This is a genomic window from Allobosea massiliensis, from assembly GCF_042655245.1.
In the GTDB taxonomy this organism is placed as follows: Bacteria; Pseudomonadota; Alphaproteobacteria; order Rhizobiales; family Beijerinckiaceae; genus Allobosea; species Allobosea massiliensis.
Genome location: NZ_JBHSLU010000082.1, coordinates 168,673 through 221,436, shown reverse-complemented (window position 1 = coordinate 221,436; position 52,764 = coordinate 168,673). Strand labels below are relative to the sequence as shown.

Sequence of the window (52,764 nt, the reverse complement as noted above, 5' to 3'; positions counted from 1 at the left end):
CGGATGATCCATGCCTGCGGCATGACCGATCTGCCCGATGATGTGGAGATGTCGCCCGATTTCGCGGGCGCTGCCGAGGCCGCGCTGAAGGCCGGCGCGCCGATCCTCTGCGACGCCAAGATGGTAGCGAACGGCGTGACGCCATCCCGCCTGCCGGCGCGCAACCCGGTGATCTGCACGCTCGACGATCCGCGCACCGCGCCGCTGGCCGCCGAGATGGGGACGACACGCTCGGCCGCGGCGATGGAGCTGTGGCGGCCGCATCTCGCGGGCGCGCTCGTCGTCATCGGCAATGCACCGACCTCGCTGTTCCGGCTTTTGGAGATGCTCGACGCCGGGGCGCCGAAGCCGGCTGCCGTGATCGGCATCCCCGTCGGCTTCGTCGGCGCGGCGGAATCGAAGCAGGCGCTGGCGCAGGACGGGCGCGTGCCCTTCCTCGTCGTGCATGGGCGGCGCGGCGGCTCGGCGATGGCGGCAGCCGCCGTCAACGCGCTGGCGCAAGAGAAGGAGTGAGCCGGTGAGCTTCGAGCCGGCCAGGAAGCCTTTGGGACAGACACTGCTGTTCGGCGTCGGCCTGGGCCCCGGCGACCCGGACTACATGACCGTGCGGGCCCGCGACATCATCCTGAGTGCCGACCGGCTGGTGCATTTCTGCAAGCGCGGCCGGCGCGGCCATGCCCGCATCACGGCCGATGCGGTCGTCGGGCAAGATGCCGCCCGCGAGATCGAACTCGCTTTTCCCGTGACGATCGAGGTCCCGGTCGAGGACGAGGGCTATAGCGGCCCGATCACGCAGTTCTACGACGACTCCGCCGCCCTGCTCGCCGCCGAGATGGAGGCCGGGCGCAGCGTCGCGGTGCTCTGCGACGGCGACCCGTTCTTCTATGGCTCCTTCATGCATCTGTGGCGGCGGCTGTCGCATCGCTTCCCCACCGAGGTGGTGCCCGGCGTCACCGGCATGGCCGGCGCCTGGACGCGCGCCAACGCGCCGATCACCTGGGGCGACGACATCCTGACCGTGCTGCCCGGCACGCTGCCCGAGGCCGAGCTGGTCCGGCGCCTCGCCGACACCGACGCCGCCGTGATCATGAAGCTCGGCCGCAACCTGCCGAAGGTGCGTCGCGCGCTCGGGGCCACCGGGCTGATCGGGCGGGCGATCTATGTCGAGCAGGCGACGATGGCCGGCCAGGCCATCATCCGCCTCAGCGAGCGCGGCGACGCGGAGGCGCCCTATTTCTCGATGGTGCTGGTGCCCGGCGAGGGGCGGCGGCTGTGAGCGGCTCCCTCACCATTGTCGGCCTCGGGCCCGGCCCGGCGCAGTGGCTGACGCCGGCGGCGCAGGCCGCAATCGACTCTGCCTCCGACCTGATCGGCTACGGGCCCTATCTCGACCGCATCCCCACGCGCGACGGCCAGACCAAGCATGCCTCCGACAACCGCGTCGAGGTCGACCGGGCGACGCATGCGCTACGGCTGGCGGCGGCGGGGAAGTCCGTCGCGGTCGTCTCCGGCGGCGACCCCGGCGTCTTCGCCATGGCGGCGGCCGTGTTCGAGGCGCTGGAGGCGGGCGACCCCGCCTGGATTGCCCTGCCGATCGCGATCGAGCCCGGCATCACCGCGATGCTGGCGGCGGCGGCGAAGGCCGGCGCGCCGCTGGGCGGCGATTTCTGCGCGATCTCGCTCTCGGACAATCTCAAGCCCTGGGAGGTGGTGACCGCGCGGCTCGCAGCGGTGCTCGCCGCAGACCTCGTGACATGCCTCTACAACCCGATCTCGAAGGCGCGGCCGTGGCAGCTGCGCGCGGCGCTGGAACTCGCCGCCCGCCATCGTGATCCGCAGACGCCGGTGATCTTCGCCCGCGCCGTCGGGCGCCCCGACGAGGCCCTGCGCATCCTGGCGCTGGAAGACGCGATCGAAACGGCGGCGACTGCGGACATGGCGACGCTGGTGATCATCGGCGCGTCGAGCACGCGGCTGATCACGCGGCCCGGCGAGGCCGCGCCTTGGGTCTACACGCCGCGCTCGGTGACAAAGAGCCCCTGCGCCACCAGCCAAGGCAGGACCTGATCGACATGGGCGACGGTCTCGACATCCGGCTTGGGCGGGCGGGCGACCATGATCACCGGCAGGCCGAGCCGGCGCGCCGCAACGAGCTTGCCCGCCGTGGCGTCGCCGCCGGAGTTCTTGCTGACGAGCAGCTCGATGCGCTTCTCGCGCAGCAGCACCTCCTCGTCCTCGGCGCGGAAGGGGCCGCGCTGCTGGATGACCTCGACATGCGGCACCGGCAGGCGATCGCCGATCGGCTCAATGGCGCGCACGAGGTAGTGATGCTGCGGCGCCTGCGCGAAGACCGGCAGATCGAGCCGGCCGATGGTCAGGAAGACGCGACGGGGCGCCTCCCCCAGCGCGGCCGCCGCGGCCTCCATGTCGGGAACGTCGCGCCAGTCGTCGCCGGCTTGCCGCTGCCAGGGCGCGCGGCGGATGGCGAGCAGCGGCACGCCTTCGGCCTTGCAGGCATGCTCGGCATTGAAGGGCATGATCGCCGCGAAGGGATGCGTCGCGTCGATGACGGCAATGATGCCCTCCTCGCGCAGATATTGCCTGAGACCTTCGACCCCGCCGAAGCCGCCGACGCGCACCGGCAGATTCGCCGGGCGGGGGTCGACGGTGTGGCCCGCCAGCGAGATGATGGCGCGGATATCGGGCGCCTGCTCGGCCAGATGCTGGTCGAGCGTCGCCGCTTCGCCGGTTCCACCGAGGATGAGCACGGTCATGTCCCCAGTTACGCTTGAAAACCCGAATCTGTCGAGCGGCGCAGGCGAGGCGCAGGCGCCCTGGCTGTCCCTGATCGGGCTGGGCGAGGACGGCCCATCGGGGCTCTGCGAGCAGGCGAAGGCCGCGCTGGCCGAAGCGGAGATCGTCTTCGGCGGCGAGCGACATATCGCGCTGGTCGGCTCGGTGCCCGGCGAACTGCGGCCCTGGCCGCAGCCCTTCCGCAACGCGCTGCCGCAGATCCTGGCCGAGCGTGGCCGCAAGGTCTGCGTGCTGGCGACCAGCGACCCGTTCCATTACGGCATCGGCAACAGCCTGAGCCGGGCCATCCCCGCCGCGGAGATGCGGATCATCCCGCAATCCTCCTCCTTCTCGATGGCCTGCACCCGGATGCGCTGGCCGCAGGAGGAGTGCGCGCTGGTCTCGCTGCATGGCCGCACGCTCTACCGGATCGTGCCGCATCTGCAGCCGCAGGCGCGCATCCTCGCTCTGTCCTGGGACGAGACGACGCCGCGGGCGGTCGCCGAACTGATGACCGCGCGCGGCATGGGGGCGAGCCGCATCACGGTTCTGGAATCGCTCGGCGGGCCGCAGGAGCGCATCCGTGAGACGCGCGCCGATGCCTTTGCCTTCGACGACATCGTGCCGCTCAACATGATCGCGGTGGCCGTCGATGCCGGCCGGGATGCGCGCGTGCTGCCGCTGGCGCCCGGCCTGGACGAGGAGTGGTTCGCCCATGACGGGCAGATCACCAAATCCGAGGTCCGCGCCATCACCATCTCCGCGCTCGCCCCGCGGGCGGGCGAACTGCTCTGGGATGTCGGCGCGGGATCGGGCTCGGTCGGCATCGAATGGTGCCAGCGCCATCCGCGCAACGCGGCCATCGCCTTCGAGTCCAAGGCGGAGCGCATCGAGCGGATCACCCGCAACAGCCTCGAACTCGGCGGGCTGTCGGTGAAGGTCACCGGCGCCGCGCCGGAGGGCTTTGCCGGGCAACCTTCGCCCGATGCCGTCTTCATCGGCGGCGGGCTCACGGTCGAGGGGCTGTTCGAGGGCGCCTGGGCGGCGCTGAAGCCCGGCGGGCGCCTCGTCGCCAATGTCGTCACGCTGGAGGGCGAGGCGAAGCTCGCGGCGCTGCATGCGCTGCATGGCGGCTCGCTGAGGCGCATCGCGATCGACCGGCTCGTTCCCGTCGGCGGCAAGCATGGCTGGCGGCCGGCGATGCCGGTGACGCAGTGGCGGGTCGAGAAGCCATGACCGGCCGTCTCGTCGTCGGGCTGGGCCTGCGCGCCGACACCAGCGAGGCCGATATCCTCGCCTGCCTCGACGAGGCGCTGGCGATCGCCGGCCTGTCGGGCGAGGCGACGCCGCGTCTGGCGACGCTGGCGAGCCGGATCGGCGAACCCGGGCTCGCGGCCGCCGCCGTCAGCCGGGCCGCCGAGGTGGTCGGCGTGCCCGACGAGGCGCTCAAAGGTTTCGAGGCCAGCTGCGCGACGCGCTCGACGCGGATCGCCTCGCTCTACGGCGTCGGCTCGGTGGCGGAAGCCGCCGCGCTGGCGGCCGCCGGGCCGGGCGGAACGCTGGTGCAGCCGCGCATCGCCACCGCCCGCGTCACCTGCGCGCTGGCGCGGTCATCATCATGAAGCGCGCGGCATGACCATCCATTTCATCGGCGCCGGGCCCGGCGCGCCCGACCTCATCACGTTGCGGGGCCGCGACCTGATCGCCTCCTGCCCGGTTTGCCTCTATGCGGGCTCTCTGATCCCCAAGGCGATGCTCGACTGGTGCCCGCCGGGCGCGCGCATCGTCGACACCGCCCCGCTCGATCTCGACGCGATCCTCGCCGAGATGCAGGCCGCCCATGAGGCCGGGCAGGATGTGGCGCGGCTGCATTCCGGCGATCTCTCGATCTGGAGCGCGACGGGCGAGCAGATGCGAAGGCTCGACGCGCTCGCCATCCCCTACAGCGTGACGCCGGGCGTGCCGGCCTTTGCGGCCGCCGCCGCGACGCTGAAGCGCGAGTTGACCTTGCCGGGGCTGGCGCAATCGCTCGTGCTGACGCGGACCTCGGGCCGGGCCTCGGCCATGCCGGAGCGCGAGCGTCTCGCCACCTTCGCCGCCTCGGGCGCGACGCTGGCGATCCATCTCTCGATCCATGTCGCCGAGCAGGTCGTGGCAGAGCTGTCGCCCTTCTACGGGGAGACCTGCCCGGTCGCGATCGTCTTCCGTGCCTCCTGGCCGGACGAGCGTGTGCTGCGTGGGACGCTTTCCACGATCGCCGCGCAGGTGCGCGAGTCCGGGCTGGAGCGGACCGCGCTGATCCTGGTCGGCCCAGCGCTGGCGGCCGAGGATTTCGGCGAGAGCGCGCTGTATTCCACCGGCTACGACCGCCGCTTCCGGCCGGGGGGCGGGGTATGACAGCGCCCGGCCTGATCATCGCCGCGCCGCGCTCCGGCTCGGGCAAGACCACGATCACCCTCGGCCTGCAGCGGGCGCTGACGCGGCGCGGACTGGTGGTGCGCGGCTTGAAATGCGGGCCTGATTATATCGACCCGGCCTTCCATGCCGCTGCGACCGGGGCGCCGAGCGCCAATCTCGATTCCTTCGCCATGCCCGACGCGCTGCTGCGCGCGATCGCGGGCGATGCGGCTGATGGAGCCAACCTCGTCATCGCCGAGGGGTCGATGGGGCTCTTCGACGCCGTGCCGGGGCCGGAGGGACATACCGGCGCGAGCGCCGACATCGCCGCGCTGCTGGGCTGGCCGATCGTGCTGGTGATCGACGTCTCCGGCCAGGCGCAGTCGGCGGCGGCCATCGCGCTCGGCTCCATGCATTACGATCCGCGCATCACCATCGCCGGCGTCATCCTCAACAAGGTCGCCAGCGAGCGGCACCGCCGGCTGGTGACGCAGGGGATGGACACAATCGGCCTGCCCGTGCTCGGCGCGCTGCCGCGCGAGGCAAGCCTGATCCTGCCCGAGCGCCATCTCGGGTTGGTGCAGGCGGGCGAGACCGCCGATCTCGAAGCCAGGCTCGAGGCGCTGGCCGATGCGGTGGCGGCGGCGGTCGATCTCGACGCGGTGAGGGGAGTGGCCCAGGCAACTCGTTTGCCGGCTTCTTCGATGACGATTCTGCGCCTGCCGGCGCCCGGCCGCCGGATCGCGATCGCGCGCGATGCCGCCTTCAGCTTCGTCTATCCCCATGTCGAGGCGGGCTGGCGGGCGGCCGGCGCCGTGCTGGTGCCGTTCTCGCCCCTGGCGGACGAGCCGCCGCCCGAGGATTGCGATGCCTGCTGGCTGCCGGGCGGCTATCCGGAGTTGCATGCGGGGCGGCTGGCCGGCGCCGGCCGCTTTCTCGGCGGCCTGCGCGCCTTTGCCGAGACACGGCCGGTGCATGGCGAGTGCGGCGGCTACATGGTGCTGGGGCGGAGCCTGATCGATGCGGACGGCGTCCCCCACGCGATGGCCGGCCTGCTCTCGGTCGAGACCTCCTTCGCGAAGCGGACGATGACTCTCGGCTATCGCCGCGCCATTTTGGAGGCCGATGCGCCGCTCGGCGCAGCCGGCGACGCGCTGACCGGCCATGAGTTCCACTACGCGACGATCGTCACCCAAGGCGAGGACCCGCCGCTGGCGCTGGTCACCGATCCGCATGGCTCGGCGCCCGCGCCTGCGGGCAGCCGGCGCGGGCACGTCACGGGGTCGTTCTTTCATGCGATCGCGGTGGCGGACTCGGCATGATGGTCTGTCGATCAACCCACAGCCCTCATCCTGAGGAGCCGCGCAGCGGCGTCTCGAAGGATGTTCCAGGAGGCTCCCGCACAAGCTGGATCATCCTTCGAGACGCGCTGCTGCGCAGCGCTCCTCAGGATGAGGACTGAGGAGGATGTCCAACTCCCCTCCCTACTTCGACGAAGCCTTCGCGGCGCAATTCGCCGCGTTGCTGGCCTGGCGGCGCGATGTCCGGCGCTTCCGGCGCGACGCCTTGCCGGGCGGGCTGGTCGAGCGGCTGCTGGCGCAGGCGGAGCTGTCGCCCTCGGTCGGCCATTCGCAGCCCTGGCGCTGGATTCGCGTCGCCGATCCGGGGCAGAGGGAGGCCGTGCTGGCGAGCTTCCGCCGTTGCAATGCCGAGGCGCTCGCGGATTACGAGGGCGAGCGGGCGCGGCTCTATGCGGAGCTGAAGTTGGAAGGGCTGCGCGAGGCGCCCGAGCAGATCGCGGTGTTCTGCGACCATGGCACGGCACAGGGCCACGGCCTCGGCCGCAAAACGATGCCGGAGATGCTGGATTATTCGGTGGTCGCCGCGATCACGCAGTTCTGGCTGGCGGCACGGGTTCAGGGCGTCGGCGTCGGCTGGGTCTCGATCCTGGAGCCGGAGGTGGTGCGGGAGGCGCTGGGCGCGCCGCCGGCGTGGAAGCTGATCGCCTGGCTCTGCGTCGGCTGGCCGGAGGCCGAGAGCGAGTTGCCAGAGCTGGTCAAGGCGGGGTGGGAGAGCGGCAAAGTTCGATAGTCCAGCCGTCATGCTCGCCCTTGTGGCGAGCATCCACGTCTTGAGCGTAGCGCTCGACCTCAGAAGACGTGGATGGTCAGGACAAGCCCGACCATGACGGATGAGCTCAAACCGCCACCTTGAACGTCGCGCCCGTCTTCGCCTTGATCTCGTTGAGGGTGACGCCCTCGGCCAGCTCGATCAGGGTCATGCCGCCGCCATTCTCGTCGATCGAGAAGACGCCGAGATCGGTGATCACCATGTCGACGACGCCCGCTCCCGTCAGCGGCAGGTCGCAGGCCTCGAGCAGCTTCGGCGACTCGGTGCCGTCCTTGTTCTTGGCGACGTGCTCCATCACCACGACGACCTTCTTGACGCCGGCGACGAGGTCCATGGCGCCGCCCATGCCCTTCACCATCTTGCCGGGGATCATCCAGTTGGCGAGGTCGCCATTCTTCGCGACTTGCATGGCGCCGAGGATGGAGAGGTCGATATGGCCGCCGCGGATCATCCCGAAGGAATCGGCCGAGGAGAAGAAGCTCGTCGTCGGCAGCTGGGTGATCGTCTGCTTGCCGGCATTGATCAGGTCCGGGTCCTCGTCGCCCTCATAGGGGAAGGGGCCCATGCCGAGCATGCCGTTCTCGGACTGGAGCTGAACCGACATGCCCTCGGGGATGTAGTTCGAGACCAGCGTGGGAATGCCGATGCCGAGATTGACGTAGAAACCGTCCTTCAGCTCCTTGGCGGCGCGCTGGGCGATCTGTTCGCGGGTCCATGCCATGTCGGTCGACTCCGTATCTTTCTCTTGCGCGAATTCTGATCGTCCGGCCGTTCCGGCCGGACGGAACGCGCGCTCAGGCCGCGCGCTTGCGGACGGTGCGCTGCTCGATGCGCTTGACGCTCTGCGGCGTGTGGACGATCCGCTTCACGAAGATGCCCGGCGTGTGCATGTGGTCGGGATCAATCTCGCCGGCCTCGACCAGATGCTCGACCTGCGCCACGGTGAAGCGCGAGGCGGTCGCCATCATCGGATTGAAGTTGCGCGCCGTCTTCCGGTAGACGAGGTTGCCTTCGGTATCGCCCTTCCAGGCATGGACCAGCGAGACGTCGGCGAAAATGCCGCGCTCCATGATGTAGCGCTCGCCGTTGAATTCGCGCTCCTCCTTGCCCTCGGCCACCAGCGTGCCGACGCCCGTCTTGGTGAAGAAGGCAGGGATGCCGGCGCCGCCGGCGCGGATGCGCTCCGCCAGCGTGCCCTGGGGCGTGAATTCGAGCTCGAGCTGGCCGGAGAGATAGAGCTCCGCGAAGAGCTTGTTCTCGCCGACATAGGACGAGATCATCTTCCGGATCTGGCGGGTCTCGAGCAGGATGCCGAGGCCGGCGCCGTCGACGCCGGCATTGTTGGAGACGAAGGTCAGGTCCTTCGCGCCACTCGCGCGGACCGCCTCGATCAGGATGTCGGGGATGCCGCAGAGGCCGAAGCCGCCCGCCATGATCGTCATGCCGTCCTTGATGACGCCGGCGAGAGCCGCCGTGGCGTCCGGATAGACCTTCTTCATCATCTCGCCTCTGCCGCTGAAAGGATGCCGCCGGACGGCGCGGTCCAGAACTAGCCGAGCCGGCGGGCGGGTGGCAACTCTCCGTTCGGCCAAAACGGCATCTTGCCGCGCCAGCGGTTCTCCAAAAGCAAAACGCGGCGCCGGGCGCCGCGTCTCGAAGGCCGAGATGACCGCCCGCCGGGTTGCGGCGGGCGTCACGATCAGCGGCGGAAGCCGCCGCCCAGCGCGCCGCCGACGACGCCGCCGACGATGCCGCCGAAGATGGCGGCGCCCGTGGCGCTGCTGCCGCCGCCGGCGCGCTCGCGCTCCAGATCGCGGCGGATCACCGGGTCGCGCTCATAGGCGACGCCGCCGCGGGTGCGGGGCTGCGGCTCGGCGGGTTCGCGCGCGGTCCGGGTCTTGGCCGGCGCGGGCTTGGCCTCCTCGGCGAGAGCGCGCTGATAGGCCGGCTCGGTCTGGGCGCGCAGCGCCCTGAGCTGCATCGGGGCGAGGAAGCCGGTGGCGGAGAGCGCCCGCGTCGTCTGCCATTCCCTGATCGCGGCGCGCTGGCTCGGCCCGAAATTCGGGCTGGTCTTGCCGGGCTTGAAGCCGGCGAGGCTCAGGCGACGCTGCAGCTCGCGACGGTCCTTGGCGGTCAGCTTGAGCGCGGCCTCCGTCTCGGCCGTGGCGACCTCGCCCTTCATCGCCTCGTCGGCGACAGCCTGGCCCGTCTCCCGCGAGGCCGGCAGGGCAGCCGCGGCAGCGGAAGACAGGGCGGCCGCCCCGGCTGCGGCCGGAAGCGCCGCGACGGCGACCGAGGATGGCTCCAGCCGCGACAGGCGATTCTTGGCGAAAGCGGCGAACTGCCCGTTGGGGAAGGCGTCGAGATAGGCCTTGTAATCGCCGGCAGTGTTGCCGCGCTCCGCCGTCTCCCACATGCGGACGTCCATCTGGGCACGGTCGAGCCCGACCGGCGCCGGGGTCGCCGGCACCGGGACGGCGCCGTCGATCGCCTTGATCGTCACCGAGGGGTCGACCGCGGCGAGCTTGAGCGTCGGGTTCAGCTTGAACTCGCCGATGATCGAGGAATTGGTCCAGGGCTTCTGCTTCTTGCCGGTCGACTCCCAGACATCGGCGCGGACACGGTCCATTACCGTGGTGATCGACACCTCGGGCGTCTCGATATGCTTGAGCAGCGCGGCGGTGAAGGGGCTGTTGCCGTCCTTCTCGCCGTCGAGCGCGGTGGAGCGCGGATCGGTCGCGAAGGCGATCAGGATGCCCGAGGCCGACTGCGTCTCGATCGCGGTCAGGCCGCGGGCGACCGAGCGGGACTTGGCGGCGAGCTGCGTGGCGAAGGGGTTGTCGCGGCAGGCGTCGAGGATCAGCACGTTGACGCGCTCGTCGCGCTGCATCTGGCGCAGGATCAGCTGCACGTTGACGGCGCGAAAATCGAGATCGGCCTCGGATTTCAGCGAGGCATCGACGGGAATGAGATAGTTCTCATCGCCCACCGCGATGCCGTGGCCGGCATAGTAGACGACGCCGGCCTTGGCGCCGTCGAGCTTCTGGGCAAATTCACGGACGATGCCGGTCATCTCGTCCATGCGCAGGTCATAGCCCTCGACGACCTCGAAGCCGAGGCGCTTGAGCGCGGCCGAGATGGCGGTGGCGTCCCGTTGGGGATTGGCCAGGCGCGGCACCGCCGTATAGGCGCTGTTGCCGATGACGAGGGCGACGCGGCGCTCGGGTACCGCCTGCGCGGGCACGGCAAACAGGACCGCGACCAAGCCGAGCAGCGCCGCCATGAGGCGGGCGCGAATGTCCAAACCCGGAGCGAAGTTCAAGATACCCTCCCTGATCGGCCCGCCACGTCTTGAAAAGGCCCGACGCGCGTCGGCGGAAACGCGCAGCCGGCCGATGCCGCCATGGGACGGCCACAGGATCGCCAGGAAACAGCCAGAAACACTACTGGAAAACTGCCCCGACGCCAACGGCCTTCCGCGCCATCTTCGCTGCTTGGTCGCGCCGCGCGCGCTTCCGGTTCAAAGCGCCGGGCGGCATAGCCCGGTCGGCCCGGCCCGGTCGTCATCCATTTGGATGAGCCCGTCACGCAGGCCCGGCGGGCCGGGCGCCTAAGACGAAGGGATGAGCCTTGATTCACAAGGCCGTATTCCCGCCCGCGCAGCGTTGACTCATGCGACGAGCGCGGTGCAGCATGCCATACAAGGGGAGACGGTCGAGAACAAGAAAGACCAAGATGACGACGACAAGCGTTGCGCATGGCTGAGGACATCATTCTCGCTACGACGGGTTTGACCAAGGAATTCGGGGGCTTCACGGCGGTGAACGGCGTGGACCTGCAGGTCAGGCGCGGGACGATTCATGCGCTCATCGGGCCCAACGGCGCCGGCAAGACAACCTGCTTCAACCTGCTCACAAAATTTCTTGCGCCGACGAAGGGCTCGATCGTCTATAACGGTCGCGACATCACGCGGCAGAAGCCGGCGGACATCGCCCGCCTCGGCATGGTCCGATCCTTCCAGATCTCGGCGGTGTTCCCGCAACTCAGCGTCAAGACGAATGTCCGGATCGCGCTGCAGCGCAAGCGCGGCGATTCGTTCGATTTCTGGCGCTCGGAAGAGGTGCTGCAGCCGCTCGACGACGAGGCGTTGCGCCTGGTCGATGCGGTCGGCCTCGCCGCCTTCGCCGAGCTGCCCGCCGGCGAGCTCAGCTATGGCCGCAAGCGCGCGCTGGAGATCGCCACGACGCTCGCACTCGATCCCGAGATGATGCTGCTCGACGAACCCATGGCCGGCATGGGCCGCGAGGATGTCGAGCGGATCGAGGCGCTGATCCGCAAGGTCTCGGCGAACCGCACCATCCTGATGGTCGAGCACAATCTCTCGGTCGTCGCCTCGCTGTCGGACCGCATCACCGTGCTGGCGCGCGGTCAGGTGCTGGCGGAGGGCGACTATGCCGCGGTGTCGAAGGACCCGCGCGTGATCGAGGCCTATATCGGTTCGGGAGTCGGCCATGCTCACTGAGGCCGTGCGGTCCTCCGCCGCCGGAGCGGCGGCGCCGATGCTGAAGGTGCGCGGGCTCGAGGCCTGGTACGGCGAATCGCATGTGCTGCACGGCATCGATTTCGACGTCGCGCCGGGCGAGGTCGTGACGCTGCTGGGCCGCAACGGCGCCGGCAAGACGACCACGCTGAAGTCGATCATGGGCGTCATCGGCAAGCGCAAGGGCTCGGTCGTGCTGGAGGGTACGGAGACGATCCAGCTGCCCTCGCGGGCGATCGCGCGGCTCGGCATCGGCTATGTGCCCGAGGAGCGCGGCATCTACGCCTCGCTCAGCGTCGAGGAAAACCTGATGCTGCCGCCCCGCGTGCGGCCCGGCGGGCTCTCGCTCGACGAGATCTTCACGCTCTTCCCCAACATCAAGGAGCGGCTGAAGAGCCAGGGCACCAAGCTCTCGGGCGGCGAGCAGCAGATGCTGGCGATCGGGCGCATCCTGCGCACCGGCGCGCATTTCCTGCTGCTGGACGAGCCGACGGAAGGGCTCGCCCCGGTCATCATCGACCAGATCGGCGCGACCATCCGCAAGCTCAAGCAGGAGGGCTACACGATCATCCTGGTCGAGCAGAACTTCCGCTTTGCCGCGACGGTCGCCGACCGTCACTATGTCGTCGAGCAGGGCAAGGTGATCGACATGATCGAGAACGATCAGCTCGACGCCAATATCGACAAGCTGCACGGCTATCTCGGGGTCTGAAGGCCGCCTTCCGGCGGATTCGAAGGCCCCCAATCCGATCCATATCGGACATCACGTCGCAAACGACGCCAATCTCAGGGAGAGACACATGAAGCTCAAGACGTTCCTGACCACGACCGCCTTCGCCGCGCTGATGGCGGCGCCGGCGCTCGCGCAGCAGATCAGCATCAAGGCGGGCGTGCTGAACGACCGCTCCGGCCTCTATGCCGACCTCTCGGGCGAGGGCTCGGTGATCGCCGCGCGCATGGCGGTCGAGGACTTCAAGGCGGCCGAAAAGGGCATCAAGGTCGAGATCGTCTCGGCCGACCACCAGAACAAGCCGGACGTCGGCTCGACCATCGCCCGCACCTGGTACGACCAGGACGGCGTCGACCTCATCCTCGACGTGCCGACCTCTTCGGTGGCGCTCGCGGTCAACCAGATCACCCGCGAGAAAAACAAGATCCACATCAATTCCGGCGCGGCCTCCTCCGACCTGACCGGCAAGGCCTGCTCGCCCAATACGGTGCACTGGACCTACGACACCTATGCGCTGGCCCAGGGCACCGGCGGCGCCATGGTGAAGGCCGGCGGCGACAGCTGGTATTTCCTCACCGCCGACTACGCCTTCGGCCATGCGCTGGAGCGCGACACCGCCGCGATCGTCACCAGGAATGGCGGCAAGGTCGTCGGCGCGGTCCGCACGCCCTTCCCGGGCACCGACTTCTCGTCCTTCCTGCTGCAGGCGCAGGCCTCCAAGGCCAAGGTCATCGGCCTCGCCAATGCCGGCGGCGACACGATCAACTCGATCAAGCAGGCGGGCGAATTCGGCATCACCGCCGGCGGCCAGAAGCTGGCGGGGCTGCTCGTCTTCCTCACCGACGTGCATTCACTCGGGCTCGCCACCGCGCAGGGGCTGGTGCTGACGGAGTCCTTCTACTGGAACACCAACGACCAGACGAGGACCTGGTCCGACCGCTTCGCCAAGGCCAATGGCGGCAAGAAGCCGACCATGGTGCAGGCCGGCGTCTATTCCGGCATGCTGCACTATCTCAAGGCGGTCGAGGCGGCGAAGTCGAAGGACTCGGCGGCGGTGATGGCCAAGATGAAGGAAATGCCGACCGACGATCCGCTCTTCGGCAAGGGTTCGGTGCGCGCGGACGGCCGCAAGATGCACGACATGTATCTCTTCGAGGTCAAGAAGCCGGGCGAGTCGAAGGGGCCGTGGGACTACTACAAGCAGATCTCGGTGCTGCCGGCCGAGCAGGCCTTCCGCCCGCTCGCCGAGAGCGAGTGCCCGCTCGTCAAGAAGTGAGGCTTTGAGACAGCGTCATTCTCGGGCTTGACCCGAGAATCTCAGGGTCAGAGCGCTCTGGTTTCCGAGATGGTCGGGGCAGGCCCGACCATGACGCCGATTAGGATCATCCCGGACCGCCCGGTCCGGGATGATGGCTACCACCTTGCCAGTGCCCGCAAAGATGATCTGAGCCCCGCATGTTCGAACTTCTCGGTGTTCCGCCCCAGGCGCTGTTCGGCCAGGTCCTTCTCGGCCTGATCAACGGCTCGTTCTACGCCATCCTCAGCCTCGGGCTGGCGGTGATCTTCGGGCTGCTCAACATCATCAACTTCACCCATGGCGCCCAGTACATGATGGGCGCCTTCGTCGCCTGGATGTGCCTGAACTATCTCGGTATCAACTACTGGGTGGCGCTTTTGCTGGCGCCGCTGGTCGTCGGGGCGACGGGCATCGCGATCGAGCGGCTGCTGCTCAAGCGCATCGCCCATGTCGACCATCTCTACGGGCTGCTTCTGACCTTCGGCCTCGCCCTGATCATCCAGGGGCTGTTCCGCAACGAATTCGGCTCGTCGGGCCTGCCCTACCAGATCCCCGCCGAGCTGCGGGGCGGGCAGAATCTCGGCTTCATGTTCATGCCCTATTACCGCGGCTGGGTCGTCGTCGCCTCGCTGGTGGTGTGCCTCGCGACCTGGTTCCTGATCGAGAAGACCAAGCTCGGCGCTTACTTACGCGCCGCGACCGAGAACCCGACGCTGACCCAGGCCTTCGGCATCAACGTGCCGCTGCTGGTAACGCTGACCTATGGCTTCGGCGTGGCGCTGGCGGGCTTCGCCGGCGTGCTGGCGGCGCCGATCTATTCGGTGAACCCGAACATGGGCGCCGACCTCATCATCGTCGTCTTCGCCGTCGTCGTCATCGGCGGCATGGGCTCGATCCTCGGCGCCATCGTCACCGGCTTCTCGCTCGGCCTGATCGAGGGGCTGACCAAGGTCTTCTACCCGGAGGCCTCGGCGACGGTGATCTTCATCATCATGGTGCTGGTGCTGCTGGTGCGGCCGGCCGGCCTGTTCGGACGGGCCGCGTGATGGCCGCCCGCCGCGAGACGAGGATTTGACCATGGCCGACATCGCCGCCACCGACGCGCCCGCCGCCCCCCTGCCGGGCGAAGCCGACAAGGGCACGCTGCGCCTGCACCGCGCCATCATGATCGGCATCGCGATCCTGCTCGTGATCGCGCCCTTCGTGGCCTATCCGGTCTTCGTCATGAAGGTGCTCTGCTTCGCGCTGTTCGCGCTCGCCTTCAACCTGCTGCTCGGCTATGGCGGCCTGCTCTCCTTCGGCCACGCCGCCTATTTCGGCATGGCGAGCTATGTCTGCGCCTATACCGCCAAGAACTGGGGCCTGACGCCGGAGCTGGCGATCCTGCTCGGCACGGCCGTCTCCGGCGGGCTCGGCCTCGTCTTCGGTGCGCTCGCGATCCGGCGACAGGGCATCTATTTCGCCATGATCACGCTGGCGCTGGCGCAGATGGTGTTCTTCTTCTCGCTGCAGACGCCGCGCTTCACCGGCGGCGAGGACGGGATCCAGGCGGTGCCGCGCGGGCATCTGTTCGGGATGATCAGCCTCGCCGACGACCGGACGCTGTACTGGCTCGTCGCGGCGATCTTCATGGCGGGGCTGCTCGCGATCTACCGCATCATCCACTCGCCCTTCGGCCAGGTCTGCAAGGCGATCCGAGACAACGAGCCGCGCGCGATCTCGCTCGGCTATCGCGCCAACCAGTACAAGCTCGCCGTCTTCGTGCTCTCGGCCAGCCTGGCGGGGCTCGCCGGCGCGACCAAGGCGATCGTCTTTCAGCTCGCCTCGCTCACCGACGTGCACTGGTCGATGTCGGGCGAGGTGGTGCTGATGACGCTGGTCGGCGGGCTCGGCACCGTCTTCGGGCCGATCGCGGGCGCGCTCGTCATCGTCTCGATGCAGAACTATCTCGCCTCGCTCGGTGCCTGGGTGACGGTGGTGCAGGGCGTGATCTTCGTGATCTGCGTGATGACCTTCCGCGAAGGCATCGTCGGCGTGATCTCGAAATGGATCCGGAAGCCGCTTTAGGTTTTTTGCTCCCGCAACAGACGCCGTCATCCTGGGCGAGCGAAGCTCGGCCGGGATCCATCATGAGGCGCCGCCGAACCCTATGATGGATCCCGGGCTTCGCGGCTTCGCCGCTCGCCCAGGATGACCATGAGGTTCCGGGGAAGAAGCCCCCCCTACTTCACCAGCTTGAGCACCTCGCGGAAGCGGGGATGCCCAGCGCTCCGCAGCCATTCGAAGATCACCATCTCGGTCGTGACGATCTCGGCGCCGTGGCGGGCGAGGCGGGCGAGCGCGGCATCCTTCGACTCCGGGCGCCGCGAGCCGGTCGCGTCCTGGACCAGCGTGACGCGGCGGCGATGGGCGAGCAGGGAGAGCGCCGTCTGTCCGACGCAGACATGCGCCTCGCAGCCGCAGAGCACGATCTGCCCGTCGCCCTCTAGCGCCTCCAGAAAGGCGCCCTCGGCACAGGCGTCGAAGCTCATCTTGGCGATGACGGGGCCTGCGCCCGCCAACTCAGGCACCGTGCCGCCGAGCCCCGCCGGGTTCTGCTCGGTCATCAGCACGGGCACGCCGAGCAGGCCGGCCGCGGCGACCAGCTTCTGCGCATGGGCGACGAGGGCCGCCCCCTCATGGATCGCCGGCATCAGCCGCGCCTGGAAATCGATGATGACGAGCGTGGAGTCGCTGGCGCTGAGCAGGGGCATCGGCCTCGTCCGGTTGGAGCGATCATAGCGGGCCTCCGCCGCACCGAAAGCCCCGGCCGGCTCACGCCGCGGGGTTTTTGGGTCTTGAAGCGGATCCGAGGGGATGCGCTGGACGATGGTGGCGTCGCAGTCGACGGCTGCGTGCCGATGTCGATGTCGAATGTCGTGTCGAGGCAGCGTCAACAGCCACCACCTCGCCCCGCGCACGGTTGTCTGATGGTCCCGGCGTCGTGTTTTAAGTCCGGCAAAGGACGGGGCCTGCCTGTTCGGCCCGAACGACGACGGTCCCTCCATGGCGTCGAGCCCGCGACGGCCCTCCCCCATGAACACCGCCTCTCCCCGGCCACACGACGCCTCGCGAAGCCCCCTCGGTCGGGGAGAGCGAGGGGAGAATAGGCATGGGTCTGGGAAGCGGGGATAAGATGCGGACGCTATCCCCGAGCCACTCGAAAAAGCGCCGTCATCCTGGGCTTCGCGCAGCGAAGACCGGGATCCATCATCGAGCGCCGGCCCCCTCCGATGGATCCCTGGCCGACCTTTCGGTCGTCCCAGGATGACGGTTGGCGTGGGCAGGCAGAGACTCGCCTAACCCGCCGTATTGCCGGGAAGCGGGATCTCTTCCTCGATCTCGTGATGGCCCACGGCGCGTTCGAGGCCGTCGGGGCCGCGGACGCGGTACTGCTCTTCCTTGTTGTCACGCGGCGGCATCAGCCGCGTGATCTCGAAGGGGCCGGGCCGGACCTGGTTGTGGAAGCCGGCGGTGAGCTGGACCAGATCGCCGGTCTTGTAGGGAGGGCGTGCCATGATCTCAGGCCTTTCCGCCGATGTCGGCGACGGTGAGCCGGTGATAGCTGCCCTTGTGGCGGCCATAGGCTGCTGCGGCCGCGCTCAGGATGGCGTCGCGATGGCTGTCGAAGGTCGCCAGCATCTGGGCCTCGCCCGGCTCGGCGCCGAGCCGGCGCAGCGCGTCGATCTCGATCTGGAAGGCGATCTCGAGCGAGGCGTCGGAGCCCCAGAAGCTGACGCAGGAGCGGCCGGCATCGAAGCTGCGGACCGGATTGGGAAAGTTCAGCGACATGATGACCTCTGTTCTGCGCTGCGGCTCAGGACGCCAGGAAGGCGGCCTGGGAGACCGGAACCGAAGCGTGGACCGGGATCGAGACCGGCCGGCGCGACGGGATGGACGGGGCCAGAGCGGGCGCGAGATCATCGGCGCTGAGGTGGTCGTCCAGAACATCGAGGATCGTCTCATCGACGGATGCGTCGAATTTGCGGGCGAAGAGGCAGGCGCTCGCCAGAAGCTCCGGCGCGTCGGAGGCGAGATAGGTGCGCGGGCGCAGCTTGATGTCGCCGTCCGGGACCCAGTCGATCATGCGCAGATCGTCGCTGACGATCTCGCCATGCTCGGCGGTGTTCATCATCACCGTCTGGAAGAAGCCCTCATCGGCGATGAAGGTGTTGCGGTAGAACGCCTTGTAGCGCTCGGCCTCGCGATCGTGGCAGACGAACTCGCAGAAGCGGCGGCTGACGATCATCCACTGATTGCCGATATAGGGCGAGACGCCGGCCATGAAGCTGCGCGGGAACGGCGTCCGGACGATGCGCTTCTCGAATTCGACGACATAGCGGCTCACGCGCTTCATCGTCTCGGGCCGCGCCGTGCGCTGGTCGAGAACCTTGATGAACTCCTTGCCGCGGTTGCGCTTCAGGAACGTGGCGATCTCGTCCTGGCTCTTGAGCGGGTAGTCCTGGCCGCTGAGATTGACGAAGAACTCCCAGTCCGCGCCCATTTCCAGCAGCTGCGCCATGCCGCGCAGTTCGGCATCGACGAGGCTGTAACCGCCCCAGCGGGCGTGATGGCTCGCAAGGATGGCGCTGTTGGGAAAACCGCGCAGAAACCGCCGAATATCGGCTTCGAGTTCGGGCCCCGAATTCTTGTCGACATGGATCAAATAATGATTGGCGGGATCGTAGATCGACTTGAACATGCGCTTGAACTGCGCGGGATACCGGTGAACCAGAACCAGATAAGCGATCAACGTGAGTGTCCTTGCAGTGGGAACGAACAGGATCAGATCAATAGCCGCATGACGGCCCGCGCCTCGGCCACGCTCCGGCAACCGATGCGCGACAGCGCTCCTCGCCTCCCGGCGAAGCGCGGCCGAATATCGTCTTGTCTCGAGGCTGGCCCTGGCGATTGGCAGCGACCGCAAAGGCGGCTTCTCGCGTAGACCGTGAATCCGACATGGGGAAGCCGACCTGAGATTGTAAGGTCGCAGCGAAAATAAGACCGGTGCGGTCCCGCTTCGGTGTCATGCCGCTGATGCCCTTCGGCGCTCCGCCAGGAGAGGCGCCATGCCGCCGTGCATGGCCGCCAGACCGGCTCCGCTCGCCCCGCCTCTGGTGCATGGCCGGGCCGCCACCTAGACTGGCGCCCTCCTCAGATGCACGGGCAGGCACGACACTTCATGGATCAGCGGGTCGACCCCCCGGCGCATCAGGCGGCGGCCGCGCAGGCGCCGATGCGGCATGAGGACATCCGCCGCATCCTCTTCGGCATCATGCTCGCCATGTTCCTGGCAGCGCTCGACCAGACCATCGTCGCCACCGCGATGCCGACGATCGGGCGCGAGCTCGGCGACGTCACGCATCTGCCCTGGGTGGTGACGGCCTATCTCCTGGCCTCGACCGCGGTGACGCCGCTCTATGGCAAGCTCGCCGACATCCATGGCCGCCGCATCGTGCTGCTCAGCGGCATCGCCGTGTTCATGGCGGGCTCGCTCGCCTGCGCGCTGGCGCCCTCGCTCTGGCTCCTGGTGCTGGCGCGCTTCGTCCAGGGGCTCGGTGGCGGCGGGTTGATCGCGCTGGCGCAGACCATCGTCGCCGACATGGTCTCGCCCAAGGAGCGCGGGCGCTACCAGGTCTATATCGCCTCCGTCTTCATGGCGTCCTCGCTGCTCGGCCCCGTGCTGGGCGGCGTCATCGCGGAGCGGCTGCACTGGTCGGTGATCTTCTGGATCAACCTGCCGCTCGGCGCGGCTGCCTATCTGATGACGAGTTCGGCGCTGAAGCGCCTGCCGCGGCATGAGCGGCCGCACAGGCTCGATCTGCTCGGCGCGGTGCTGATCACCAGCGCGACGATGACGCTGCTGCTCGCGCTCTCCTGGGGCGGCACGCATTACCCCTGGGCGTCGGCGCCGATCGGCGGGCTCGTGGCGCTGTCGCTGCTGCTCTGGCTCGCCTTCGCCTGGCGGCTGCGCACCGCGCAGGAGCCGCTGATCCCGCTCGACATCCTCGCCAATCCGGTGGTGCGGATGGGCACGGTCGCGGCCGGCTTCGGCATGGGCACCTTCATCGGCCTGACGATCTACCTGCCGATCTATTTCGAGAGCGTGATGGGTCTGAGTGCCGCCTCCTCGGGGCTCGGCCTGCTGCCGCTGACGGTGGGCACGGTCATGGGCGCGACGCTGTCGGGGCGGGCGATGACGCGGCTGACGAATTACAAGCGCGTACCGGTGATCGGTCTCAGCGTCGCGCTGGCCGGGGTGGCGCTGCTGGCCTGGCAGGCCGGGCGCATGCCGCTCGTGCCCTTCTGCGCGCTGCTGGCGCTGATCAGCGTCGGGCTCGGCACGATGCTGCCGGTCGCGACCGTTTCGATCCAGAACGCGGTGCTGCCGCACCAGCTCGGCACCGCGACGGGGGCGGCGAATTTCTTCCGCCAGATCGGCGGGGCGCTGATCGTGGCGATCTTCGGGGCCATCGTGCTCGGCGGCATCGGCAGCGCCGGGCCGGGCCTGTCTCATGAATCGATCCGGCTCGACGGCGTCGATCGCGAGACGATGGTGCGGCTGTTCCAGTATGTCTTCGGGGCAACCTGCCTCGGCTTCGCCTGCGCGCTGGGCTTCCTGCTGCGGATGGAGGAACTGCCGCTGCGCAGCGGCGCGGCCCAGGCGGCCAAGGCGCCCGCGGTCGATTGATCGAGATCGCGCCGGGCCCGCCGCTTTCGGCTGGCCTCGCCACAGACCCGTCAAGAAGCGCGGTCTAGTCTGCGATCCCACCCGCGGCAGGAGAGCCCCATGTCCGATCTCGTCGTCATCGTCTACCCGACCGAAGCCCGCGCCGAGGAGATGCGGCAGAAGCTGTTCGGCCTGCAGAAGGAGTATCTGATCGAGATCGGCGACGCGGCCATCGCGGTCATGCAGGAGGGCGGCAAGGTGAAGCTGAACCAGCTGCTCAACACCACGGCGATGGGCGCGGCGTCGGGCTCCTTCTGGGGCCTGCTGATCGGCGCGATCTTCCTGATGCCGCTGGCGGGCGCGGCGCTGGGCGCCGCCTCCGGCGCGCTCGGCGGCGCGCTGACCGATTACGGCATCAACGACGCCTTCATGAAGGATTTGGCCTCGAGCCTGCAGCCGGGAAATGCCGCCCTCTTCGTGCTCGTCCAGCGCGTCACCGGCGACAAGGTGCTGGAGGCGATCAAGGGCACCGGCGGCACCGTGCTGAAGACCTCGCTCGACCACAGCCGCGAGCAGGCGCTGCGCGACGCGCTGGCGGGGGTGAGTGCGGCGGCGCCGGCGGCGGGCGCTTCGACGCCGGTGGGGTGATGGGACCCCGTCATTGCGAGCGTAGCGAAGCAATCCAGACTGAAGCGCGCGGCTGCTCTGGATTGCTTCGTCGGCTTTGCCTCCTCGCAATGACGAGGAGGCTGTTGATCAATCCCGCAGCAGTTCGTTGATGCCGGTCTTCGAGCGGGTCTGGGCGTCGACCGTCTTGACGATGACGGCGCAGGAGAGCGAGGGGCCCGGCGTGCCGTCCGGGAAGGGCTTGCCCGGCAGCGAACCCGGCACCAAGACCGAATAGGGCGGCACCTTGCCGATATGGACCTGGCCGGTGGCGCGGTCGACGATCTTGGTCGAGGCCGAGATGAAGACGCCCATCGAGAGCACCGAGCCCTCGCCGACGATGACGCCCTCGACGACCTCGGAGCGGGCGCCGATGAAGCAGTTGTCCTCGATGATCGTCGGGTTGGCCTGCAGCGGCTCGAGCACGCCGCCGATGCCGACGCCGCCCGAAAGATGCACGTTCTTGCCGATCTGGGCGCATGAGCCAACCGTAGCCCAGGTGTCGACCATGGTGCCTGAGTCGACATAGGCGCCGATGTTCACGAAGGACGGCATCAGCACGACGTTGGGCGCCAGGAACGAGCCCTTGCGCGCGGCGGCCGGCGGCACGACGCGGAAGCCCGCGGCGCGGAAGCGGTTTTCGCCCCAGCCGGCGAATTTGGAGGGCACCTTGTCCCAGAACACGGCGTCGCCCGGGCCGTTGGCGATGATCATGTTGTCGGTCAGGCGGAAGGAGAGCAGCACCGCCTTCTTCAGCCACTGATGCACGACCCAATCGGCGCCAACCTTCTCGGCGACGCGGGCCTGGCCGGCGTCCAGCATCTCGATCGCCTGCTCGACCGCCTCGCGCACCGCGCCTTTCGTGTTGAGGCCGATCTCGGCCCGGGCTTCCCAGGCGGCGTCGATGGTGGCGGCGAGATCGGTCAGATTGGTCATGGCTCGGCTCTCTCGTCGTGGTCGGCCCTGTGCCGACCATCCACGTCTCGCGACGTGGACAAGGTGAAGACGTGGATGCTCGGGACAAGCCCGAGCATGACGGGGCGAGCGATGGCGGATGAGCGGCGTGGCGTCAAGGCGGGTCGAGCCGGACGCCGCCCGCCTTCCCGCAGGGCCGGCCCGTTTCGCCGCAGGAACGCAGCCGGGACCGCTGTGTTAAAGAGGGGTCGATGCCGCGAACCGGCCGGAGGTCCCCCTGATGCGCCTGACCCTGTCCCTGATGCTCCTTGTCCTCGCCGCGCCGGCCCTGGCGCAATCGCGCCCCTCGACGCCGGAGCGCAGCTGCGCCGTCAACCGCCAGAGCGTCGCGGCGAGCGGCGCGATCGTGCTCGGCACCGGCGGCTTCACCTATGACCGCTTCGTCAACGATCCCCGCTTCTGCCAGCATGGCGAGTTCCTCGAGCCGGCCTTCGTGCCGAGCCGCGACAATCCGCAATGCTTCATCGGCTATCGCTGCAAGGTCGACCTGCCCTGGGATTGAGGACCGGCGCTTTACCTCGCCCGGCCGCGGCGGCAGTGTCGGTCCCGACCCTTCCCCTACGCCGGACCTCCCATGCGCCTCTGGATCAGGAACCCGCTCGGCATCGTCGCCGAGGCCGCCTCGGGCGGCGTCGTGGTCGAGCGGGCGGTCATCGTCGAGCTGGTCGCGGCGGGGGGCGAGCCTTCCGCGCCGGTCGACGAGGTCTTCGACGCCTCCGCGCATGTCGTCCTGCCCGGCCTGATCAACACGCATCATCACTTCTACCAGACGCTGACGCGGGCCCATCCGTCCGCGATCGACCGCGAGCTGTTTCCCTGGCTCACCGCGCTCTATCCGCTCTGGGCGCGACTGACCCCGGACGATCTGCGCCTCGCCGTGCGGGCGGCTCTGGCGGAGCTGCTGCTCTCGGGCTGTACCACGGCGGCCGACCATCACTACCTCTATCCGCCGGGGCTGGAGGACGCCGTGGACATCGCAGTGGAGGAGGCGCGCGCGCTCGGCATCCGCGCCACGATCTCGCGCGGCTCGATGAACCTGTCGCAGAAGGATGGCGGGCTGCCGCCCGACACGGTGGTGCAGGACGAGGACACGATCCTCGCCGACAGCGAGCGCGTGCTCGGGCTGTTCCATGATCCCGCGCCCGGCAGCATGATCCAGATCGCGCTGGCGCCCTGCTCGCCCTTTTCGGTGACGCCGTCGCTGATGGCGAAATCGGCGGAGCTGGCGGCGCGCTTCGATGCCCCGCTCCACACCCATCTCGCCGAGACGAAAGACGAGGACGCCTATTGCCTGCAGGTCTATGGCAAGCGCCCGCTCGACCTGCTGGAGGAAACCGGCTGGCTGCGGCCGAAGACCTGGCTGGCGCATGGCGTGCATTTCTCCAGCGAGGAATGTGACCGGCTGGGCAAGGCCGGGGTCGGCGTCTGCCAATGCCCGACCTCGAACGGCGTGCTCGCCTCCGGCTTCTGCCGCACGCGCGAGCTGGAGGCGGCGGGCGCGCCGCTCGGGCTCGGCGTCGACGGCTCGGCCTCCAATGACGGCTCGAATCTGATGGAGGAGCTGCGGCACGCCCTGCTGGTCAACCGGCTGCGCTATGAGAGCGCCGCCGCGGTGACCGCCCGCGACGTCATCCGCTGGGCGACGCAGGGCTCGGCGCGCTGCCTCGGCCGCTCCGATATCGGCACGATCGCGCCGGGGATGCAGGCCGATCTCGCGCTCTACCGGCTCGACGAGCTGCGCTTCTCCGGCGCGCATGACCCGGTCGCGGCACTGGTTTTGTGCGGCGCGCACCGGGCCGACCGCGTCATGGTCGCCGGGCACTGGCGGGTGGTCGACGGGGCGATCCCCGGCCTCGACCTCGCCGCTCTCAGGCGCGCCCATGGTGCGGCCTCGCGCCGCTACGCCTGAAGCCTTTCGCAATCTCGACTCATTTGCGGCCTTTTCTGGCTGGGGCCATTGGAGCCTGGATCATGCCGACCGAAGGATGCCGGACATGAAGATCGCGCCGCTCGCCGCCCTCGCTCTGGCGCTGACCGCCAGCGGCTGCATGACGCTGGAGGAGCGCCGCGCGCTCGATATGGAGCAGTGTCGCGGCTACGGCTTCCGACAGGGCACGGACGCCTTCGCGCAGTGCATGCAGACGATCGATGTCGAGCGGGCGGCGGCGCGGCGCACCTATGTCTACCAGGATTTCAGCGGCTTCTATGGCGGCTATGGGTTCGGCTACGGCTATCGCCGCTGGTGAGGCTTAGCCGCCCTCGCCCGATGGCGGGACGTAATCGCGCAGCGCTGGCAGCCTTGCCTGCAGGCGGCGCAGGAAATCGAGGAGCTGGGCGCGCTCCTGCGGGCTGAAGCCCTCCAACATCAGCTGCTCGCGGGCGGTGGCCAGCGCGATCAGCCGGTCATGCAGGGCATAGCCGCTGGGGGTGAGTTCGAGGAGCTGGCGGCGGGCGTCGCGGGCATCGGGTCGCTCGGCGACATGGCCGGCCGCGACCAGCGTCGCGGCGCTGCGGCTGACCGCGCCCTTGTCGAGGCCGATGACCTCGCAGATGCGCTGCGCCGCGATGCCGGGCTCGATGGCGAGCTGCGACATCACCCGCCATTCGGTGACGCCGACGCCGAAGCGCTCGAGATAGAGCCGCGAGGAGCTGCGCGACCAGGTGTTGGAGATCGCGGTCAGGAAATAGGGGACGTAGCCGCCGAGATCGAGGACATCCCGCTCGGCGCCCTCCCCGGCGGCTCTGTCGCGTCTGGTCGAAGGCATGGTTCGTTCCGCAATCCCTGGCGCGCATCTCACATGGTGGTGCGGCGCGGGGCAAGCGGTGGTCGGTCCTGAAGGATGGCGACGGTCTCCCTCCCCCCGCTTGCGGTGGGGAGGGCCGGGGTGGGGGGCCGTGACGCTCGGCAAGACGATCAAGGACAGGGCTCCGGCTTTGCGGCCCCCCATCCCTAACCCTTCCCCACCGCAAGCGGGGGGAAGGGGATGCGGCTTGCCCAACCGGCCGTCGCTTCAATCGCAGCGCCGGAGCAGATAGATGTCCATGATCCAGCCATGGCGCTCGCGCGCCGCGGCACGGACCCGCACGATCTCGTCCGAAACCGTGGCGAGCGGGCCGGCGATCAGGATCTCGTCGGGCGTGCCGAGATAAGCGCCCCAGAAGATCTCCAAGCCCTCGGGCGCGATCTTCGCGAAGGCCTGCTCGCCGTCCAGCATGACGACGACGCCGTCCGGCGCCTGCGGCAGGCCTTCCGCCAGCTTGCGGCCGGTGGTGATCAGCACGGGTTCGCCAATGCGGTTGAGCGGGATGCGATGGCGGGCGGCGAGCGCCTGGACGCTGCTGATGCCGGGGATGACCTCCCAGTCCAGCGCCAGGCCGCCCGCGCGGACGCGCTCGACGATGCGCAGGGTGCTGTCATAGAGCGCGGGATCGCCCCAGACGAGCAGCGCCCCGGTCTGCCCCTCCGCCAGTTCCAGCCGGAACAGCGCCGCGTAGGACGCGGCGATGCGGGCGTGCCAGTCGTCGACGACGCCGCGATAATCGTCCCCCGCCTCGGCGCGGCGTGGGGTTTCCATCGTCACACTGCGCCGGGGCTTTTCGATGAAGCGCGCGCAGATCGCCTCGCGCAGATGGCGCAGCGCCGCCTTCTCCTGCCCCTTGTCGGGCAGGAAGATCACATCGGCGCGGTTCAGCGCCGCGATCGCCTGGACCGTCATCTGGTCCGGATCGCCGGCGCCGATGCCGATGATCAGCAACTTGCGCATCCGCCTCATCCTCCGTGCTCGGCCCGGCGCATAGCACGCCGCGTCGCGCGGGGCAGCGTCGGTTCCGTCACAGCGCGCGGACGATCTCCAGACGGGCGCCATGGGCCAGCGCCCGGTCGAGGCAGCGATCGGCCGGTCCGAAGAAGGAGAGCGCGAAGGCGCCCTGCCCGCGCCGGCCGAGCTGGCGCGTCAGCCCCTCGCAGGCCTCGCCGCGCGGCTGCGCCAGCGAGAGCATCTGGCGGCCGAGCCGGAATTGCGCCAGCGCGAAGCCGAGGCCGGGCGCGGCCCCGGTCGCGAGCGGCTCGAGCCCGGTGACCGCGCGATAGCGGGCGACAGACGCGGCGAGATCGCGGACGGCGACCGTGACGCCGGCGATACCGGTCACGCCATTGGCGTGGCGGCGGGCCGCGCCTTCGGGCACGCGCAGCGCGCGCGGCGTGACATCCTCGCAGAGGAAGGGGATGTCGGGTTCGGGCGGGCGGGAGGAGCGCCAGGCGATGCGGGTTCCGTCCGGCTGCAGGCGCTCGCCGTCGATCGGCCCCTCGATCGCGATGCCGGCATCGCGGATTCGGGCGGTGTCCTTGTCGAGGTCGTCCGCCGGCAGCAGGGCGTAATCAACCAGGCCACTGCCCGCCTCGTCCAGCACCCGCCACCAGCGGAAGCCGGGCACGGGACGGGCGAAGGCGATGATTTCGAGATAGGCGCCGTCGGCCAGGACGATCAGCGCGTTGCGCGAGCCGCGCGGATGCTCGCCGCCGGGAAGGACAGTAAAACCCAGCGCCGTGTAGTCGGCGACCGCCTTGTCGAGATCGGTGACGGCGATGACGATGTGGTCGATGCTCTGGCGCATGAGGCTCCCCTGACAAGGCCCGATCCGTCATGGGTCGGCCGGAAAGCCCGCCACGACAAGCCCGGCCGGCGCATCGCGCCACTGTTCCGGGATGGCTTGACGCCCGCATCCCCAAGAAAATCGGCGTGGCGAGCGCTAGGGCGTCGCTGTGGCGAAATCTCGGATTGATACGATTCGTTAAGAGTAGCTAAGTTGAGCGATTGATTCGTGTCGGCGTTCCCCAAGCTCCACAGGCGCACTCTTCGAGGCCACCACTTGACCGCGCTCCCTCTCGCCGACTCGCAGGACTGGCTGGGCACGCCGGCGCGCGTGGCGGCGGCCGGCGGAGTGGCCGACGATGAGGCCGCCTCGGCCCGGCGGCTGGTCGCAGCCCAGCAGAGTTTCCTCGAATTGCGGCTCGAAGCGGCTCTGGGCCGGCTTGCGGCCATGGAGACGCTGATCGAGGCGGAGCGGCTGCATCTGCGGCAGGCGCGGGCGGCGCTCGCCGCCACCGAGCGCGCCCTCGAACAGCAGCGGGACGCGACCGCGCAATCCGACCGCCAGAGGCAGGCGGCGGCCGCCGAGATCGGGCGGCTGAAGGAGGCCCTGCACGAGGCGTCGATCGAGAAGGCCAGACAGGCGAGCCGGATCGCGGCGCTCGATGCCGCCCTTGCCGATCGCCTGGCGGAAATCGCCCGGCTCGACGGGGCCGGCGCCACCGCCGAAAGCGAACTTCGCGCCGCCCGGGCGCAGCATGCCTGGGCCACCGACGCGCTGCAGCGTGAATGCCTTCGGCTCGAAGACACGCTGCAGGGCGAGCGCCGCGACAAGCTGCTGCTCCAGCGCGCGCTGGATCTCGCCCGCGCCAACCGCCGGGCACTGCAGGACCAGCTGCTCGCGGCCTCTTCGCTTCCCTGCACGATCCCATTGCCGCCCGTCCGCGCCGATTTCTCTGCCCCATTCACCCTCGGAGAGGACGGGCCCATGCCGCCTGCCCTTCCGGCTCTCACGGAGCAAAGCCATGCAGCCTGCCGTTAGCGATCTCGCCACCGTCACCACCCTGCGCCAGAGCCTGCCGACCTCGGAACAGTTCCTCAACGCCTCCGACAAGATCGCCGCCTTCCCCGCGGCGGCCGTCGCGCCGGCGGAGCCCGCGCGGCCGGCAACCCCGCCCCAGCCGCAGCGGGACTGGCCCTCCGCGCTCGCCCTGATCGAGGAGACGAGCGAGGCGATCCGGATCAGCAATCTGCGCTACGCCCAGCTCGAGGAGCGGCTGCAGCAGACCATCGCGCAGGCGGCGGTGAACATGCGCGAGCTCGAGGCGCAGATCGCCACCGCCAACGAGATGCTGTGGCGGTCCGAGGAGCGGGCCCGCCAGGCCGAGGCGCGCGCGCTGGAAGCCGAAGGCTGGCTCGCCCGGCTGCACGACGCCGTCACCACCTCCTTCTCGCCGGCCAATCGCGCCCAACCGCGCGAGTGACCGTGAACCCGAACGCGCCCAGCCTCAGCCGCGCCATGCTGCGGTCTCCCGCTGGCCGGGAGACGCCGGAGCGCGGGCCTGCGCCGCCGCCGCGCCCGCTGGCACGCCGCCTGACCGGCCGGCCGCACCCGCAGGACACGCTGGCGCTGGTCGAAGGAGCGGGCGCCGCCTTCGAATCGATGCAGCTGCAATTGCTCGACATTCTGCACAAGGCGCGCGGCTCGCTCGAGGACGCCGAGCGCGAGAAGGTCAAGCTGCAGCAGCAGATCGCGGCGCTCGCGCAGGAGAAGGACGAACTCAGCCAGCGCGCCCAGAAGGCGGAAGCGACACTGAGCCGCGCCAACGAGGTTCTGCAGACGCAACAGGGGGTGCTGGAGAAGGCGCTGCTGCGCGAACGCGAGGCGGTGCAGCGGGCCTATATGCTCGAGCTCAGGCTGCGACAGGCCGGGGGTGTGCCGCGGGCCGGCTGACGGCCGCGTTCGCGCCAAAGAAGTTGTTTGCAACTCGCAGGGACAGCCACTGCGATGTTGCCTTGCGGCCCGGCCCGTCCTCTGCTGGCGTAGCGCCTTGAACTGCAGCCCGGAAAGCGCCATCGCCGGGCCTTTTGAAGGCGGCGTGCCCTGCGTCGAGAAGGGCAAGGTGGGTGGGGTGGCTTCGATGATCGGTGCAAGTCTGAGGCGTCTCATCGGGGGGCGGAGCGAGGCGCAGGAGCCGCCGCCGGCTCCCGCCTTCCCCGTGCCCGAGACCGCCGCCAACGAGCCGGGCGATCCGATCGCGCCCCTCGCACCGCCGCCGCCGAAGCCCGGCAGCTCGCATGAGGTCGGCCAACTGATGACCGCCATCAGCGAGCAGTCCAACGAACTCCAGGCCGAATTCGCCAAGATCTCGAACTGGTCGGTCCAGCTCGACCTGCTGATGACGCGCACCGCGACGATGCAGCAGATCCTGCCCAAGTTCATCCAGACCTCGCAGGATCAGGCCGCGCAGATCGAGGAGCTGAGCAGCGTCTGCACCCGCCAGGAGCGCGAGATCGCCGGGCTGCAGAGCGAGATCGGCCATTATCGGCCGCTGGCGATGCGCTACGAGGAGGAGCTGCATCGCAGCCGCGCCGCGCTCGACCACAACCAGGCGGCACTCGCCGCGCTGGAAGCCGAGCACGCCAAGCTGCAGAGCGAGGTGAACGCGCTGATGCAGCGGCTCTCGCGGGCTGATTCGCGCATCCAGCGCCTCTCCGAGGAGCGCCAGGTCGTCGACCAGAAGCTGCTCGAGAAATCCGCCGCGGCGCAGAACCTGGCGCGCGAGGTGGCGATGCTGCGCTCCGACCTCGTCGCCGCCACCGGCGAGAACAGCCGCCTGCAGCGGGACATCGCGGCGCTGGCGGAGAAGATGAGCGGCGAGCGCGAGGCCGCCAATGAGGCCGCCGGCCAGGCGCAGACGCGCATCGCCACGGCGCTGCAGACGATCAAGGAGCTGGAGGCCCAGGCCGCGGCGGCCGCCGAGCGCGAACGCCGGCTGGTCGAGGATCTCGGCCAGCGCGACAAGACCGTCTACGATCTCGAGATCAAGCTCTCGGCCCTGCAGTCCAAAGCCGATTTCCTGACCGGGGTGAACCAGCAGCTGCGCGCCGATCTGCGCCACCACATCGACCATGTCGGCACGCTGGAGCACTCCAACCGCCAGCTGATCGAGGCGATGTCGCGCCACCGGCTCGCCACCGGCGCCGAGGAGGCCGAGGACGGCGAGCCGCCGGCCCGCCGCGCCGCGGGCGAGTAGCCCGTTCCGCCCCGGCCGGTCAGGCCGCCGCGAAGGCCCGCGCGATGACGGCCTGCGCCTCCTCCTGGATGCGGGCGAGATGGCCGGCGTCGCGGAAGCTCTCAGCGTAGATCTTGTAGACCTCCTCCGTGCCCGAGGGGCGGGCGCAGAACCAGCCCTCGCCCGTGACGACCTTGACGCCGCCGATCGCCGCGCCATTGCCCGGCGCCGCGTTGAGGACGGCGGTGATGGGTTCGCCGGCGAGCGTGTCGGTGCCGAGCTGGGCCTGCGACAGGTTCTTCAGCACCGCCTTCTGCTCGCGTGTCGCGGGCGCGTCGGTGCGGGCATAGAGCGGCTCGCCCAGATCCTTCGTGATCGCGGCATAGCGCTCGCCGGGGTCGGAGCCCGTCTTCGCGGTGATCTCCGCGGCGAGCAGGCCGAGGATCAGCCCGTCCTTATCCGTGCTCCAGCTCGTGCCGTCGAGGCGCAGGAAGGAGGCGCCGGCGCTCTCCTCGCCGCCGAAGCCGAAGCTGCCGTCGGAGAGGCCCTCGACGAACCATTTGAAGCCGACCGGCACCTCGACCAGACGCCGGCCGAGCCGCGCCGCGACGCGGTCGATGACGGCGCTGCTGACGATGGTCTTGCCGATGGCGGCGTCCGCCCGCCAGCCGGCGCGGTTGCGGAAGAGATAGTCGATCGCCACCGCGAGATAATGGTTCGGGTTCATCAGCCCGCCGCTGCGGCTGACGATGCCGTGGCGGTCGGCGTCGGTGTCGTTGGCGAAGGCGACGTCGAAGCGGTCCTTCATCGCAATCAGCCCGGTCATCGCATAGGGCGAAGAGCAGTCCATACGGATCTTGCCGTCCCAATCCGCCGGCATGAAGGCGAAGGTCGGGTCGAGCGTCTGGTCCACGATGGTCGCGTTCAGGCGGTAGCGCTCGATGATCGGGGCGTAATAGTCGAGGCCCGCCCCGCCGAGCGGATCGATGCCGATGGCGACGCCGGCGCTGCGGATCGCCTCCATGTCGAGGACACTGCCGAGCTCGGCGACATAGGCCTCGCGGAAGCCATGGCGGCGGACATGGTCGGAGGCGAGCGCCCGCGCATAGGGGATGCGCGAGACGCCATCGAGCCCGGCCTCGATCAGCGCATTGGCCTTGCGCTCGATCCAGCCGGTGGCGTCGGTGTCGGCCGGGCCGCCATGGGGCGGGTTGTACTTGAAGCCGCCATCGGCCGGCGGGTTGTGCGAGGGCGAGATCACCACGCCGTCGGCCAGACCGGTCTTGCGCCCGCGGTTATGGCCGATGATGGCGTGCGAGATCACCGGCGTCGGCGTGAAGCGCAGATCCTCATCGACCAGCGTGGTCACGCCATTGGCGGCGAAGACCTCCAGCGCGGTCTCGAAGGCCGGGCGCGACAGGGCATGGGTGTCGATGCCGAGGAAGAGCGGGCCGTCGATGCCCTGCTCCCGCCGATAGAGGCAGATCGCCTGGGAGATGGCGAGGATATGGGCCTCGTTGAAGGAGCGCAGCAGCGAGGAGCCGCGATGGCCCGAGGTGCCGAAGGCGACGCGCTGGGCCGGATCGGCCGGATTGGGCCGCTCGAAATAGGCCTGGCCGAGCCGGGCGAGATCGACCAGAAGGCTGGGGTCGAGCGGCTTGCCCGCGAGCGGGCTGATCGTGGACGACATCGGGATTCCTCAGCGAAGGGTCTGCGCCGGTTCTAGGACGAGCGGTCTTAGGACGCGAGAGTGAAGCATCCGTTCCCGGCCGGGCAAAGTTGGGGCAGCCGCGAGCGCCCGTCGCCCGCGCGGCGCGGGCCGCTTGATCGGGATCAATGCGGCGGCGGCGGCGTTTGACGATCACAGCCCTGCAGGTCCCCGGGGGCTCCGGTCCCGGGGCAACGGGCCAGACCCAGCCGAGGATTCGTCAATGCAACTCCCCCATGGTGCCGTGATCGCCGTCGTCGACGGCCAGCAGTTCGCGCTCTTCCGCAACAGCGGCAACGAGGCCGAGCCGGCGCTGGCCGCCCTGCCCTCGCCCCATCTCGACGAGCACAACAGGGCCGGCGGCGGCGGGCGCGATTCCAGCTCCGCCAACCCGACCGGGCACCAGATCGACGAGGACGCCCATGCGGCGGCGGCGACCGCCTGGCTCAACCATCAGGTCACCGGGCACAAGATCAGCCATCTCGTCGTGATCGCCTCGCCGCGAACGCTCGGCGAGATGCGGCGCCATTACCACAAGCAGCTCGAGGCCGCGCTGGTCGCCGAACTGCCCAAGAACCTGATCGGCAAGAGCGGGCCGGAGCTTCTCGGCGCGCTGCGCGGGCATTAGCCCTCGCGGGCGGTCCCACTCCCTCGGAAACAGGCCGTCATTCCGGGGCGGGCCGTCAGGCCCGAGCCCGGAACCCATGAACACCACGGCAGATTATGGGGGAACCCCGTTGCCCTTGGGCCGCTCCGGTGTTCATGGATTCCGGGCTCTTCGCTGCGCGAAGCCCCGGAATGACCGGCTGGTTGCAACACAACGCGACCCTCTTCAGTCGCGGGTCAGCCCCGCCCCCTGCATCGCCGCCTCGACCTCGTCGCGGCCGATGCGACCCTGTGCATCGAGCCGCGCCGCGATCGCCGCATGGGCGGCGCGCACCGCCGGCCGATAGAGGATCGCGGTCGCGGCCCTTTCGCAGCGGGCCCGCAGCGGCTCCGCCTGCTCCGGCTGCAGCAAGGCGAGAAAGGGCTGCATCTGGGCGAGGTCGTCGGCATGGGATTCGATCGCGCCCGGATACCATTTCAATCCCGCCGGCTCGTTCCAGTAGAGCATCTCGCCGCAATGGCCGGCGGCGAGGATGGTGATCTCGATCTCGGCGCGCTTTCGGTCCTGCGCGCTCCTGGCATCGAAGCCCCGGCGATAGGGCTCGAAACAGGTCTCGCCGGAGACGCCCTGCGGCGGGCGCAGCCAGGCATGGGTGATGGCGCGGCCATGATGCCAGCCGACGACGATGTGCCCCGCCTCGTGGGCGGCGCAGGCGGCGCGGCGGATCGCGGGGGGAATGGCGGCGAGCTTCGGCATCCTGGCCGGTGGCGGCGCCTCAGAGCCGCGCGTGGCCGGCCGGGGTGATCGTGACCGTGCCGTTCGGCCCGTCCTCGAACCAGCCCAGCGCCTTGCCGTGCTCATAGCTCGCCATCACCGCCTTGGTGTCCCATCCATTCATCGCCGCGATCGAGAGCAGATTGCCGGCGGCGAGCCATTCGCCGGGCTCGGTCTCGAAATGGGCGAAGACGTCGAGCGCCAGCCGGGCCGTTTCCGCATCGCTCGCCGCCATCGCATCGCTCTCCCGCGCGTCTCCGTGACAGGATGTCCGCGCCGCGGCGCGCAGGCAAGCCTGCAAGGGGACGTGGCGCGACGTCGTGGCGGGCGCCGGCCGGGCAGCGCCCGTGCTAGGCTGCCGCGGAGCGAAGCGCTGCCGGCCGGCGGGCGCGCCCCTCCGATGCGGACCAGGTCATGGGAACGTTCAAGATGCTGGCGCTCGGGGGGCTTGGGCTCGTCGCCGCGCTGGCGGCGGTCGCGATCGGGATCTGGATCTATGTGATGAGCACGATCGAGCAGCCGACATACGTGTCGGTCCGGCAGGACGGGGCCATCGAGATCCGCGACTATCCGGCGCTGCGCGTGGCGGAGGTGACGCGGCAGGGCGACCGGCAGACGGCGGTGCGCGCCGGCTTCGCGCCGCTCGCGGCCTATATCTTCGCGAAGAACCGGCCCGGCGACAGCATCAGCATGACCGCCCCGGTGACGCAGACGCCGGCGCAACCCGCGGCGCAGAGCTGGCTGGTGCGCTTCGTGATGCCGTCGAAATACACGCTCGAGACCTTGCCGAAGGCGGCGGGCGAGGATGTGCGCCTGCTGGAGCTGCCGGCGGCGCGGCGCGCCGCGATCCGCTTCTCCGGCGTCGCCACCGACGCGCTGATCGCGGAGAAGGAGGCGGAGCTGCGGGCCTGGCTGGCGAAAGCGGGGATCGCGATCCGGGGCGAGGCGACCTATGCCTATTACAACGACCCCTGGACGCCCGGCCCGCTGCGGCGCAACGAGGTGCTGTTCGAGGTCGAGGGGCCGTAGGGCCAGAACAGCCAGAACGGTCCTCCTCGCAGGCAGACGCACAGACAGCATGGCCTCACGGCCGTTGGACGGGCCGCGGTCACCCGGGCGACGCGCCAGGGGGCTCCCGCTCGCGGTTGGGGTCCGCGCCCGACACGACCAGCCGGCGCAGTTCATCGGCGACGACGTCGTAGACCAGACGGATGCGGCGACTGGTCTGCAGCTCTCGATGTGTCACCAGCCAGAGCGGCACCGGGACGCGCGACAGCTCCGGCAAGAGCTTTCTCAGCCCCGGCATGCGCGCCGCCGCGATGTCGAGGACGACGCCGACGCCGATCCCCCGATGGGTCATCTCCCAGAGCGCCGACGCGCTGTTCGACACCACGGAGCACTGCTCCGGCCCGAGCCGGATCCCCTGGAGCTCCATGTGGCCGACGAACTGCTCGACCGGGTCGAAGGCCAGGACTGTCGCGCCGACCAGATCGGCGGCCGCCCGCGGCAAGCCGTGACGCGCGATCCACGCGTCTGAGGCATAAAGATGCGCGGCCAGTTCCCCGATCAGACGGCCGATCAGTTCCGGCTCCGTGGGGCGGACATGGCGGATGGCGATGTCGGCCTCGCGTCGCCTGAGATCGCTGAGCGCATCGGTCGCGATGACCACGACGGTAACCTGGGGCACCTCCTCGCGCAGGCGCTCGACGATGCCGGGCATGACATGCGTCGCGACCGCATCCGTGACCGACAGGCGGACGAGGCCCGCCAGCTCGGATGCCTGGCCCGCGGCGCCAAGTGCGAGCGCCTCCGCCGCGGCAGCCATCTGGCGGGCGTGCTCCAGCATGCCGGCCCCTCCAGCCGTCAGGATCAGCCTTTTCCCGACCCGCTCGAACAGGGTGACGGCGAGCTGTTCCTCAAGGGCGGCCACCTGCCGCGACAAGGTCGGCTGGCTCAGACCGAGTTGGCGCGACGCCGCGGACAAGGACCCCGCTTCGGCCGTGGCTCGAAAGGCCCGCACCCAGTTCCAATCGATGCCATCCATGCATGTATGAATATCGCATCTCTGAAATCGGTGAAATCCAAATATTGCAGCCTGTGCGATGAGAGGGGCTGATGGAGCCTGGCATGCCAACCCGACGAGAGCCTGAAGACGATCCCGATGCCGCGTTCTGGAACCGGGCGGCGCGGGCCTATTCACGAAGCGCGATCAAGGATCCCGCCGGCTATGAGCGCACCCTGTCCTCGACGCTGGATCTGCTGAGCGCCGGGGATCGGGTTCTGGAGCTAGGCTGCGGAACCGGCGAGACAGCGCTGCGGCTGGCGCCTTCGATCGGCCACATCACCGGGACGGACGTCTCGCACGAGATGATCGCCATCGCCGAGGCGCGCAAGGCCGCGGCCGCCTGCCCGAACGCGACGTTCACTGTCGCGAACGGGTGCGACCCGCCCAGGCCGGACGCGTCTTTCGACGCGGTGCTGGCCTTCAATCTCCTGCACCTGATCGCGGACCGGCCACGCCTGCTGGAGTCCGTCGCGCGGGCCCTGAAGCCGGGCGGGCTGTTCATCACCAAGACACCCTGCCTGTCCGAGATGAATGCGGTCATCCGCCTCGCCATCCCCCTGATGCAGTATATCGGCAAGGCACCGTCGCTGTCGTTCTTCACGGCCGATGAACTGACCCGCGAAGTCACCGCCGGCGGCTTCTCGATCATCGATCGCACGCGCCATGGATCGGGCCGGACGGATTTCCGCGTGTTCCTGGCCGCACGAAAGCCGGGCCCGTGAGCGCCACCCGCCCCGCGGCCCCGGCGGCCTCGCCATGGCTCCGACAGGCCGTCGGCCCGCTCGAGCGACATGTCCTGTCGCATCCCGTTCATCACACCGAGGAGGACCAACCCCGATGAAGACCATGCTGTCGGTGACGACCCTGATGCTGTGCTTGGGCGCCACGCCCATCCTGGCCCAGAGCTGCGAAGGGAATTTCCGCGTCGAGGGCACGCCGATGCTCACCGCGCTGAATTTCCGAACCTCGCAGATCTTCGCCGGCGTCAACCGGGACCGGGCCCTCGACAATCTGCGCAGCGCGATGCTCGCCGAGGGCTTCATCCGCGTCGGCGTCGACCGCTCCGCTGGGGCACTGACGGCCTTTCAGGAGACCTCCGGGTCTGGCCGCCCCCAGACCCTTCGCGTGTCGGCACGCAAGACGGGCAACGGCACGCGGGTGGACGCGGTCTTCATGATCCAGGCCGGCCAACTGGCCGATGCCGCAACCATTCGCGGCTATCTCTGCAGGGTCGTCTCGGCGGCGCGCGGCTGAGGCTTTCCATCCCGAGCGCCGCGCGACCGTCCAGGCCACGAGCGCGGCGCGCCTCGGGCAGCCCCCGCCCCGTCGCAATTCCCTCGTTGCCCCGCGCCGCGCGATCGGCTATCCACCATGCACGGATTGCGCCCGTAGCTCAGCTGGATAGAGCGTTGCCCTCCGAAGGCAAAGGTCACACGTTCGAATCGTGTCGGGCGCGCCATTTCAGAACAGAACTGCGAACGCCGTTCGCCGCCGATTCTACGCTTGAAGCTGCGACGAGGCTTTGCAGAAGGTCCGATTGCGATCCCATGATGCGAACTTCGTCATCTGCGACCTCGATTCGCTGGGCGAACGCGCGCAGGTGATCCCGCCGATAGCCACCCCCTTCCATCCGCAGGCTTTCGCGCGCAGCGACAGACAGTGTGCCGATCATGGTGGGAGTAATCCCGTTGCTGCCCGAGCCATCAAGGGTCGCTTGGGTGCGTTCGGCATCTGCGGTGGCTTGGTTTCTGATCGCTTTCAGGTTTGCGATCCGCTCTTTTAATCCAGCATCATCCAGGGCAGCCACACCCGCTTCGATCGCGTCATAGAGCCGGTTGAGTCGCTGGTCGGTTTCCGTGATTCGTCGGTTCAGTTCTGCGAGATGTTCGCGGCGTCGCTCGATTCGCTCCTGACGGCGGTCGAGTAGGTTGGATAGAATGGTCGCCAGCCGTTCCGGCTGAAGCAGCCGCTTTTCAAGATGGTCCGCGACGAGATCATCGAGCTTGTCCATCGGGATCGAGCGACCTTCGCACCCTGTCTTGCCCTGCCGCGCCTTCGTCGAGCAGGTGTAATAGCGATACATGCCGCCGGCGCTGCCTTTGCCAGTGCGCAGCGTCATCGCACCGCCGCACTTCGCACAGAAGCAGATGCCAGTGAGAAGCGTCGGGCCGCTGCTGACGCGCGCGGGCACTACCATGGGATTGCGGGATTTTAAGCGCGCCTGCACCGCATCAAACGTATCGCGCTCGATCAGCGGCGGCACCGCCATGATTGCGATCTCGTTCTCGGGCTTCTTCTCGCGATTTTTGTGCGAGCGCGTGTTGAACCTGTGCTCGCCGATATAGGTCGTGCGGGTCAGAATTGCATGGATTTGTGCGAGGCCCCAGCGCCCGCCGTCGCGGGTGAAGATACGGCTCTCGTTGAGGTAGGTTGCGATAGCCTTGACGCCCATCGGCCCCTTCGCGCCGTCTCCTTCGAGGAAAAGACGATAGATTAGCCGCACCGTATCGGCGTGCAGCGGATCGATCTCCAGCTTCTTCTTGGTCTTGGAACCGCGCTGCTCGGCCGCAACGATGCGATAGCCGATCGGCGGTAGCGCACCATTCCAAAAGCCCTGTCGCGCATTCTCGTTCATGGCACGCAAGACATGCTTGGCATTTTCCTTCGACTGGTATTCGTCGAAGAGGGCCATGATCTGCCGCATCATGACGTGCATGGGGTCGTCGCCCATCTCCTGCGTGATGGAGACAAGCTTGACGCCATTCTTCGCGAGCTTGCGGACGTAGAACTCCAGCTCGAAATGATCGCGGAAGAAACGCGAGAAACTATGGACCACGACGACATCGAAGGGCGCGGGTTTGGTGGTGCCCGCCTCGATCATGCGCTGGAACTCCGGGCGACGATCATTGGTTGCGGTCGCGCCGGCTTCGACGAAGGTCTCGACGAGTTGGTAGCCGCGCGTTGCGCAATAGGCTTCGCCCTGTTTGCGCTGGTCGGGAATGGAGATGTCGTGCTCGGCCTGCCGAGCGGTCGAGACGCGAAGGTAGAGAGCGGCGCGCTGGGCGATGGAGGGCGATTGCATATTCATGGTTGGCCTCCCTTCGCTTCGCGTCGTTCGAGTAATGGCAATTCCAGCGCCACGCAGTCGCACAGCACCTTCGGCACCATCTTCAAACCTTCGCCGCGTTCCATGCGGACAAGGCCATAGGTCGCCATGGTCTTGAGCGTGCGGGACAGACTGGATTTGGCGCGCCCGGTGATGCGCGCCAGCTCGTCCAGCGAGCGCGGCGACTGTTGGTCTATGACACGCAGCAGCTCCCGATTGCCGCTGGACAGCACCTGCGCGAAGGATTCCGTCGAGGTGAACCACACCTTCGGATCGTCGGACGCGGGCTTTTCCTCGCCGCGCGCGATCCGCATCGTCCTGGCCTTCATCTCGTCATAGTCGGCAATCCCGACTTTCAGGGTGGTCATAGTACGCCTCGCTCCTTCAAAACCGCGTCCACCGCCTGCCAGAAGTCGGCCAGCAGCATGGCCGCATTCTCGTAGGCGTAGGGCTTCACGGTCTGAAGGCGATGACGATGATCCATCGGCTCGCCGCGTTTACCTCGGCCGACCGGATGGGCATTGTCGAACCCGACCAGCCGTTCGCCCGAAGGCCCGTGAAGCGTGAGCGAGTAATCAAGGCCGTGCGGCTTTTCCGGTGAAACCGGAATACGGGTGACGACAAACTTCACCCAATGACCGCCCTCGTGATCGACGACGAGAACTTGACCGTGAAGGTCCAGCAGCGTGTCGAGGCTCGGGTCACGATCCTCGCTCATGCCCCATAGTTAACATCAGATGTTAACTCCTGCAAGGCTTTTGTCCGCGGCGGTGGATCGGTCGGGCAGAATAGGCGGTCGAGCAATTCCCCGAAATAGCGCTCGAAGACATCGACTTCGGCTTCTGTCACAGGGATGCGATCCGACCAGTCGTCAACGACAAGCAGTTTCTGGTCATCGCTATCATCGCGGCCAGAGGCGCGAGGTGCTCGGCCGCGTCGTGGATCGTCATGGACGTAATCGTAGAGATTGTCGGGAAGGATCATCGGCGCCGGAATGCGAGGCCGTCTTTTACGAGGACTTTTCGGAGAGGCGCCCATGACATCCCCTCTCGTCATCGCCCGCTGGCGCGCCGCGCCTTCGCAAAGCCCCGATCCGTTGCAATGAACCGCTCCAGCATGGGCACGATCAGGCGGACGGGATCGGCGGCAGGTTGCCCGGCCTCACGGCCGAGGATTTCGGCATAGGCGATCAGGTCACGATGGAGGCTGACGGGCAGCTCCACCGCGACCTTCACGGGCTTGTCGTCGGCGATCGGGCCGAGCTTCAGCCTCGCCATGTCAGCCTCCATAGGGTTCGAGGACGAGATCGCGCGTAACGATCACACGGACGGGGAAGCCTGGCCGGATGGTCAGCGTCGGCGCGATGTTGAGCTGGCGGCTGACGATCTGCTGGCCAGTCTGGCTGACGCTGTTCGACGCGCCCTGACGGAGCGCCTGGACGAGGCTGTTTTCGTTCTGACTGGTTCCGGCTTCCGCGCCGACACTCAGAATCGTGGACAGCGCGGCCGCCTTGAACAGCTCGCCCCAATGGTAATCGACGCCATCCTCCAGGCCGGCATAGCCTTCGGCGTCGGCGCCGGGCTGGCGTTCGAGCACGATCGAGCGGCCGTTGGGGAAGATCAGCCGATTCCAGACCAAGAGCACGCGGCGCTGGCCGAAGCCGACGCCGGCGTCATACTGACCGACGACGCGGGTGCCCTGCGGGATGAGCAGGATCTTGCCGGTGGGGCTGTCATAGATGTTCTCCGTCACCTGCGCGGTGATCTGGCCGGGCAGATCGGAGCGGATGCCGGTGATGAGCGCGGCGGCAATCACCGCCCCGGCCTGAAGCACGTTGGCCGACGCGGGCGCGGCGACGCGATCGGGCGAGACGGTGCGCTTGTCGGGCGTCTGATTGAGGAAGGCGAGCTGGCGGTCCTGCGCCGAGGGCGTCGATGGCTGCGGCGCGAGGCCGAGGCTGGCGAGATCGGTCTGCGGAACCGGCGTGGCGGTCGCTGTCGTCGGGTTGCTCGCCGGCCGGGTCTCGGTGGACGAGAACAGCCGCGCGGTGCGTGCGGATTCTGTCTCCTGAAGCCGGCGCTGTTCTTGCTGACTGATGCCGGGATTCGGCATCGCCATCGGCGGGACGGGCACGGCCTGGCCGGCATTCTGCGCATTCAGGATCGGGCGGCCGAGATCACCAGGCAGGGGCGGCCCGAGCTTGGGCACGCCCGAATAATCCTTCGGCAGATTGGCGAGTCCGTCCGGCGTCGTGCGGTTGTCGGTGGAGTAGAGTTCCTGACCCTGATTGCCGCCATGACGGGTCTGAAGCGCATAGATCAGCGCGCCGCCAAGGCCGACGCTCGTCACCAGCGCGATCCCGGCGAGCGCCTTGCGCGACAGCCGGGTGACGCGCGGCGGCTCTGGCCGCAGCCGCATGGTCGCGGCCGGCTCGCCGGTCAGCGGCCGGGCGTCATCCGCTGCCTCCGGCGGACGCGGGGCCTCCGGCTGCTTCCTTTCTTCCTTTCCGGGGTCGATCTCGCTCACGATGCCGGCCTCCCGTCAGTCCGGGAGATGCGGACGCGCTTCTGGTCCTTCGCCGCGCCGAAGCGCAGCTCGGCGGCGGCGAAGAGGCGATCGACGATCATATAGTTGCCGCGCACGCGGTAGTTCACCAGTTCGGAAGTGTCGCCCTCGGGGCCGACGACGAACAACGGCGGCATTTCGCCCTGGCCGATGCCACGCGGGAACTCGATGAAGACCTGCTTGCCGTCGTCGAAGGCGCGCAAAGGTTTCCACGGCGCACGGTCGCCAGAGACCTCGTAGCGGAAATTGACCTTCGCCAGGTCGATGCCGGAGGAAACGGGCTGCGCGGCTTGCGCCTCGACGTTCTGGCGACGCAACGCGATGAGCTGGTCCTGCGGATATTGCCAGGAGACCGAGGCCATATAGGTCTTCTCGGTCGAGCGCAGTTCCATGTGATAGGTGCGCCGGTCGGTGTTGATGACGAGATTGGTCATCAGCTCCGGCCGCGTTGGCTTGACGAGGATATGGACCTGCTTGCCCGTGCTCGTGCCGCTCTCGGTGTCGCCGATGATCCAGCGCACGGTGTCGCCGGCGGCGACGGGACCGGAGCCGACGAGGGTTTCGCCAGGCTGAAGTGCGATGTCGGTGATTTGGCCCGGCGAGGAATAGACCTGATAGAGCGCGCCATCGACGAAGGGATAGACCTGCATCGAGTTGATGAAGCCGTTGCGCACCGGCTGCACGCGGGCGGCGGCGTTGGCTTGATTGACGCGCACGGTCGGGTCGGCGGCTTCCGGCTCGGGCCTCGCATCCTTGCCGACCGGCTTCAACTGGCCGGGAAGAGGCAGCGGCTTCGGCAGCTCCACCACCCTGACCGGCGCGGGCGGGTCGGACGCCTGCACGGCGGGCAGCTCGTTATCATAGGAGATTTCCGGAGGCTTCTCGAAGGTCGCGCAGCCGGCGAGCGTCGTAGTGCAGATCAGCAAAGCCGGTAAACCGGATTTACGGAAAATCTGAGAACCGCCGAAGCGGAACCCTGCAACGACGGGATTGAGGAAAGCCGACAATCCCACTCTCCGAGGGGCGGCTTTGCGGAGGGCGGGTGTCATTGTCCAAGCTCCTTCGACCAGTTGATGGCGTTGATGTAGATTCCGAGCGGGTTCTTCCGGAGCCGATCGGCGTCGCGCGGCGGCTGCACGGCGACGGTGAGGATCGCGGACCAGCGTTCGGTGGAACTGAGCGAGCCGTCCTGATAGCGGCGCTCGATCCAGGCGACGCGGAAGCTCGACGGCGAGGCGCGGATGACGCTGGAGATTTCGATGGCGATCTGGACCTTGCCGACATTGGCGAAGGGATCGTTGGCGCGGGCGTAATCGTTGAGCGCCAGCGCGCCGCCCTGCGTGGTGAAGTCGTAGGCGCGGAGCCAGTTCTGCCGCACGATGATCGGATCGGCCGGGATGCCGCGCACCTCCTCGATGAAACGCGCGAGGTAGAAGGCGATCTGCGGATCGTTCGGCTGATAGTCGGTGGTCGCCGGTGCGACGGCCTGCGCCTGGCCGAGCTTATCGACCTGCACCACCCACGGCACGATCGAGCCATTGGCCGATTGCCAAACCAGCGCGGCGGACAGCCCTGCTGAAAGGGCGAGCGAACCGAAGGCCATCAGCCGCCAGTTTTTCGCCTGCACGCGGGCGGAGCCGATGCGTTCGTCCCAGACTTGCGCGGCGCGCTGATAGGGCGTCTCGGGCTGCGGGGATTTGCCGTAATGGGTCGATGGTCGTTTGAACATGGTCAGTCGCTTTCGGAGAGGTTGACGGAGGAGCCGCCGCCGTGGCTGTCGCCGCTGCGCACGGCATGGGCGGCGGCCTGAACGCCGTGGGTCATCGTTTGAGAGCGCTTCATGCGCTGCGCCCAGGCGGGAGGTCCGTCAGTGGCGGATGAAGGGGGTGCGGCGGACGCGGCGGCGTCGGCCTCGGCGGCATCGCCGCCGACCGTGCCGGCGGTCGATGAGCCGCCCGTGGTCTCGAACGCGGCGCGGCTGCCGGCCTGATAGCTGGATTTGAGACTGTCGGCGGCCCGCGATGCGGCGCGCTTCAAGGGAGAGATGGCGGCCTGCGCGCCGGCGTTGGCGACGCCGCCAAGGCCGGAGGCGACGCCCGACGCACCGGACTGGCCGGCCGCTCCAAGGCTGTAGGCGGTGGAGGCTCCGCCGGCGAGTGCGGCGCCTCCACGCGCGGCGGCTGCTGCGCCACCCGCGAGCGCCGCGCCGCCGGATGCGACAGCGCCGACAGTGGCCGCGCCTGCCGCGACCATGCCGCCGGCGGCGAGACCCGTGCCGATCGCCGCGCCCGCGCCGAGCTGCGGGCCGCCGGAGACGAGGCCATTGGCTATGCCGGGACCGAAGATGCCGAGGCCGAGCAGCGATAGCGCCGCGAGCACGATCGCCATCGCCTGATCGATGCTCGGCGTCGCGCCGCCGAAGCCCGCGGTGAACTGCGAGAACAGGGTCGAGCCGATGCCGATGATGACGGCGAGCACCAGCACCTTGATGCCGGAGGAGATGACATTGCCAAGCACCCGTTCGGCCATGAAGGCGGATTTGCCGAACAGGCCGAAGGGGATCAGCACGAAGCCGGCGAGCGTCGTCAGCTTGAACTCGATCAGGGTGACGAAGAGCTGGATCGCGAGGACGAAGAAAGCGAGCAGCACCAGCGCCCAGGCGAACAACATGCAGGCGATCTGGATGAAGTTCTCGAAGAAGGACCAGTAGCCCATCAGGTTCGAGATGGAATCGAGCAACGGGCGGCCGGCGTCGAGGCCGGTCTGCGCGACCTGGCCGGGTTGCATGAGTTGCGAGGTGGTGAAGCCAGTGCCCGACGCCTTCAGGCCGAGGCCGGCGAAGCTCTCGAAGATGATCCGGGCGAGATTGTTCCAGTTGGAAATGAGGTAGGCGAAGACGCCGACGAACAGCGTCTTCTTGACGAGGCGGGCGATGATGTCGTCATCGGCGCCCCAGGACCAGAACAGTGCGGCCAGCGTGACGTCGATGACGATGAGGGTCGAGGCGATGAAGCCGACCTCGCCGCGCAACAGGCCGAAGCCGCCGTCGATGTAGCGGGTGAAGACCGCGAGAAACTGGTCGATGACGCCGGTGCTGCCCATGTCAGCGCGCTCCGCTCATGGCGGGCGCGGGAACGCTCGCGGGGGTATCGCCCGGCGCCGTCGGCGCGATGGCGGCGCCGGGCTGGCCCAGGAACCGGCGGCGGTTCTCGGCCCACGCCTTCAGGCAGGACGGATCGCGCGGCCCGGCTTCGCCGAGGCCGCTGCATCGTGCGAGTTCCGCATCGAGCGGATCGCGCGCGATTATTGCAGGCCCCGGCATTGTGAAATCGGCCTGAAGGGCGTCGGGACGATTCATGTCGATCACCGCCGCGACGATGGCGAAGGCGACGAATACGATGGCGCCGATGCGCGCGAGGGTCTTGCCGTCCATCACGCCGCCCTCAATTGCTGCCGTAGAACATCTGCGCGTTGCCGGGCTGATAGCCCGTGCCCGGCGTCAGGAAGCGACGGCGCTGTTCCTGTCCCTGCGCGGCGGCGGCGGCCTGTTCCGCCGATTGCAGCGCCTGCGCCCGACCATTGGCGGCGACGACGGCGGTCAGATCGGCGAGCTGCTGCGCCTGAAGGGCGAGAAGCTGGTTGCCGGCCTGCGTCGCCTGAAGCGCGCCGGTCGCCGACTGGCTGGCCCCGACCAGCGCCGACATCTGCGTCGAGTTGGTCGAGAGATTGCCGACGACGGTGGCCTGCGTGCGCATGGCGTCCTGCAAGCCGCCGACCGTGTTCTGCCAGCGGGTCTTGGCGTCGGCGATGAGTTGCGCGTCCGACGCCGACATCGAGACATTGGCGTATTTGCTCTGGAACGCCTGATCGATCGACTGGACGTTATAGGCGATGTTCTGCGCCTGGTTCAGGAGCTGCTGGGTCTTTTGGACCGACTGCTGCAACTGCTGTAGCGAGGAGAACGGCAGGTTCGCGAGATTGCGGGCCTGATTGATGAGCATCTGCGCCTGATTTTGCAGGCTGGTGATCTGGTTGGTGATCTGCTGGAGACTACGTGCGGCGGTGAGCACGTTCTGGGCATAGTTCGACGGATCGAACACCACCCATTGCGCATGGGCCGGCGTCGCCAACATCGGCGCGAGCGCCATGGGCGCGGCGAGGAGCGCCAAGGCGAAACGCCGGGCGCGGATGCGGGAACGGGCAGGAATCATGACGTGATCTCCGGGCTGGGGGTGGATGGGACGCGGGTTTGCGGGATGACGTTGGTGAGGTCGGCGATCATGTCGGCCGCCCAGGCGAGGCTGTTTTCGCAGAGCCATTCGTAGAGAAAGCCATTGGTGCCCGAGCGGGCATGGACCTCGGCGATGAGCTGCTGATGCTGGCGCGAGGACGCGGCGCAGAGCGTCAGCGCCACCTCGGATAGGCCCAGCTCGAACAGCCGGTTGCCGCGCCGCGACTGGCAGTAATAGTCGCGTTTGGGCATGGCCCGCGCGACGATCTCGATCTGCCGGTCGTTGAGACCGAAGCGGCGGTAGATGGCGGTGATCTGCGGCTCGATCGCGCGCTCGTTCGGCAGTAGAAGCCGGGTCTGGCAGCTCTCGATGATGGCGGGCGCGATTGGACTGCCGTCGATGTCCGAGAGGCTCTGCGTGGCGAAGATGACGCTGGCGTTCTTCTTGCGCAGCGTCTTCAGCCATTCCCGGAGTTGGCCGGCGAAACCCTCGTCATCGAGGGCGAGCCAGCCTTCATCGACGATGATGAGGGTGGGCGATCCGTCGAGCCGGTCCTCGATGCGGTGGAAGAGATAGGCGAGCACGGCAGGCGCGGCTTCGGTGCCAATCAGCCCTTCGGTCTCGAAGGCTTGCACGGTGGCCGTGCCGAGATGCTCGCTCTCGGCGTCGAGCAATCGGCCCCACGCGCCGCCGATGCAGTATGGCCGAAGCGCCTGTTTCAGGTCGTTCGACTGCAACAGCACGCAAAGGCCGGTGATGGTGCGCTCCTCGACCGGCGCGGAGGCGAGCGAGGTCAGCGCCGTCCAGATGTGCTCCTTCACCTCCGGGCTGATCGGCACGCTCTCGCGCGTGAGGATCGCCACGATCCAGTCGGCGGCCCAGGCGCGTTCGGCCGTATCATCGACGCGGGCGAGCGGTTGCAGCGACACGCTGGCGGCGCTGCCCTCGGTGAGGCCGCCGCCGAGATCGTGCCAGTCGCCGCGCATGGCGAGCGCCGCCGCCCGGATCGAGCCGCCGAAATCGAAGGCGAACACTTGCGCGCCGACGTAACGGCGGAACTGAAGCGCCATCAGCGCCAGCAGCACGGACTTGCCCGCGCCGGTCGGGCCGACGATCAGCGTATGGCCGACATCGCCGACGTGAAGGGAAAACCGGAACGGGGTCGAGCCTTCGGTCTTGCCGAACAGCAGCGGGGGTGCTGCAAAATGCTCGTCCCGTTCCGGCCCCGCCCACACCGCTGAAAGGGGTATCATGTGGGCGAGATTGAGCGTCGAGATCGGCGGCTGCCGGACATTGGCGTAAACGTGGCCCGGCAAGCTGCCGAGCCAGGCGTCCACCGCGTTGATGGTTTCGGGCATCGCCGTGAAATCGCGGCCCTGGATCACCTTCTCGACGAGGCGAAGCTTTTCGTCGGCGGCGCGGGGATCTGCGTCCCACACCGTCACCGTCGCGGTGACATAGGCGATGCCGGCATAGTCAGCGCCGAGTTCCTGCAACGCGAGATCGGCGTCCGCCGCCTTGTTCGAGGCGTCGGTGTCCACGAGGGCGGACGCCTCGTTGGTCATCACCTCCTTGAGGATCGCGGCGATCGACTTGCGCTTGGCGAACCACTGGCGACGGATTTTGGTCAGCAGCTTGGTCGCGTCGGTCTTGTCGAGCAGGATTGCGCGGGTGGACCAGCGATAGGGAAAGGCGAGCCGGTTTAGCTCGTCGAGCAGGCCGGGCGTCGTCGCGGTCGGAAAGCCGGTGACGGTCAGCACGCGGATGTGCTGGTTGCCGAGCCGGGGTTCCAGCCCGCCGGTCAGCGGCTGATCGGCGAGCAGCGCGTCGAGATACATCGGCGTTTCCGGCACGCGGACGCGGTGCCGCTTGGTCGAGACGCAGGCGTGCAGATAGGTCAGCGTCTCCACATCATCGAGCCAGACGCATTCCGGCATGAAGGCTTCGACCAGACGCAGGATGCGGTCGGTGCGATCGGCGAAGCCGGTCAGCGCCTCGCGGGGATCGAGGCCCCGCTGGTCGCGGCCCTCGTAGAGCCAGCTTTCGGCGCGGGCGGCGTCTTCCGCCGGCGGCAGATAGGCGAAGGTCAGGAAGTAGCTGGACTCGAAATGCGCGCCGGCTTCCTCGAAGTCGGCCTTGCGCTCGGCATCGACAAGCGCCGACGCCGAATCCGGAAAGGTGCTTTCGGGATAGCGGTTCGAGACGTGGCGTTGCGCCTCGACGAAGATCGCCCAGCCCGAGCCGAGGCGACGGAAGGCGTTGTTGAGACGGCCGGCGACGGCGACCAATTCGGCGGGCACGGCGCTGTCGAGGTCCGGCCCGCGAAAGCGCGCCGTGCGCTGGAACGAGCCGTCCTTATTGAGCACGACGCCTTCGCCGATCAGCGCCACCCAGGGCAGGAAATCGGCGAGCCGGCTATTCTTGTTGCGATATTCGGCGAGGTTCATCATCGGCGCGGCCCTCGCTCAAACCGAGAGATGCGCGGGGATGCGCAGATGGCGGCGCACCACATCGACGAACATCGGATCGCGCTTTGCCGCCCAGACGGCGGCGACATGGCCGACCGCCCAGATGGCGAGGCCGACCAGCCAGAGGCGAAGCCCCAGACCGATCGCGCCCGCCAGCGTGCCGTTCATGATCGCGATGGCGCGCGGCGCGCCGCCGAGCAGGATCGGCTCGGACAGCGCCCGGTGCAGCGGGACCGTGTAGCCGGGAATCTCTCCGACCTGTTCGACGACAGCGGCCATCAGACGAGCGCCCCGCCGCTGAATGAGAAGAACGACAGGAAGAACGAGCTAGCCGCGAACGCGATGGAGAGGCCGAACACGATCTGGATCAGGCGGCGGAAACCGCCCGAGGTATCGCCGAAGGCGAGCGCGAGGCCCGTGGCGATGATGATGATGACCGCAACGATCTTGGCGACCGGGCCTTCGATCGATTGCAGGATCTGTTGCAGCGGCTGTTCCCACGGCATCGACGAGCCGGAGGCATGGGCGGGCGCGACCGTCATCAAACCGAGGACGGCAACGGAAGCCGACGCAGCGAGGCGGCGGCGCACACGAGAAACAACAGGCATCATGAGAGGCTTCCTTCTTCGGGCTGGGGAGAAACGGGATCGAGGGCGGTGACGCGGTAATCGCCGTCCGGACCGAGACCCTCGACGCGGGCGAGTTCGGCGAGGCGGCGCCTGGAGCCGCGACCGGCGAGCACGGCGACGAGATCGATCGTCTCGGCGATCAGCGCGCGCGGGACGGTGACGACCGCTTCCTGGATGAGCTGTTCCATCCGCCGGAGCGCACCGATGGCGGAACCCGCGTGGATGGTGCCGACGCCGCCGGGATGGCCCGTGCCCCATGCCTTCAACAGGTCGAGGGCTTCCGACCCGCGCACCTCACCGACCGGGATGCGGTCGGGGCGCAGGCGAAGCGATGAGCGGACGAGATCGGAGAGCGAGGCGACGCCATCCTTGGTGCGCATGGCGACGAGGTTCGGCGCGGCGCATTGCAGCTCGCGCGTATCTTCGATGATGACGACGCGATCGGACGTCTTCGCGACCTCGGCGAGCAAGGCGTTGGTGAGCGTTGTCTTGCCGGTAGAGGTGCCGCCGGCGACGAGGATGTTCGCGCGAGACGCGACGCCCTGACGCAACGCCTCTGCCTGCGCTGCCGACATGATGCCGGCCGCGACATAATCGTCGAGGGTGAACACGGCGACGGCGGGCTTGCGGATGGCGAAGGCCGGGGCCGCAACGACGGGAGGTAGAAGCCCCTCGAACCGCTCTCCCGTCTCGGGCAGTTCCGCCGAGACGCGCGGGGCGCCGGCATGGACCTCGGCGCCGACATGGTGCGCGACCAGGCGCACGATGCGTTCGCCATCGGCCGGCGAGAGCCGCTCGCCGGTGTCGGACAGTCCTTCGGACAGCCGGTCGATCCAGATGCGCCCGTCGGGGTTCAGCATCACCTCGACGACGGCGGCGTCTTCAAGGAACCGCGCGATTGCCGGGCCGAGCGCGGTGCGCAGCATCCGCGCACCGCGCGCCCAGCCTTCAGAGTTGTGATGTGAAGCCGCCATTTAATCCCCGTGTGTGCCGGGGAGAAATCAAACGGTCCCCGACCGGGGATGATTAAAAGAGCCGGAAACTAGGCCAGTTCAACAACTATCGAATACCTTGCGGGCATCGGTGCTAATCGGCGGCAATCGGCGGGATTGAATATTCGCTGTTGGGTTACTTAGAACACCTTTGTTGGGCTTGGCGGGTCTGGTCGGTCGCAAGACGAATCAACCAGCCAAATGGGCTTGACGCTGTAGGACAATTGACCTACTGCGTCTCTAGGACATTTGTCCGAATCATCTTTTCTCGTTTTCTCAGGATAGCTTCCATGTCTCCTACACTTTTTAGCCCGCTCCGATTGGGTAACATCCACCTCCGCAACCGCGTCGTCATGGCACCTATGACCAGAAATAGAGCAGATGAAGCCGGTGTACCCACCGACTTAATGGTTGAATATTACAGGCAAAGATCAACAGCCGGACTTATTATCGCCGAATCTTCACCAATTTCCGCTCAAGGGACAGGGTATCCATTTACGCCAGGCATCTATACAGAGAGCCAAGCATCAGGATGGAAAAAAATTGTCGAGGCTGTTCATGCTGAGGGGGGTATCATCTTCCTACAGCTACAGCATTGTGGTCGGATATCTCATCCAGACTATCAGCCAAATAGCGCCGCACCCGTAGCGCCGTCCAAAATTCTCCCATCAGGGCAAGTCTATACCTATTCCGGTTTGAAGGACTTTGTGCCGCCACGTCCGCTTGAATTAAGTGAAATACCGAGTGTCATTTCACAGTTCGAATGCGCCGCCAGATTTGCCCGCATAGCTGGTTTCGATGGCATCGAAGTCCACGGTGCAAACGGATACCTCATCGATCAGTTTTTGAGGGACGGGACTAACCTGCGATCAGACGCATATGGTGGCAATCAGCAGGGTCGAATGCGACTTCTCAACGAAGTCCTTGATGCAGTAATTCCAATTTGGGGAGCCGAAGCCGTCGGCGTTCGCCTCTCACCGCAGAATGCTTTTAACTCCATGAGTGATTCCGATCCCATGGGTCATTTTTGCTACTTTACCGAACAGCTTTCCAATCGGGCGCTTGGTTATCTCCATATCCTAGAGGGCGACATGTCGGGCAGCGTGGAGCCGCTGGACTACAGTGAAATTCGATCTCGCTATCGTGGGAATTATATTGCCAATAATGGCTACAGCAAAATTAGCGCAGAGAATGCAATCAAAAATGGACGAGCCGACCTTGTTGCCTTTGGTAGCCCATTCATAGCAAATCCAGATTTGATTCATAGATTTATTGAGAACATTCCGCTGTCAGAGCCAAATTCAGATTATTTTTATATGGGTGGCGCGAGCGGATATGTCGATTACGAAAGCGCCCCTGCGCCATAGAGTAACAGCATCGACAAATCTATTCTGAGGTGGTGTTCGGATTTTTGCTAATCTCGCGTGATCGCTCCCTCAAGAACCTGTCTCCGGTTGCGAGCTTTCGGCCGAGCGATTGCAGGAACCCCTCGAACCGCTCGGCACCCTTTGCGCGCGCCGATGGATGCGCGCTGTCTGGCAATGGTGGGGTGACGGTCATCCAAAAGCGAATGAAGAGCGATAGCGTTTCACCGAGGATGGCGAGGTCTTCGTCCATTCCATCGATCTGCCGGCTGATCCGGTCCATTCGCCGCGCGAACACCGCCTCCAGCCGCTCGGAAGCATCAGCCGACAGAAAGGACGCGACGGCGGCTTCGATCACGGCGGATTTGGAGATATTGCGACGTAGCGCCAGCGCTTCGACCTTCTTCAGGAGATCGGGATCGAAATAGACGTTCATGCGGGTCTTGATCTGCATGACGTCGCTCCCCTACAATTCGAGACCGTCGGCCGGGTCCATCGTCGCCTGCCGGGCGTTCGACGTAACCTGCTGGCGAAGACTGCGGGCTTTGGCGGCCTCCACGTCCGGTTCGTCGTCGAGCAGATCGAACTCCCCGATTGCGGCATGTTCGGGCGGAACGATCTCCTCATGCTCGGGCAATTCCGGCTCGCGGCGGATACCGGCATTGGTAGGATCGGCGATAGCGCCGTTGATGCCTCCACCTGTTGCGCCGGGGATCGATACGGCCGGGATCGCCAGCGCCGACCAATCGTCGGCGGGCGGCGCAGTCGGGCGCTTCATCGCCTCCGGCTTCGGTGCCGGCAGCAGGCGTTCGCGAAAGCGGGCATCTTCGTAGTAGCGAGCCTTCTTCGCCCGGATCGGCGGCACGCCAGCGACCAGCAGCAATTCGTCGGCAGATGGAAGCTGCATCACCTCGCCGGGTGTGAGCAGAGGCCGGGCCGTCTCCTGCCGCGACACCATGAGATGCCCAAGCCATGGCGCCAGTCGATTGCCGGCATAGTTGGTGGAGTCGCGCATTTCGGTTGCGGTGCCGAGCGCATCCGATACGCGCTTGGCGGTGCGTTCATCATTGGTGGCGAAGGCGACTCGCACATGGCAGTTGTCGAGCACGCTATTATTCGCGCCATAGGCTTTCTCGATCTGGTTGAGGCTCTGGGCGATCAGGAAACTCCTGATGCCGTAGCCTGCCATGAAGGCGAGCGCGCTCTCAAAGAAATCGAGACGCCCGAGCGCCGGGAACTCGTCCAGCATGAGCAGCAGCCGATGACGGTTGGCCGATGTCTTCAGGTCTTCGGTCAGGCGCCGTCCGACCTGATTGAGCAGAAGTCGGATCAGTGGTTTGGTGCGGTTGATGTCGGAGGGTGGCACGACGAGATAGAGGCTGACCGGCCTTTCGCCCGTGACGAGATCGGCGATGCGCCAATCGCACCGCGCCGTGACGCGCGCCACGACGGGATCGCGATACAATCCCAGGAACGACATGGCGGTGGACAGCTCACCCGATCGTTCGTTGTCGCTGTTGTTCAAAAGCTCGCGGGCCGATGACGCGATGACGGGGTGAATGCCGGCCTTGCCCAGGTGCGGAGTATTCATCATCGCGCGCAGCGTCGCATCGACGGGCCGCTTGGGATCGGAGAGGAAGTTGGCGACGCCTGCCAGCGTCTTATCGGGTTCTGCATAGAGGACATGCAGGATCGCGCCGACCAGCAGCGAATGGCTGGTCTTTTCCCAATGGTTGCGCTTATCGAGTGCGCCTTCGGGATCAACGAGGATGTCGGCAATGTTCTGCACGTCGCGGACTTCCTTGTCGCCGCGCCGCACCTCCAGAAGCGGATTATAGGCGGATGACGCCGGGTCGGTCGGATCGAACAGCAGCACGCGGCCATGCTTAGACCGGAAACCGGCGGTGAGGCCCCAGTTCTCGCCTTTAATGTCGTGGATGATCGTGCTGCCTGGCCATGTCAGCAGCGTCGGCACCACCAGGCCGACACCCTTGCCGGATCGGGTCGGGGCGAAGCATAGCACATGCTCCGGCCCGTGATGGCGCAGGTAGCCGCCGTCGAGGCGGCCGAGCAGCACGCCGTCCGGGCCGAGCAATCCGGCTGCCTTGATCTCCTCGTGTTCGGCCCAACGCGCCGATCCGTAGGTGGCGACGTTCTTTGCCTCGCGCGCACGGATTACCGACAGGGTGATG

60 protein-coding genes and 1 tRNA gene (2 of these 61 cut by a window edge) are annotated in these 52,764 nt (G+C 67.8%); 28 read left to right on the top strand and 33 right to left on the bottom strand.

Annotated elements, in window-relative coordinates; all coding sequences use genetic code 11:
• The 3 genes in view from ACFPN9_RS23370 to cobJ are tightly spaced (each overlapping or abutting the next) and all read left to right on the top strand, a layout consistent with a single transcriptional unit that may run on beyond the window.
• On the top strand, positions 1-513 hold the 3' portion of the coding sequence (locus ACFPN9_RS23370) for a precorrin-8X methylmutase (protein ID WP_066721541.1). The gene continues 120 nt to the left of window position 1, outside the view; the window shows 513 of its 633 coding nt (coding positions 121-633); its start codon lies beyond the left edge, outside the window; the stop codon is at positions 511-513.
• A complete protein-coding gene (locus tag ACFPN9_RS23365; RefSeq protein WP_082735377.1) occupies positions 446-1,276 on the top strand; it encodes a precorrin-2 C(20)-methyltransferase in 831 nt (276 codons plus the stop codon). The genes ACFPN9_RS23370 and ACFPN9_RS23365 overlap by 68 nt, the downstream gene beginning before the upstream one ends.
• Positions 1,273-2,067 carry a precorrin-3B C(17)-methyltransferase gene (cobJ, locus tag ACFPN9_RS23360; RefSeq protein WP_066721545.1) on the top strand — a complete coding sequence of 265 codons (795 nt, stop codon included), beginning with the start codon at positions 1,273-1,275 and terminating at the stop codon, positions 2,065-2,067. The genes ACFPN9_RS23365 and cobJ overlap by 4 nt, the downstream gene beginning before the upstream one ends.
• On the opposite strand, the gene ACFPN9_RS23355 is transcribed toward cobJ, so the two are convergent.
• The gene (locus ACFPN9_RS23355) at positions 2,010-2,774 is read right to left on the bottom strand and encodes a cobalt-precorrin-6A reductase (RefSeq protein ID WP_066721547.1); all 765 of its coding nucleotides are present in this window, start codon (positions 2,772-2,774) and stop codon (positions 2,010-2,012) included. The genes cobJ and ACFPN9_RS23355 overlap by 58 nt on opposite strands.
• On the opposite strand from ACFPN9_RS23355, the gene ACFPN9_RS23350 reads away from it, so the two are divergent.
• The 5 genes from ACFPN9_RS23350 (at position 2,773) to bluB (ending at position 7,281) form a co-directional block, all read left to right on the top strand.
• Positions 2,773-4,029 (top strand): bifunctional cobalt-precorrin-7 (C(5))-methyltransferase/cobalt-precorrin-6B (C(15))-methyltransferase, encoded by a 1,257-nt coding sequence (locus tag ACFPN9_RS23350; protein ID WP_066721549.1) that lies wholly within the window; start codon positions 2,773-2,775, stop codon positions 4,027-4,029. The two genes, ACFPN9_RS23355 and ACFPN9_RS23350, sit on opposite strands and share 2 nt — an antisense overlap.
• On the top strand, positions 4,026-4,415 hold the full coding sequence (locus ACFPN9_RS23345; protein WP_066721552.1) for a cobalamin biosynthesis protein: 390 nt from the start codon (positions 4,026-4,028) through the stop codon (positions 4,413-4,415). The genes ACFPN9_RS23350 and ACFPN9_RS23345 overlap by 4 nt, the downstream gene beginning before the upstream one ends.
• Positions 4,416-4,425: 10 nt before the next feature.
• Positions 4,426-5,190, top strand: coding sequence for a precorrin-4 C(11)-methyltransferase (gene cobM, locus ACFPN9_RS23340; protein WP_066721554.1), 765 nt, complete (start codon positions 4,426-4,428; stop codon positions 5,188-5,190).
• Positions 5,187-6,512 carry a cobyrinate a,c-diamide synthase gene (locus ACFPN9_RS23335; RefSeq protein WP_066735454.1) on the top strand — a complete coding sequence of 442 codons (1,326 nt, stop codon included), beginning with the start codon at positions 5,187-5,189 and terminating at the stop codon, positions 6,510-6,512. The genes cobM and ACFPN9_RS23335 overlap by 4 nt, the downstream gene beginning before the upstream one ends.
• Positions 6,513-6,657: 145 nt before the next feature.
• Positions 6,658-7,281, top strand: coding sequence for a 5,6-dimethylbenzimidazole synthase (bluB, locus tag ACFPN9_RS23330; RefSeq protein ID WP_067254639.1), 624 nt, complete (start codon positions 6,658-6,660; stop codon positions 7,279-7,281).
• Positions 7,282-7,387: 106 nt separating this feature from the next.
• Here bluB and ACFPN9_RS23325 read toward each other — a convergent pair whose 3' ends face one another.
• From ACFPN9_RS23325 to ACFPN9_RS23315, 3 genes are all read right to left on the bottom strand, one after another.
• Entirely contained in the window at positions 7,388-8,041 is a 654-nt protein-coding gene (locus tag ACFPN9_RS23325) for a 3-oxoacid CoA-transferase subunit B (protein WP_066726490.1), read from the bottom strand.
• A gap of 73 nt (positions 8,042-8,114) precedes the next feature.
• A complete protein-coding gene (locus tag ACFPN9_RS23320) occupies positions 8,115-8,819 on the bottom strand; it encodes a CoA transferase subunit A (RefSeq protein ID WP_066726491.1) in 705 nt (234 codons plus the stop codon).
• Positions 8,820-9,019: 200 nt separating this feature from the next.
• A complete protein-coding gene (locus ACFPN9_RS23315) occupies positions 9,020-10,642 on the bottom strand; it encodes a caspase family protein (protein WP_156446695.1) in 1,623 nt (540 codons plus the stop codon).
• 435 nt (positions 10,643-11,077) lie between these two features.
• On the opposite strand from ACFPN9_RS23315, the gene ACFPN9_RS23310 reads away from it, so the two are divergent.
• The 5 genes from ACFPN9_RS23310 (at position 11,078) to ACFPN9_RS23290 (ending at position 15,954) form a co-directional block, all read left to right on the top strand.
• A complete protein-coding gene (locus ACFPN9_RS23310) occupies positions 11,078-11,842 on the top strand; it encodes an ABC transporter ATP-binding protein (protein WP_066726487.1) in 765 nt (254 codons plus the stop codon).
• Entirely contained in the window at positions 11,832-12,572 is a 741-nt protein-coding gene (locus tag ACFPN9_RS23305; RefSeq protein ID WP_066726486.1) for an ABC transporter ATP-binding protein, read from the top strand. The genes ACFPN9_RS23310 and ACFPN9_RS23305 overlap by 11 nt, the downstream gene beginning before the upstream one ends.
• 88 nt (positions 12,573-12,660) lie before the next feature.
• Positions 12,661-13,866, top strand: a complete 1,206-nt coding sequence (locus ACFPN9_RS23300; protein ID WP_066726480.1) for an ABC transporter substrate-binding protein — start codon at positions 12,661-12,663, stop codon at positions 13,864-13,866.
• Between the two features lie 179 nt (positions 13,867-14,045).
• On the top strand, positions 14,046-14,933 hold the full coding sequence (locus ACFPN9_RS23295) for a branched-chain amino acid ABC transporter permease (RefSeq protein WP_066726478.1): 888 nt from the start codon (positions 14,046-14,048) through the stop codon (positions 14,931-14,933).
• A gap of 31 nt (positions 14,934-14,964) precedes the next feature.
• Positions 14,965-15,954 (top strand): branched-chain amino acid ABC transporter permease, encoded by a 990-nt coding sequence (locus ACFPN9_RS23290; RefSeq protein WP_068074894.1) that lies wholly within the window; start codon positions 14,965-14,967, stop codon positions 15,952-15,954.
• A gap of 155 nt (positions 15,955-16,109) precedes the next feature.
• On the opposite strand, the gene ACFPN9_RS23285 is transcribed toward ACFPN9_RS23290, so the two are convergent.
• The 4 genes from ACFPN9_RS23285 to ACFPN9_RS23270 form a co-directional block, all read right to left on the bottom strand.
• Positions 16,110-16,640 carry a hydrolase gene (locus tag ACFPN9_RS23285; RefSeq protein ID WP_067254799.1) on the bottom strand — a complete coding sequence of 177 codons (531 nt, stop codon included), beginning with the start codon at positions 16,638-16,640 and terminating at the stop codon, positions 16,110-16,112.
• 585 nt (positions 16,641-17,225) lie between these two features.
• Complete coding sequence (locus ACFPN9_RS23280; protein ID WP_066734049.1) at positions 17,226-17,444, bottom strand: hypothetical protein; 219 nt, start codon at positions 17,442-17,444, stop codon at positions 17,226-17,228.
• A gap of 4 nt (positions 17,445-17,448) precedes the next feature.
• A complete protein-coding gene (locus ACFPN9_RS23275) occupies positions 17,449-17,718 on the bottom strand; it encodes a DUF1488 family protein (RefSeq protein ID WP_066734052.1) in 270 nt (89 codons plus the stop codon).
• A 25-nt stretch (positions 17,719-17,743) separates the two neighbouring features.
• Entirely contained in the window at positions 17,744-18,679 is a 936-nt protein-coding gene (locus ACFPN9_RS23270) for a beta-1,6-N-acetylglucosaminyltransferase (RefSeq protein WP_066734054.1), read from the bottom strand.
• A gap of 429 nt (positions 18,680-19,108) precedes the next feature.
• On the opposite strand from ACFPN9_RS23270, the gene ACFPN9_RS23265 reads away from it, so the two are divergent.
• Both ACFPN9_RS23265 and ACFPN9_RS23260 read left to right on the top strand, forming a co-directional pair.
• Positions 19,109-20,617 carry an MDR family MFS transporter gene (locus ACFPN9_RS23265; protein ID WP_066734057.1) on the top strand — a complete coding sequence of 503 codons (1,509 nt, stop codon included), beginning with the start codon at positions 19,109-19,111 and terminating at the stop codon, positions 20,615-20,617.
• A gap of 99 nt (positions 20,618-20,716) precedes the next feature.
• Positions 20,717-21,244 (top strand): DUF1269 domain-containing protein, encoded by a 528-nt coding sequence (locus ACFPN9_RS23260; RefSeq protein ID WP_066734061.1) that lies wholly within the window; start codon positions 20,717-20,719, stop codon positions 21,242-21,244.
• Positions 21,245-21,352: 108 nt separating this feature from the next.
• Here ACFPN9_RS23260 and dapD read toward each other — a convergent pair whose 3' ends face one another.
• Positions 21,353-22,198 carry a 2,3,4,5-tetrahydropyridine-2,6-dicarboxylate N-succinyltransferase gene (gene dapD, locus ACFPN9_RS23255; RefSeq protein WP_377817704.1) on the bottom strand — a complete coding sequence of 282 codons (846 nt, stop codon included), beginning with the start codon at positions 22,196-22,198 and terminating at the stop codon, positions 21,353-21,355.
• 259 nt (positions 22,199-22,457) lie between these two features.
• Between dapD and ACFPN9_RS23250 the strand changes: the two genes are divergently transcribed.
• The 3 genes from ACFPN9_RS23250 to ACFPN9_RS23240 all read left to right on the top strand — a co-directional run bounded on the left by ACFPN9_RS23250 (position 22,458) and on the right by ACFPN9_RS23240 (position 24,483).
• The gene (locus ACFPN9_RS23250) at positions 22,458-22,739 is read left to right on the top strand and encodes a hypothetical protein (RefSeq protein WP_066734067.1); all 282 of its coding nucleotides are present in this window, start codon (positions 22,458-22,460) and stop codon (positions 22,737-22,739) included.
• Between the two features lie 72 nt (positions 22,740-22,811).
• On the top strand, positions 22,812-24,146 hold the full coding sequence (locus tag ACFPN9_RS23245) for an 8-oxoguanine deaminase (RefSeq protein WP_066734070.1): 1,335 nt from the start codon (positions 22,812-22,814) through the stop codon (positions 24,144-24,146).
• A gap of 85 nt (positions 24,147-24,231) precedes the next feature.
• Positions 24,232-24,483, top strand: a complete 252-nt coding sequence (locus ACFPN9_RS23240; protein WP_066734073.1) for a hypothetical protein — start codon at positions 24,232-24,234, stop codon at positions 24,481-24,483.
• Positions 24,484-24,486: 3 nt separating this feature from the next.
• On the opposite strand, the gene ACFPN9_RS23235 is transcribed toward ACFPN9_RS23240, so the two are convergent.
• The 3 genes from ACFPN9_RS23235 to ACFPN9_RS23225 form a co-directional block, all read right to left on the bottom strand.
• Positions 24,487-25,002 (bottom strand): MarR family winged helix-turn-helix transcriptional regulator, encoded by a 516-nt coding sequence (locus ACFPN9_RS23235; protein WP_066734075.1) that lies wholly within the window; start codon positions 25,000-25,002, stop codon positions 24,487-24,489.
• 246 nt (positions 25,003-25,248) lie between these two features.
• Positions 25,249-26,001, bottom strand: coding sequence for a precorrin-6A synthase (deacetylating) (cobF, locus tag ACFPN9_RS23230; RefSeq protein WP_377817703.1), 753 nt, complete (start codon positions 25,999-26,001; stop codon positions 25,249-25,251).
• A 67-nt stretch (positions 26,002-26,068) separates the two neighbouring features.
• Positions 26,069-26,851: a VOC family protein gene (locus ACFPN9_RS23225; protein WP_066734078.1), complete on the bottom strand. Its 783-nt coding sequence runs from the start codon at positions 26,849-26,851 to the stop codon at positions 26,069-26,071.
• A gap of 255 nt (positions 26,852-27,106) precedes the next feature.
• On the opposite strand from ACFPN9_RS23225, the gene ACFPN9_RS23220 reads away from it, so the two are divergent.
• The 4 genes from ACFPN9_RS23220 to ACFPN9_RS23205 all read left to right on the top strand — a co-directional run bounded on the left by ACFPN9_RS23220 (position 27,107) and on the right by ACFPN9_RS23205 (position 30,083).
• Positions 27,107-27,868: a hypothetical protein gene (locus tag ACFPN9_RS23220; protein ID WP_066717978.1), complete on the top strand. Its 762-nt coding sequence runs from the start codon at positions 27,107-27,109 to the stop codon at positions 27,866-27,868.
• On the top strand, positions 27,852-28,310 hold the full coding sequence (locus tag ACFPN9_RS23215; protein WP_066717975.1) for a hypothetical protein: 459 nt from the start codon (positions 27,852-27,854) through the stop codon (positions 28,308-28,310). Before ACFPN9_RS23220 ends, ACFPN9_RS23215 begins: the two co-directional genes overlap by 17 nt.
• Positions 28,311-28,312: 2 nt before the next feature.
• Positions 28,313-28,780, top strand: a complete 468-nt coding sequence (locus tag ACFPN9_RS23210; protein ID WP_067254326.1) for a hypothetical protein — start codon at positions 28,313-28,315, stop codon at positions 28,778-28,780.
• Positions 28,781-28,877: 97 nt separating this feature from the next.
• The gene (locus tag ACFPN9_RS23205) at positions 28,878-30,083 is read left to right on the top strand and encodes a coiled-coil domain-containing protein (RefSeq protein WP_377817702.1); all 1,206 of its coding nucleotides are present in this window, start codon (positions 28,878-28,880) and stop codon (positions 30,081-30,083) included.
• A gap of 19 nt (positions 30,084-30,102) precedes the next feature.
• On the opposite strand, the gene pgm is transcribed toward ACFPN9_RS23205, so the two are convergent.
• Positions 30,103-31,752 carry a phosphoglucomutase (alpha-D-glucose-1,6-bisphosphate-dependent) gene (pgm, locus tag ACFPN9_RS23200; protein WP_377817701.1) on the bottom strand — a complete coding sequence of 550 codons (1,650 nt, stop codon included), beginning with the start codon at positions 31,750-31,752 and terminating at the stop codon, positions 30,103-30,105.
• A 241-nt stretch (positions 31,753-31,993) separates the two neighbouring features.
• Here pgm and ACFPN9_RS23195 point away from each other — a divergent pair, with 241 nt between their 5' ends.
• On the top strand, positions 31,994-32,398 hold the full coding sequence (locus ACFPN9_RS23195) for a baeRF12 domain-containing protein (RefSeq protein ID WP_066717957.1): 405 nt from the start codon (positions 31,994-31,996) through the stop codon (positions 32,396-32,398).
• A 204-nt stretch (positions 32,399-32,602) separates the two neighbouring features.
• Here ACFPN9_RS23195 and ACFPN9_RS23190 read toward each other — a convergent pair whose 3' ends face one another.
• On the bottom strand, positions 32,603-33,133 hold the full coding sequence (locus ACFPN9_RS23190) for a hypothetical protein (RefSeq protein ID WP_066717945.1): 531 nt from the start codon (positions 33,131-33,133) through the stop codon (positions 32,603-32,605).
• 19 nt (positions 33,134-33,152) lie between these two features.
• Positions 33,153-33,386, bottom strand: coding sequence for a hypothetical protein (locus ACFPN9_RS23185; RefSeq protein ID WP_066717942.1), 234 nt, complete (start codon positions 33,384-33,386; stop codon positions 33,153-33,155).
• Positions 33,387-33,565: 179 nt separating this feature from the next.
• Between ACFPN9_RS23185 and ACFPN9_RS23180 the strand changes: the two genes are divergently transcribed.
• Positions 33,566-34,180 (top strand): SOUL family heme-binding protein, encoded by a 615-nt coding sequence (locus ACFPN9_RS23180; RefSeq protein ID WP_066717939.1) that lies wholly within the window; start codon positions 33,566-33,568, stop codon positions 34,178-34,180.
• A gap of 79 nt (positions 34,181-34,259) precedes the next feature.
• Here the strand turns inward: ACFPN9_RS23180 and ACFPN9_RS23175 are convergent, their stop codons facing one another.
• Complete coding sequence (locus tag ACFPN9_RS23175; RefSeq protein WP_066717936.1) at positions 34,260-35,195, bottom strand: LysR family transcriptional regulator; 936 nt, start codon at positions 35,193-35,195, stop codon at positions 34,260-34,262.
• 83 nt (positions 35,196-35,278) lie between these two features.
• Between ACFPN9_RS23175 and ACFPN9_RS23170 the strand changes: the two genes are divergently transcribed.
• From ACFPN9_RS23170 to ACFPN9_RS23160, 3 genes are all read left to right on the top strand, one after another.
• Positions 35,279-35,938: a class I SAM-dependent methyltransferase gene (locus tag ACFPN9_RS23170; protein WP_066717984.1), complete on the top strand. Its 660-nt coding sequence runs from the start codon at positions 35,279-35,281 to the stop codon at positions 35,936-35,938.
• A gap of 115 nt (positions 35,939-36,053) precedes the next feature.
• Entirely contained in the window at positions 36,054-36,470 is a 417-nt protein-coding gene (locus tag ACFPN9_RS23165) for a hypothetical protein (RefSeq protein ID WP_197426539.1), read from the top strand.
• Between the two features lie 128 nt (positions 36,471-36,598).
• A tRNA-Arg gene (locus tag ACFPN9_RS23160) sits at positions 36,599-36,675 on the top strand.
• Here ACFPN9_RS23160 and ACFPN9_RS23155 read toward each other — a convergent pair.
• Genes ACFPN9_RS23155 through trbB form a run of 15 tightly spaced genes read right to left on the bottom strand, consistent with a single transcriptional unit; the run spans position 36,646 to position 49,190 of the window.
• The gene (locus tag ACFPN9_RS23155; RefSeq protein WP_377817700.1) at positions 36,646-38,304 is read right to left on the bottom strand and encodes a recombinase family protein; all 1,659 of its coding nucleotides are present in this window, start codon (positions 38,302-38,304) and stop codon (positions 36,646-36,648) included. The genes ACFPN9_RS23160 and ACFPN9_RS23155 overlap by 30 nt on opposite strands.
• Positions 38,301-38,690, bottom strand: a complete 390-nt coding sequence (locus ACFPN9_RS23150) for an HVO_A0114 family putative DNA-binding protein (RefSeq protein WP_377817699.1) — start codon at positions 38,688-38,690, stop codon at positions 38,301-38,303. The genes ACFPN9_RS23155 and ACFPN9_RS23150 overlap by 4 nt, the downstream gene beginning before the upstream one ends.
• Positions 38,687-39,040, bottom strand: a complete 354-nt coding sequence (locus tag ACFPN9_RS23145; RefSeq protein ID WP_377817698.1) for a toxin-antitoxin system TumE family protein — start codon at positions 39,038-39,040, stop codon at positions 38,687-38,689. Before ACFPN9_RS23145 ends, ACFPN9_RS23150 begins: the two co-directional genes overlap by 4 nt.
• Complete coding sequence (locus ACFPN9_RS23140; RefSeq protein ID WP_377817697.1) at positions 39,037-39,360, bottom strand: hypothetical protein; 324 nt, start codon at positions 39,358-39,360, stop codon at positions 39,037-39,039. The genes ACFPN9_RS23145 and ACFPN9_RS23140 overlap by 4 nt, the downstream gene beginning before the upstream one ends.
• A 14-nt stretch (positions 39,361-39,374) precedes the next feature.
• Positions 39,375-39,599 carry a DUF2274 domain-containing protein gene (locus ACFPN9_RS23135; RefSeq protein ID WP_377817696.1) on the bottom strand — a complete coding sequence of 75 codons (225 nt, stop codon included), beginning with the start codon at positions 39,597-39,599 and terminating at the stop codon, positions 39,375-39,377.
• A gap of 1 nt (position 39,600) precedes the next feature.
• Positions 39,601-40,848: a TraB/TrbI/VirB10 family type IV secretion system protein gene (locus ACFPN9_RS23130; protein ID WP_377817695.1), complete on the bottom strand. Its 1,248-nt coding sequence runs from the start codon at positions 40,846-40,848 to the stop codon at positions 39,601-39,603.
• The gene (gene trbG / locus ACFPN9_RS23125) at positions 40,845-41,936 is read right to left on the bottom strand and encodes a P-type conjugative transfer protein TrbG (protein WP_377817694.1); all 1,092 of its coding nucleotides are present in this window, start codon (positions 41,934-41,936) and stop codon (positions 40,845-40,847) included. Before trbG ends, ACFPN9_RS23130 begins: the two co-directional genes overlap by 4 nt.
• Entirely contained in the window at positions 41,933-42,616 is a 684-nt protein-coding gene (trbF, locus tag ACFPN9_RS23120) for a conjugal transfer protein TrbF (protein WP_377817693.1), read from the bottom strand. The genes trbG and trbF overlap by 4 nt, the downstream gene beginning before the upstream one ends.
• A gap of 2 nt (positions 42,617-42,618) precedes the next feature.
• Entirely contained in the window at positions 42,619-43,989 is a 1,371-nt protein-coding gene (trbL, locus tag ACFPN9_RS23115) for a P-type conjugative transfer protein TrbL (RefSeq protein WP_377817692.1), read from the bottom strand.
• Position 43,990: 1 nt separating this feature from the next.
• Entirely contained in the window at positions 43,991-44,320 is a 330-nt protein-coding gene (trbK-alt, locus tag ACFPN9_RS23110) for a putative entry exclusion protein TrbK-alt (RefSeq protein WP_377817691.1), read from the bottom strand.
• A 10-nt stretch (positions 44,321-44,330) separates the two neighbouring features.
• Complete coding sequence (gene trbJ / locus ACFPN9_RS23105) at positions 44,331-45,098, bottom strand: P-type conjugative transfer protein TrbJ (RefSeq protein ID WP_377817690.1); 768 nt, start codon at positions 45,096-45,098, stop codon at positions 44,331-44,333.
• The gene (gene trbE / locus ACFPN9_RS23100) at positions 45,095-47,569 is read right to left on the bottom strand and encodes a conjugal transfer protein TrbE (RefSeq protein ID WP_377817689.1); all 2,475 of its coding nucleotides are present in this window, start codon (positions 47,567-47,569) and stop codon (positions 45,095-45,097) included. The genes trbJ and trbE overlap by 4 nt, the downstream gene beginning before the upstream one ends.
• 15 nt (positions 47,570-47,584) lie before the next feature.
• Positions 47,585-47,866: a VirB3 family type IV secretion system protein gene (locus ACFPN9_RS23095; protein WP_377817688.1), complete on the bottom strand. Its 282-nt coding sequence runs from the start codon at positions 47,864-47,866 to the stop codon at positions 47,585-47,587.
• Complete coding sequence (locus tag ACFPN9_RS23090; RefSeq protein ID WP_377817687.1) at positions 47,866-48,198, bottom strand: TrbC/VirB2 family type IV secretion system protein; 333 nt, start codon at positions 48,196-48,198, stop codon at positions 47,866-47,868. Before ACFPN9_RS23090 ends, ACFPN9_RS23095 begins: the two co-directional genes overlap by 1 nt.
• Entirely contained in the window at positions 48,195-49,190 is a 996-nt protein-coding gene (gene trbB, locus ACFPN9_RS23085) for a P-type conjugative transfer ATPase TrbB (RefSeq protein WP_377817686.1), read from the bottom strand. Before trbB ends, ACFPN9_RS23090 begins: the two co-directional genes overlap by 4 nt.
• Before the next feature lie 308 nt (positions 49,191-49,498).
• Here trbB and ACFPN9_RS23080 point away from each other — a divergent pair, with 308 nt between their 5' ends.
• Positions 49,499-50,575, top strand: a complete 1,077-nt coding sequence (locus ACFPN9_RS23080; RefSeq protein WP_377817685.1) for an alkene reductase — start codon at positions 49,499-49,501, stop codon at positions 50,573-50,575.
• 19 nt (positions 50,576-50,594) lie between these two features.
• Here the strand turns inward: ACFPN9_RS23080 and ACFPN9_RS23075 are convergent, their stop codons facing one another.
• Both ACFPN9_RS23075 and ACFPN9_RS23070 read right to left on the bottom strand, forming a co-directional pair.
• Positions 50,595-51,026: a ribbon-helix-helix domain-containing protein gene (locus ACFPN9_RS23075; protein WP_377817684.1), complete on the bottom strand. Its 432-nt coding sequence runs from the start codon at positions 51,024-51,026 to the stop codon at positions 50,595-50,597.
• A 12-nt stretch (positions 51,027-51,038) separates the two neighbouring features.
• A protein-coding gene (locus ACFPN9_RS23070) for a conjugal transfer protein TraG (protein ID WP_377817766.1) crosses the window boundary here: on the bottom strand, positions 51,039-52,764 show its 3' portion. It continues 269 nt past the right edge of the window; the window shows 1,726 of its 1,995 coding nt (coding positions 270-1,995); the start codon falls outside the window, past its right edge — the gene reads right to left on this strand; it ends in the stop codon at positions 51,039-51,041.

Excerpts from the sequence above, each read along its gene's own strand:
- trbB (WP_377817686.1), bottom strand. The coding sequence starts at position 49,190 with ATGGCGGCTTCACATCACAACTCTGAAGGCTGGGCGCGCGGTGCGCGG.
- trbK-alt (WP_377817691.1), bottom strand. The coding sequence starts at position 44,320 with ATGGACGGCAAGACCCTCGCGCGCATCGGCGCCATCGTATTCGTCGCC.
- ACFPN9_RS23235 (WP_066734075.1), bottom strand. The coding sequence starts at position 25,002 with ATGCCTTCGACCAGACGCGACAGAGCCGCCGGGGAGGGCGCCGAGCGG.
- ACFPN9_RS23090 (WP_377817687.1), bottom strand. The coding sequence starts at position 48,198 with ATGATGCCTGTTGTTTCTCGTGTGCGCCGCCGCCTCGCTGCGTCGGCT.
- trbG (WP_377817694.1), bottom strand. The coding sequence starts at position 41,936 with ATGACACCCGCCCTCCGCAAAGCCGCCCCTCGGAGAGTGGGATTGTCG.
- ACFPN9_RS23170 (WP_066717984.1), top strand. The coding sequence starts at position 35,279 with ATGCCAACCCGACGAGAGCCTGAAGACGATCCCGATGCCGCGTTCTGG.
- ACFPN9_RS23165 (WP_197426539.1), top strand. The coding sequence starts at position 36,054 with ATGAAGACCATGCTGTCGGTGACGACCCTGATGCTGTGCTTGGGCGCC.
- ACFPN9_RS23245 (WP_066734070.1), top strand. The coding sequence starts at position 22,812 with ATGCGCCTCTGGATCAGGAACCCGCTCGGCATCGTCGCCGAGGCCGCC.
- ACFPN9_RS23215 (WP_066717975.1), top strand. The coding sequence starts at position 27,852 with ATGCAGCCTGCCGTTAGCGATCTCGCCACCGTCACCACCCTGCGCCAG.
- pgm (WP_377817701.1), bottom strand. The coding sequence starts at position 31,752 with ATGTCGTCCACGATCAGCCCGCTCGCGGGCAAGCCGCTCGACCCCAGC.
- ACFPN9_RS23345 (WP_066721552.1), top strand. The coding sequence starts at position 4,026 with ATGACCGGCCGTCTCGTCGTCGGGCTGGGCCTGCGCGCCGACACCAGC.
- ACFPN9_RS23265 (WP_066734057.1), top strand. The coding sequence starts at position 19,109 with ATGGATCAGCGGGTCGACCCCCCGGCGCATCAGGCGGCGGCCGCGCAG.
- ACFPN9_RS23335 (WP_066735454.1), top strand. The coding sequence starts at position 5,187 with ATGACAGCGCCCGGCCTGATCATCGCCGCGCCGCGCTCCGGCTCGGGC.
- ACFPN9_RS23175 (WP_066717936.1), bottom strand. The coding sequence starts at position 35,195 with ATGGATGGCATCGATTGGAACTGGGTGCGGGCCTTTCGAGCCACGGCC.
- ACFPN9_RS23225 (WP_066734078.1), bottom strand. The coding sequence starts at position 26,851 with ATGCGCCAGAGCATCGACCACATCGTCATCGCCGTCACCGATCTCGAC.
- ACFPN9_RS23195 (WP_066717957.1), top strand. The coding sequence starts at position 31,994 with ATGCAACTCCCCCATGGTGCCGTGATCGCCGTCGTCGACGGCCAGCAG.
- ACFPN9_RS23325 (WP_066726490.1), bottom strand. The coding sequence starts at position 8,041 with ATGGCATGGACCCGCGAACAGATCGCCCAGCGCGCCGCCAAGGAGCTG.
- ACFPN9_RS23275 (WP_066734052.1), bottom strand. The coding sequence starts at position 17,718 with ATGTCGCTGAACTTTCCCAATCCGGTCCGCAGCTTCGATGCCGGCCGC.
- ACFPN9_RS23280 (WP_066734049.1), bottom strand. The coding sequence starts at position 17,444 with ATGGCACGCCCTCCCTACAAGACCGGCGATCTGGTCCAGCTCACCGCC.
- ACFPN9_RS23185 (WP_066717942.1), bottom strand. The coding sequence starts at position 33,386 with ATGGCGGCGAGCGATGCGGAAACGGCCCGGCTGGCGCTCGACGTCTTC.
- ACFPN9_RS23080 (WP_377817685.1), top strand. The coding sequence starts at position 49,499 with ATGTCTCCTACACTTTTTAGCCCGCTCCGATTGGGTAACATCCACCTC.
- dapD (WP_377817704.1), bottom strand. The coding sequence starts at position 22,198 with ATGACCAATCTGACCGATCTCGCCGCCACCATCGACGCCGCCTGGGAA.
- ACFPN9_RS23300 (WP_066726480.1), top strand. The coding sequence starts at position 12,661 with ATGAAGCTCAAGACGTTCCTGACCACGACCGCCTTCGCCGCGCTGATG.
- trbE (WP_377817689.1), bottom strand. The coding sequence starts at position 47,569 with ATGATGAACCTCGCCGAATATCGCAACAAGAATAGCCGGCTCGCCGAT.
- ACFPN9_RS23285 (WP_067254799.1), bottom strand. The coding sequence starts at position 16,640 with ATGCCCCTGCTCAGCGCCAGCGACTCCACGCTCGTCATCATCGATTTC.
- ACFPN9_RS23075 (WP_377817684.1), bottom strand. The coding sequence starts at position 51,026 with ATGCAGATCAAGACCCGCATGAACGTCTATTTCGATCCCGATCTCCTG.
- cobF (WP_377817703.1), bottom strand. The coding sequence starts at position 26,001 with ATGCGCAAGTTGCTGATCATCGGCATCGGCGCCGGCGATCCGGACCAG.
- ACFPN9_RS23355 (WP_066721547.1), bottom strand. The coding sequence starts at position 2,774 with ATGACCGTGCTCATCCTCGGTGGAACCGGCGAAGCGGCGACGCTCGAC.
- ACFPN9_RS23250 (WP_066734067.1), top strand. The coding sequence starts at position 22,458 with ATGCGCCTGACCCTGTCCCTGATGCTCCTTGTCCTCGCCGCGCCGGCC.
- trbL (WP_377817692.1), bottom strand. The coding sequence starts at position 43,989 with ATGGGCAGCACCGGCGTCATCGACCAGTTTCTCGCGGTCTTCACCCGC.
- bluB (WP_067254639.1), top strand. The coding sequence starts at position 6,658 with ATGTCCAACTCCCCTCCCTACTTCGACGAAGCCTTCGCGGCGCAATTC.
- trbJ (WP_377817690.1), bottom strand. The coding sequence starts at position 45,098 with ATGATTCCTGCCCGTTCCCGCATCCGCGCCCGGCGTTTCGCCTTGGCG.
- ACFPN9_RS23320 (WP_066726491.1), bottom strand. The coding sequence starts at position 8,819 with ATGAAGAAGGTCTATCCGGACGCCACGGCGGCTCTCGCCGGCGTCATC.
- ACFPN9_RS23310 (WP_066726487.1), top strand. The coding sequence starts at position 11,078 with ATGGCTGAGGACATCATTCTCGCTACGACGGGTTTGACCAAGGAATTC.
- ACFPN9_RS23290 (WP_068074894.1), top strand. The coding sequence starts at position 14,965 with ATGGCCGACATCGCCGCCACCGACGCGCCCGCCGCCCCCCTGCCGGGC.
- ACFPN9_RS23140 (WP_377817697.1), bottom strand. The coding sequence starts at position 39,360 with ATGGGCGCCTCTCCGAAAAGTCCTCGTAAAAGACGGCCTCGCATTCCG.
- ACFPN9_RS23095 (WP_377817688.1), bottom strand. The coding sequence starts at position 47,866 with ATGGCCGCTGTCGTCGAACAGGTCGGAGAGATTCCCGGCTACACGGTC.
- ACFPN9_RS23260 (WP_066734061.1), top strand. The coding sequence starts at position 20,717 with ATGTCCGATCTCGTCGTCATCGTCTACCCGACCGAAGCCCGCGCCGAG.
- cobM (WP_066721554.1), top strand. The coding sequence starts at position 4,426 with ATGACCATCCATTTCATCGGCGCCGGGCCCGGCGCGCCCGACCTCATC.
- ACFPN9_RS23180 (WP_066717939.1), top strand. The coding sequence starts at position 33,566 with ATGGGAACGTTCAAGATGCTGGCGCTCGGGGGGCTTGGGCTCGTCGCC.
- ACFPN9_RS23350 (WP_066721549.1), top strand. The coding sequence starts at position 2,773 with ATGTCCCCAGTTACGCTTGAAAACCCGAATCTGTCGAGCGGCGCAGGC.
- ACFPN9_RS23145 (WP_377817698.1), bottom strand. The coding sequence starts at position 39,040 with ATGAGCGAGGATCGTGACCCGAGCCTCGACACGCTGCTGGACCTTCAC.
- ACFPN9_RS23190 (WP_066717945.1), bottom strand. The coding sequence starts at position 33,133 with ATGCCGAAGCTCGCCGCCATTCCCCCCGCGATCCGCCGCGCCGCCTGC.
- ACFPN9_RS23305 (WP_066726486.1), top strand. The coding sequence starts at position 11,832 with ATGCTCACTGAGGCCGTGCGGTCCTCCGCCGCCGGAGCGGCGGCGCCG.
- ACFPN9_RS23135 (WP_377817696.1), bottom strand. The coding sequence starts at position 39,599 with ATGGCGAGGCTGAAGCTCGGCCCGATCGCCGACGACAAGCCCGTGAAG.
- ACFPN9_RS23365 (WP_082735377.1), top strand. The coding sequence starts at position 446 with ATGGGCGGCGCGGCGGCTCGGCGATGGCGGCAGCCGCCGTCAACGCGC.
- ACFPN9_RS23295 (WP_066726478.1), top strand. The coding sequence starts at position 14,046 with ATGTTCGAACTTCTCGGTGTTCCGCCCCAGGCGCTGTTCGGCCAGGTC.
- ACFPN9_RS23155 (WP_377817700.1), bottom strand. The coding sequence starts at position 38,304 with ATGAATATGCAATCGCCCTCCATCGCCCAGCGCGCCGCTCTCTACCTT.
- ACFPN9_RS23150 (WP_377817699.1), bottom strand. The coding sequence starts at position 38,690 with ATGACCACCCTGAAAGTCGGGATTGCCGACTATGACGAGATGAAGGCC.
- ACFPN9_RS23240 (WP_066734073.1), top strand. The coding sequence starts at position 24,232 with ATGAAGATCGCGCCGCTCGCCGCCCTCGCTCTGGCGCTGACCGCCAGC.
- trbF (WP_377817693.1), bottom strand. The coding sequence starts at position 42,616 with ATGTTCAAACGACCATCGACCCATTACGGCAAATCCCCGCAGCCCGAG.